Below are 55,635 nucleotides of genomic sequence, written 5' to 3' on the forward strand. Positions count from 1 at the left end.
CAAGCAACGGGCCCCACGCCACAACGTCGGCAAGACGGCCAAACGAGCCGACTCGATCAAGGAACATCAAAGCCGACGAGGATAAACGCCAAGCTCAGAGGTTGTTGCCGACCACCTTGCGCGGGCTGAGCCGGACCACCACCCGGACGTCGTCCGGGCCGTCGAAGCCGTAGTCCTCGCCTCGGTACTTGTGCGACAGCTCGTCGATCAGCTCCCGGCCGCCCGCGGTGGTCAGGGTGACCTCGCCGCGGGCCTCGAAGTAGGTGTACGGGTCGTCCGCCGGGTTGACCAGCAGGCTGATCCGCGGGTCCCGGACCAGGTTGAGGTGCTTGCGACGGCCCTGCACGGTGGAGAACAGGATGTCGTCCCCGTCCCGCTTCACCCAGACCACGGACGACTGCGGGCTGCCGTCGGGCTGCACCGTGGACACCACGGCGTAGCTCTTCGCGTCCAGCAGTTCCTTGACCTTGCCGCTGAGCTCGACGCCCATGTCGCCTCCTGTGCCGGTTCTCTGACGTACGATCAGGAGTCAGGCTAGGCGGCGGGCCGTTCGTAGACCAGCGCCGTGGCGATCGCGGCGAGTCCCTCCGCGCGGCCGGTCAGGCCGAGGCCGTCGGTGGTGGTGCCGGAGACCGAGACCGGGGCGCCGACCGCCGCCGACAGCGCGGCCTGGGCCTCGTCCCGGCGCTTGCCGATCTTCGGGCGGACGCCGATCACCTGGACGGCGACGTTGCCGATCTCGAAACCGGCCTCCCGGACCAGCCGGGCCGCCTCGGCCAGCAGCGCCACCCCGGCCGCGCCCGCCCACTCGGGGCGGGAGGTGCCGAAGTGCGCGCCCAGGTCGCCGATCCCGGCGGCGGAGAACAGCGCGTCGCAGGCGGCGTGCGCGGCCACGTCGGCGTCCGAGTGCCCGGCCAGGCCGGTCTCGCCGGGCCAGTCCAGGCCGGCCACCCGCAGCGGGCGGCCCTCCTCGAAGGCGTGCACGTCGGTGCCGATGCCGACGCGGGGGAGGATCGGGCGGTCAGTAGCCATCGGTGGCCCTCCGGCGGGCGAGCACGGCTTCGGCGAGCACGAGGTCCAGCGGACGGGTGACCTTGAACGCCTCCTCGTGGCCGGGCACCACGACCACCCGGCCGCCGAAGCGCTCGATCAGCCCGGCGTCGTCGGTCACCTCGGCGCCCTCGGCGAGCGCCCTCTCGTGCGCGGCGACCAGCCCGGGCAGGTCGAAGCCCTGCGGGGTCTGCACGGCGCGCAGGGCGGAGCGGTCGGGCGTGTCCAGCACCGGCTCCGGGCCGGACGGCTGCGGCTCGACCCGCTTGACGGTGTCGGCCAGCGGCACCGCGGGCACCACCGCCTCCGCCCCGGCGCGGACGGCGGCGGCCACCGCGTCCACCACCTCGACCGGCACCAGCGGGCGGGCCGCGTCGTGCACCAGCACCACCCGGGTGCCCGCGGGGACGGCGGCCAGGCCCAGGCGCACCGACTCCTGACGGCTCGCGCCGCCGGGCACCACCCGGACGTCCTTGCCGTCCAGGCCGTGGCTGTCCAGCAGTGAGACCACCTCGGCCACGCCGTCCGGCGGGGCGCACACCACCACCAGGCCGACCGCCCGGCTGCGGGCCAGCGCCCGGACGGCGTGCACCAGCAGCGGCACGCCGCCGAGTTCGCGCAGCGCCTTGGGGGCGCCGGGGCCGAGTCGCTCGCCGCGCCCGGCGGCCGGGACGACCGCTGCCGCGAGCTGTGCTGAGGCGTTCAGGTTTGGCTCCTCGGTAGTGATGGGTATGGCCCGTGCCGAGCGCGGATGCCGCGAGCGGGCAGGCCCCCTTCCTGACTGCACGTTAGTGGAACCGCGCCCGGCGCACAGCCGTGCCACCACCCCTTCCGGGCATGGCGAAGCGCCCGAGGTGCCGTTGCGGGCACCACCGGGCGCTGCGTCACAGCTGCTTCGACCCCGTCACGGGTTCCGGAGACCAGGACGTGCAGCCGGATCGGCGGCTCAGGAGGCGAGGACCTCGTCGAGCAGCGTCTCGGCCTTGTCCTCGTTGGTGTTCTCGGCGAGCGCCAGCTCGCTCACCAGGATCTGCCGGGCCTTGGCCAGCATCCGCTTCTCACCGGCCGACAGGCCGCGCTCGCGCTCGCGGCGCCACAGGTCGCGGACGACCTCTGCGACCTTGATCACGTCGCCGGACGCGAGCTTCTCGAGGTTCGCCTTGTACCGGCGAGACCAGTTGGTGGGCTCTTCGGTGTACGGTGCGCGGAGCACCTCGAACACGCGGTCCAGGCCTTCCTGGCCCACCACGTCGCGGACGCCCACGAACTCGGCGTTCTCCGCGGGAACGCGAAGCGTCAGATCTCCCTGCTGCACCTTCAGCACCAGGTAGGTCTTGTCCACACCTTTGATCTGGCGAGTTTCGATGGCCTCGATCAGCGCAGCCCCGTGATGGGGGTAGACCACCGTGTCGCCAACCTTGAACGTCATGTGACAGGACCCCTTCCGTGGCTTTCCAGAATAACACGCTTTTCGGCTGACTCGAAGGGCGTTTTCGCAGGTCAGGGCGGGTTCCAGGGCTTGACAACCACCCCCGTCGCGTGCTGCGACCGGTGTTCGATCCGGGCTTCCCGCAGGTCGGAGGCGGTCTGAGCGCGGGACGAAACCTCTGGTCACCGTCCCGAAACCATGATTGGATCTTGAGTTTTTGCCCCCGACGCGCCGGGCGCCCCGGATCGTGATCGGACCGCGACACGGGGCCACCCCGTGAGAGGCGGATATGTGCGGTCGGTAGTCTGACCCTCGACCACCGACCGTGATCCGTTTTCCACTGGATCGTCCCCCACCAAGGAGAAGTCGCCGCCGTGAGCCGGAGCCTTCGACGCGGCGCTGCAGCCGCCCTCGTCCTCGCCGCGATCGTCCCGCTGGCCGCCTGCGCGGCGGGCAACGACGCGAGCACGCTGGAGATCAAGCCGGACAACGCGGCGACGGCGATCGGCACCGACGTCAAGCTCAACAACATCGTCGTGGTCACCCCCAAGGGCACCGCCGGCGAGTACTCCGGCGCGGCCGCCCTCACGGTGAACATCGCCAACACCGGCAACGAACCGGAGGTGCTCACCTCGGTCAAGATCGGCGACAGCGCCGCCAAGCTGACCGACGAGAAGGGCGCCGCGGTCCAGGACCTCACCCTCGCGCCCGGCCAGTCGGTGCTGCTCGGCGCCCAGGGCGGCCCGACCGCCTCGGCCACCGGCTCGGCGCTGTCGGTCGGCGGCTACGCCAAGACCACCTTCACCTTCAAGAACGCCGGCACGGTCTCCGCCGACGCCAACGTGCAGCCCGCCGAGGGCTACTACGAGGGCTACGGCCCGAAGGCCGCCGCCCCGTCCGCCTCCGCCTCCGCTTCGGCCTCCGCCTCGGCGGGCGCGTCGGCCGGTGCCTCGGCCCCCGCCGGCGCCACCGGCTCGCCGTCGGCCGGCGCCACCGCGAGCGGCTCGGCGAGCGCCCCGGCCAGCCCGTCCGGCTCGGCCACCGCCCAGCAGTAGGACGCGGCCACGCAGGAGGGCCCCGCCTCGGCGGGGCCCTCCTGCTGCGCGCGGCAGCGGCTCACGGCTACGGCTTACGGCTCGAACTTGTAGCCCAGGCCGCGGACGGTGACCAGGTAGCGCGGGGCGCCCGGGTCGGGCTCGATCTTCGCCCGCAGGCGCTTGACGTGGACGTCCAGGGTCTTGGTGTCGCCGACGTAGTCCGCGCCCCAGACCCGGTCGATCAGCTGCATCCGGGTGAGCACCCGGCCCGCGTTGCGCAGCAGCATCTCCAGCAGGTCGAACTCCTTGAGCGGCAGGTCGACCTTGGCGCCGTCCACCGTCACCACGTGCCGGTCGACGTCCATCCGGACCGGACCGGCCTCCAGCGCGCCCGGGGCGGCCGCGCCGTCGCCGCCGCCGTCCTCGCCCCGGCGGCGGAGCACCGCGCGGATCCGGGCCACCAGCTCGCGGGTGGAGTACGGCTTGGTGACGTAGTCGTCGGCTCCTATCTCCAGGCCGACCACCTTGTCGATCTCGCTGTCCTTGGCGGTGACCATGATCACCGGGACGTTGGAGCGGACCCGCAGCTGGCGGCAGACCTCGGTGCCGGGCAGGCCGGGCAGCATCAGGTCGAGCAGGACGAGGTCGGCTCCGTTGCGCTCGAACTGCTCCAGCGCGTCGGGGCCGGTGGCGGCGATCGCCACCTCGAAGCCCTCCTTGCGGAGCATGTACGACAGGGCGTCGCTGAACGACTCCTCGTCCTCGACCACCAGTACACGGGTCACGATCGGGCCTCCGGGGCAGGAAGTGTGGTTGCTGCGTGGGTTTCGGGGCCCCCGACCGGCGCCTGTCCGGCGGGGAGCCGCAGAGTGAAGGTGGAGCCCTGGCCCTCGACGCTCCACACCGACACGGTGCCGCGGTGCGAGGCGGCGACGTGCTTGACGATGGACAGGCCGAGGCCGGTGCCACCGGTGAGGCGGGAGCGGGCGGGGTCCACCCGGTAGAAGCGTTCGAAGATCCGCTCGCGGTCCTTCTCCGAGATGCCGATGCCCTGGTCGGTCACCGAGATCTCGATCAGCTCGCCGTCCGCCTCGCCCAGCGCCGCGGCGCTGGAGATCCGGCGGGTGGCGATGGCGACCCTGGTGCGCGGCGGGCTGTAGTTCACCGCGTTCTCCACCAGGTTGCCGAGTGCGGCGGCCAGTTGGCCGCGGTTGCCGACCAGGTACAGGTCGGTGGTGCCGCCCGCGGCGATGACGATCTGCTTGGCCGCGGCGGTCTGCCGGCAGCGGTCGATCGCCTCGGCGATCAGCTCGTCCACCGCGACCGGCTCCGGGTCGACCTTGAGCTGGTCGTCCTGGACCCGGGACAGGTCGATGATCTCCTGCACCAGGCTGGCCAGCCGGGTGGCCTCCACCTGCATCCGGCCGGCGAAGCGCTGCACCGCCTCCGGGTCGTCGGAGGCGTCCGCGACGGCCTCGGAGAGCAGCGAGAGCGCGCCGACCGGGGTCTTCAGCTCGTGCGAGACGTTGGCCACGAAGTCGCGGCGGATCGCCTCGATCCGGCGGCGCTCGGTGCGGTCCTCGACCAGCACCAGCACCAGCCGGGAGCCCAGCGGGGCGACCCGGACCGAGACCGCCAGCGGTTCGGCGGTGCGGGCCGAGGTGCCGGGGCGGGTCAGCTCCAGCTCGATCTGCCGGATCTCGCCGTCCCGCCGGGTGGAGCGGGCCAGCGACAGCATCTGGTCCACGGCCACCCTGCCGCCGCGCACCAGGCCCATCGCGTAGGCGGCCGAGGAGGCCTTGACCACCTCGTCGCCCTCGCCCAGCACGATCGCGCACGAGCGCAGCACCGAGAGCACGGTGTCCACGCCCGGGGGCAGCGCGGGTTCCTGTTCCAGTTCCGGCCCGCCGCTCCTGCCCGTCCTGCCGTGCCGGTCCCGGGCCTGTTCGCGCTCGCTCCAGCGGAAGGCGATGGAGGCGGTGAGGCCGACGCCGAGCCCGGCTATGGCGCAGGCAGCGGCGGCGGCCGCGTTCACGTCCATGCCAGCCAGCGTAAATGGTGTCCGGGCGCGCTCCGTAAGGGTGCGATCAAGGCATCGGCCTGACGTTGCCGAGAATTCACCTTCAGGATTCCGCCGGTTCACCGCCCCGGCCGTGGGAGGTCGCCCGAACGGATCAGTCTGGGCCGGGCAAGCCCGTGCGGGCGGTGACGCGGCTACCATTCGCGCCACCAGCAGCGGCCGCCCGCGCCGCCCGCCCTCCGGCGGGCCGGTCCGGGGCGTCCGGTCGGCACCGCCACCGACACCGGTACTGGAGGAGAAGAGCGCATGCGCGACGCGTACCACGAGGAACTCGACTCGATCAGCGACAGCCTGGTCGAGATGGCACGCCTGGTCGGCTCGGCGATGGGCCGGGCCACCACCGCCCTGCTGGACGCGGACCTCGAACTGGCGGAGAGCGTGATCGCCGCCGACGAGAAGATCAACGGCCTGCACCACGCCCTGGAGAACCGGGCCATCGACCTGCTGGCCCGCCAGCAGCCGGTCGCCACCGACCTGCGGATCGTGGTCACCTCGCTGCGGATGAGCGCCGACCTGGAGCGCTGCGGCGACCTGGCCCGGCACGTCGCCAAGGTCGCCCGGCTGCGCTACCCGGAGACCGCCGTCCCGAACGACCTGCACCCGATCGTGCTGGAGATGGGGCAGCTCGCCCAGCGCCTGGTCGCCAAGGCGGGCCTGGTCATCGCCACCAAGGACGTCGACAAGGCGCTGGAGCTGGAGTCGGACGACGACGCGATCGACGCCCTGCACCGCGAGCTGTTCTCGCACCTGCTGGACGACCGCTGGCACCACGGCATCGAGACCGCGGTGGACGTCACCCTGGTCGGCCGCTACTACGAGCGCTTCGCCGACCACGCGGTCTCGGTCGCCAAGCGCGTCGTCTACCTGGTCACCGGCGAGCACGTGGCCGACTTCGTGGCCACCGCGGAGCCGGCCGAGTAGCCGCCGGGCCGACCGCCCCCGTCCGGTCCGTCGAGGGGGCGCACGGGGGCCCAACCGCCAGCCCCCGCGCGCCCGTTGACGTGCCGTCGGCCGCCGGGTTCACTCGAGGGGACGGGCACTCCCCTCGGGCTGCCCGGCTCCGCCCGGACGAGGAGGCAGCGCCATGAAGACGACCGGCACCCCGAACACCCCCCCGCCCGCCCCGACCGCCCCGGTCGCGGCCCGGCTCCTGCCGGTCCTCGCCGCGGGCTGCGGCTGCGGCCCCGGCTGCGGCTGCGGCTGCCAGTCCGGCTCGCCCTGCCAGTGCGGCGGCGCGACCGGCGGCTGCTGCGGCGGCCACTGAGCCCCCGCGCGCGAACGCCGGACGGCCGGGCACCCCCTCTGGAAGGGCGCCCGGCCGTCCTGCTTCCTCCCGGTGTCAGGAGAAGTTGACGTCCATGCACTGGTAGAACGCGTTGCCGGTGTCCGCGATGTCCCAGACCGCCAGGATCACCTGGTGGCCGGTCAGCCCGGCGGGCAGCGTCGCGGTGTGGCTGAGCGTGGCCGGGGGCTGCTTGCCGCCCATCGGCACGGTCAGGAACGGGGTCAGGTTCAGGTTCGACCTGGTGAGCTTGGTGGTCGCGTCGTAGCCCGGCTTGGTGAGGAAGTACCGGAACGAGGTGGTGGCGTGCCGCGCCTCGATGCTCCAGGTCAGCGTCAGCTGCTGCCCGGCGGTCACCTTGGTGGTCGGCCACGCCCCGGACCGCGGGTTGTCCAGCGGCGCCCAGCGCGTGTCGCCGCCCGCGCACAGCGTGCCGTCGGCGGGCCCGGAGGCCGGGAAGCCCTTCGGGCCCTCGACGCTCTGCGGCTCCCACTGGATCTGCCCGCAGTTCTTGACCACGCCCGCCCCGCAGAGTCCGGCGCGGCTGGGCGGCGTGGTGATGTACCCGTGCGAACTGGCCGGGACGGCGGTGGCCAGGACCGCGGCGGTGGCGGCGAAGCCGACCGCCAGGATGGTGCGCTTGCGCATGGTGCTCCTCCGTGGGGGTGGATGGAGTGCGCGACCGCGGGCACGCGGAAGGGCCGCGTGGGGGGCGACCAAGATTGTCATGCCCGCGCCGACAGTGCCTCCACGCTAGGAGCAGCCCCCGCCCGCCGTCAATGGTCTGAACCATTCTTCCCCGTGAACCAAGCTTTGCCACCCCCGGGTTGACACGGCGTCGGGGAACGGAACAGCCCCCTGGGCCGGGGCGTCGTTGCGCCGGGCAGGGGGCTGAGAGGCGGGGCGAGGGCGAGCGGGTGCTACTTCTTGCCCTGGTTCTTCACGGCCTCGATAGCGGCCGCGGCGGCCTCCGGGTCGAGGTAGCGGCCACCGGGGGTGACCGGCTTGAAGTCGGCGTCGAGCTCGTAGACGAGCGGGATGCCGGTGGGGATGTTGAGGCCCGCGATGGCCTCGTCGGAGATGCCGTCCAGGTGCTTGACCAGGGCGCGCAGGCTGTTGCCGTGGGCGGTGACCAGCACGGTGCTGCCCGCCGCGAGGTCCGGCACGATGGCGTCGTACCAGTACGGGAGCATCCGCTCGACGACGTCCTTGAGGCACTCGGTGTTCGGGCGCAGCTCGGACGGGATCTCGGCGTAGCGGGCGTCGCCGGCCTGCGAGTACTCGGCGTCGTCGGCGAGGGCCGGCGGCGGGGTGTCGTAGGAGCGGCGCCAGAGCTGGAACTGCTCCTCGCCGAACTCGGCGAGGGTCTGGGCCTTGTCCTTGCCCTGGAGGGCGCCGTAGTGGCGCTCGTTCAGGCGCCAGCTGCGGCGGACCGGGATCCAGTGGCGGTCGGCCTTGTCGAGGGCGATCTGCGAGGTGCGGATGGCGCGGCGCAGCAGCGAGGTGTGCAGCACGTCCGGCAGCAGGCCCTCGGCGAGCAGGAGCTCGCCGCCGCGGGCGGCCTCCTTCTCGCCCTTCTCGTTGAGGTCGACGTCGACCCAACCGGTGAACAGGTTCTTCTGGTTCCACTGGCTCTCGCCGTGGCGGAGCAGGATCAAGCGATAGGTCGTGTCAGCCATGGGGCCAAGCCTAGTGGAGGGGTAAATCCGGTCGCTCGGGTGTCCATCCGCGATGTAATGTTCGCTCATCGGTTTCGACTCTTACCGTTCACCCGCCCGCGGGCGGCCGCCCCACCCTGCCCGCGGCCGCTCCGGGCCGTACCGCCCGGGAGCCCCCATGCCCCTCCTCGCCCGCCTGGCCGCCGAAGCACGCAGAGCGGGCGGCGGGCTCCCCCGCCAGTTCTGGTGGCTGTGGACCTCGACGCTGGTGAACCGCCTCGGCGGCTTCGTGGTGACCTTCCTGGCCATGTACCTCACCCACGAGCGCGGCTACTCGGCGGCGTACGCGGGCCTGGTGGCCTCGCTGTTCGGGCTCGGCTCGGCGGTGGCCGCGATCGGCGCCGGGGTGCTGACCGACCGGCTGGGGCGGCGGCCGACGCTGCTGGCGGCGCAGCTGTCCACGGCGCTGTTCACCGCGCTGCTGGGGTACACCGACGGGCCGGTGGCGATCGCCGCGGTGGCCTTCCTGGTCGGCCTGGCGAGCAACGCGTCCCGCCCCGCGGTCAGCGCGATGATCGCCGACCTGGTGCCCGCCGCGGACCGGGTCCGGGCGTACGCGCTGAACTACTGGGCGATCAACATCGGCTTCGGCGCCTCCGCCGCGGTGGCCGGGCTGATCGCCGTGCACGGCTACCTGGCGCTGTTCCTGCTGGACGCGCTGACCACGCTGCTGTGCGCGGTGGTGGTGTTCGTGAAGGTCCCGGAGACGCAGCCGGAGGCCGCCCCGGCGGCCGTCGCCGAGCAGGAGCCGCGGGTCGGGCTGGGCACGGTGTTCCGGGACGGGCCGTTCATGGCGGTGGTCGCGGTGAACCTGCTGCTGGCGCTGGTCGTCCAGCAGGGCTCCACCACGCTGCCGGTGGACATGGGCGCGCACGGCCTCTCGGCCGCCCGGTTCGGCCTGGTGATCAGCCTGAACGGGGTGCTGATCGTGCTGCTGCAGCTCCCGCTGACCCGGTTGATGGAGCACCGCGACCGCACCGCCCTGCTGGTGGCCGGCGCCCTGCTGACCGGCTGGGGCTTCGGCCTGACCGCGCTGGCCGGGTCCTCCGCCGCGCTGTACGCGCTGACGGTGGCGGTCTGGACGGTCGGCGAGATCGTCACCGCGCCGACCATGATGGCGCTGGTCGCCGAGCACTCCCCCGCCCGGGCCCGCGGCCGCTACCAGGGCGTCTACTCGCTCTCCTGGTCGCTGGCCTCGTTCGTCGGCCCGCTCGGCGGCGGCCTGCTGCTGCAGTACGCGGGCAGTTGGGCGCTGTGGGGCGGCTGCGCGGCGGCGGGCACGCTGGCCGCGCTCGCCTTCGTCGCGATCGGGCGCCGTCAGCCCCGGCCGCCGGTGGTGGACGGGGCGCCGGTCGCGGCGCCGGTGGAGGCGGCGGCCTGACCTCCCGCCGCCCCGGGCCCGGGCCAGCACCGTCACCAGCGCGCCGGAGACCAGCGCGACGTCCGCCGGCCGTCCGGCCGGCGGCTCGCCGACCTTCAGGCCCGGCAGCACGGTGACCGGCGCGGAGGGGCTGACGGTGGCCAGTTGCGGGGTCAGCGCCCGGCGCCGGTCCCAGTCGCGGCGCCGCCGACGCTCCTTCGGCTCGGCGGCGAGCCCGGCCTCCAGCCAGGCCAACTTCCGTTGCGCGGCGGCGGATTCGGCGGTACCGGCGGATTCGGTGTCCATGGTTCCCTCCCCGGCCGGGGGGACACCCGGATCAGGCTCCGGCGGGAGGGGCCTCGCTCGCCAGGTGCGCGAACGCGGCCAGGTTGCGGGTGGACTCGCCGCGCTTGGTCCGCCACTCCCACTCGCGGCGGATCGCGGTCGCGAAGCCCAGCTCCAGCAGGGTGTCGAACGGCTCGTCGGCGTGCTCCAGCACGCTGCCCAGCAGCCGGTCCACCGCGTCCGGCGTCACCGCCTCCAGCGGCAGCCGCCCGACCAGGTAGACGTCGCCGAGCCGGTCCACCGCGTACGCCACCCCGAACATCCGGGTGTTGCGCTCCAGCAGCCAGCGGTGGAACGCCTCGTGGTTCTCGTCCGGCCGCCGGATCACGAACGCGTTCACCGACAGGGTGTGGTCGCCGACCCGCAGCGCGCAGGCGGTGGAGAGCTTGCGCGTCCCGGGCAGCGCGGCGACCAGCGTGTACGGGTCGGCCGCGGCCGGCTCCCAGGTGACACCGGCCTGGTCGAGCGCGGTGCGCAGGAGGGTGAGTGCGTCGTCCTTGGCTGCCATGCCCCCACGCTAGCCTCCGGGCCGGCGGGCCGGCGCGCCCAGGGGGCGGGAACGGAACCCGGAGCGACGGCACGCACCGGCAGGGCACCGTGAGCAGACCCGTGCCCGCCGTTCCCCGGCCGGGGTCTCAGGCCCGGACGACGGCCGACATCGCCCCCGTGTAGACCTCGGCGGTGGCGGCGGCCGCGGCGGACCAGCCGAAGGCGGCGGCGTGGCGGGCGGCGGCGGCGCCGCGGCCGACGGGGAGGGCGGGGTCGGTGGCGTACGGGAGCAGGGCGTGGGCCCAGGCGTCGGGGTCGTGGCCGGGGACGAGGGTGCCGGTGCGGCCGTCCCGGACGGCGACGGGGAGGCCGCCGACGGCGGCGGCGACCACGGGGGTGCCGCAGGCCTGGGCCTCCAGGGCGACCAGGCCGAAGGACTCGCTGTGCGAGGGCATCACCAGGGCGGTGGCGGCGCGGTACCAGTCGGCGAGCCGCCGCTGGTCGACCGGGGGGTGGAAGCGGACCACGTCGCCGATGCCGAGCTGGGCGGCGAGCTTGTGCAGGCTCTCGGGGCGGGCCAGGCCGGTGCCGGAGGGGCCGCCGACGATCGGGACGACCAGGCGTTCGCGCAGCTCCGGGTGCCGGTCGAGCAGCCGGGCGACGGCCTTGAGCAGGACGTCGGGCGCCTTGAGCGGCTGTATTCGGCCGGCGAACAGCAGCACCGCGGCGTCCTGCGGGAGGCCCAGCCGGGCGCGGGCGGCGGCGCGGTCGCCGGGGCGGAACACGTCCAGGTTGACGCCGGGGTGGACGACGGCGAGCTGCTCGGGGCGGGCGGCGTAGTGGTGGGCCAGCTCGGCGGCCTCCTCCGCGGTGTTGGCGATCAGCCGGTCGGCGGCGCCGACCACCTGGGTCTCGCCGATCACCCGGGCCGCGGGCTCGGGGGTGTCGCCCTCGGCGAGGGCGGCGTTCTTGACCTTGGCCATGGTGTGCATGGTGTGCACCAGCGGGACGCCCCAGCGCTCGGCGGCCAGCCAGCCGACCTGGCCGGAGAGCCAGTAGTGCGAGTGCACCAGGTCGTAGTAGCCGGGGCGGTGCCCGGCCTCGGTGCGCAGCACGCCGTGCGTGAAGGCGCACAGCTGGGCGGGCAGGTCCTCCTTGATCAGGCCCTCGTACGGGCCCGCGGTGACGTGCCGCACGAGGACGCCGGGGGCGAGCTCGACGGCGGGGGCGTCGTCCGAGCTGACGGCGCGGGTGAAGACCTCGACCTCGATGTCCAGCTCGGCGAGGCGCTTGGCCAGCTCCACGATGTACACGTTCATGCCGCCGGCGTCGCCCGTGCCGGGCTGGTGCAGCGGCGAGGTGTGGACGCTCAGCATCGCGATCCGGCGCGGGCGGCGGGCGGCCGCGGCGGACCGGGCGAACGCGGCGGGGGTCGCGGGGGCGGCCCACCGCGGCTCCCGGAGGGGCGTGCGGACGAGGGGCTGGGTCACCTGCGGATGCCTCCCTGTGCGCCGGCCGTCTGGTCTGCTCTTCTCGTGCCGCCGCCCGCGGCCGGCGGCAGCGGGCGGATGGACTTCAGCCAGGGCAACGGGGTGGCGCGGCGGCGTATTCCCGCCAGCGGATCCGGGTGCTCCGTGCTCCGGAACCGCTGCGTACGCTAGGTGACCATGGCAGCGAGCGACACGCCGTCCTCCCGGGGCCGGTCGGGCCGACCGGTGGGGACGATCACCCGGGGCACCACCAACACCAACCGGTTGCGGCGGATGGACCGCTGGATCGCGTACGCGGCGGGCCGGGCGCTGCGGGCGCCGGTGGCCCCGCCGGTGGTGGTGGACCTGGGGTACGGCGCGGCGCCGTGGACGGCGGTGGAGCTGTCGGCGCGGCTGCGGGCGGTGCGGGCGGACGTCCGGGTGGTGGGGATCGAGATCGATCCGGTCCGGGTCGCGGCGGCGCTGCCGATGGCCGAGCCGCCGCTGCTGGAGTTCCGCCGCGGCGGGTTCGAGGTGCCGCTGGACGGCGGGGCGCGGGCCCAGCTGATCCGGGCGGCGAACGTGCTGCGGCAGTACGACGAGGAACAGGTCGCCGAGGTGTGGGCCCGGCTGTGCGGGCGGCTGGCCCCGGACGGGCTGCTGGTGGAGGGCACCTGCGACGAGGTGGGGCGGCGGCACGTCTGGGTGGCGCTGGGGCCGGAGGGACCGCGGACGGTGACCTTCGCGGCCCGGCTGGCCGGTCTGGAGCGGCCGTCCGAGCTGGCGGAGCGGCTGCCGAAGGCGCTGATCCACCACAACGTGCCGGGGCGGCCGGTGCACTCCTTCCTGCGCGACTTCGACCGGGCCTGGGCGGCGGCCGCGCCGCTGGGCGCGTTCGGGGCCCGGCAGCGCTGGGCGGCGGCCTGCGCGGCGCTGGCGGCGGACTGGCCGCTGCGGGACGGGCCGGCGCGGTGGCGGCAGGGCGAGCTGACGGTGGGGTGGGCCGCGCTGGCGCCGCGCTGAGCCGCCGCCCCCGCTCCCCGTCCCGTCCCGCCCCGCCCTACTCGGTCCGATCATCTGTTCGATACTTCACTCGAACGAGTTATCGATTTCCTCTGGCGTGTTGACGCCCCGTCACGCCACCATGGAGCCGTCCGGGTGGTCGCTCCAGCGGCCTCCCGAGCACCCGTCAGCCCGTCCGCCCCTCGACCTCGCGCCACACCCGTTCGAACACCGCGTACGCGTCGGCGTCGAACAGCACGAACCGCACCTCGTCCAGGTCCGCGGCCTCCGCGACCGCGGTCCCCAGGGCGATCCGGGCCGCGTCCTCCAGCGGCCAGCCGTAGATCCCGGCCGAGACCGCCGGGAAGGCCACCGTCCGGGCACCCAGCCCGACCGCGACCCGAAGGGACTCCCGATAGCAGGAAGCCAGTAGCTCCGCGCGCTGCGGATACTCCTCCGCCCGGTACACCGGACCGACGGTGTGCACCACCCAGCGGGCGGGCAGCCGTCCCGCCGTGGTCGCCACGGCCCGGCCGGTGGGCAGGCCCTTGCCGTAGTGCGAGGCGCGCAGCCTGCGGCACTCGGCCAGGATCTCCGGTCCCCCCTTGCGGTGGATCGCCCCGTCCACCCCGCCGCCGCCCAGCAGGGAGCTGTTGGCGGCGTTCACCACCGCGTCCACCTGCTGTTCCGTGATGTCACCCTGCACCAGCGTGATCTGGGTCACCGCTGCTCACCTCCGGCCAACTCCGGTCCACCGACGGCGGAAACCTGTGGAAACCCTAGGCAAAGCCGCCACCAGGCGCGTGGCAATAACCACATCGGCGCCGCCCAGTCGAAGAAATCCTCGGAGATCACGTTATGGTCGCGGGAAGCCCCTCGATGCCCGGCGCCGCCCGGGCACTGCGGACGGACACCAGCCGTTGGTCCGTCGGGGAAAGGAAGGACCGACCGATGCCCGCTACGGGAGACGGGCGGGCACCCGACGCGACCACGAGCGCCGGTACCGCCGAACGCAGCCGCAGCCGCCGCGCCCACGGCGCCCCGCGTCCCGACCGGACCGCGGGCCCCGCGCCGATACCGCATCCGCGCAGCACCCCGGCCCCCGCCGAACCCGCCCGCCCCACCGCGGGGTTCCGGGTGCTGGTGGTGGAGGCCGACGGGCCCGGGCACGCCCTGTTCGACTCGCTGGCCGCCGAGCTGGGCCAGCACGCCGAGCTGCACCGGGTGAACGGCATCCAGGAGGCCCTGGCCGCGCTGCCGCCGCAGCCCGGCACCGGCCGCCGCGGCCTGCGCACCCCCGACTTCCAGTGCGTCCTGCTCGACCTCGGCACGTCCGCCGAACCCTCCGCGGAGCCGTCCGACGGGCTGGACGGCCTGCGCGAGCTGCTGCTGCGCGCCCCGCACACCGCCGTGGTGGTGCTGACCGACGCCGCCGGGGCCGAGCTCGGCGCCGCCGCGGTCGCCGCGGGCGCCCAGGACTTCCTGCTCCGGCAGGACACCGGCGGCCCGCTGCTGGCCCGCGCCCTGCGCTACGCGGTGGAGCGCAAGCGCGCCGACGAGTCGCAGCGCCGCCTGGTCGAGGCCGAGATCCGCGGCCAGGAGAACGCCCGCCTCCAGCGCCACCTGCTGCCCACCCCGCTGCTGGACGGCGCCGACCTGTCCTTCACCCGCCGCTACCGCCCCGGCCGTCGCCGGGCCCTGCTCGGCGGCGACTTCTACGACGCCGTCCGCACCAAGGACGGCCGGGTGCACGTGGTGATCGGCGACGTCTGCGGCCACGGCCCGGACGAGGCCGCGCTCGGCGTCGCGCTGCGGATAGCGTGGCGGACGCTGGTGTTCGCCGGGCTGACCGGCCAGCACCTGCTCACCACCCTGCAGCACGTGCTGGAGCACGAGCGCCGCAGCGACGAGATCTTCGCGACCCTGTGCATGGTCGTGCTGGACGCCCCGGCCGAGGGCGGCGGCCCCGACGCCGCCGAGCTGTACCTGGCCGGGCACCCCGCCCCGCTGCTGCTGGGCCCCGACGGCCCGCCGGTGCTGCTCCCGCTCGACCAGGCCGGCCCGGCGCTCGGCCTGCTGCCCTGCGACGCGACGCACTCGGTCTGGCCCGCCCTGCGGGTCGAACTCCCCACCGGCTGGCGGCTGTTGATGTACACCGACGGCCTGGTCGAGGGCAAGGTCGGGGCGGGCTCGCCGCGGCTGGGCCAGGAGGGCCTGATCGAGCTGATCGCCGACCACCAGGCCGCCGGACTGACCCGCGGCCGCCTCGTCGACTCCGCGATCGCCGAGGTCGAGGAGCTGAACGGCGGGGCGCTCACCGACGACGTCGCGGTGCTGCTGCTGGAGCGCAACCCGATTCCGGTGATCATGGGCTGAGCGTCCCGCCGCGCACGGCAGGAAGGGCGGCCCCCGTGCGGGGGCCGCCCTTCCTGTTGCGCTGCCGGTCGCCGCGTCCCGTCACCAGGGGCCGTACGGGCCCTGGTTGCTGCGCCCGCCGCGGCCGCGGCCGTCGGTGAGCAGCTTGATCGCGGGGCGGACGTCCACCACGTAGACGATCGAGGCGACCAGGCCGACCAGCGTCATCAGGCCGGTGATCGGGTTGGCGCCGAAGAGCAGGTCCCAGCCCAGCGACAGGCTCAGGACGATCACCCAGAAGCCCTTGCTCTTCTTGTCCGCCGCCCGGTACGCGTCCTCCCGGCGGAACACGGCGTCGCCGAGCGCGAACACCTTGAAGCAGATGATCGCGGTGGCGATCCACCAGAACGGGTTAAGGAGGTCGACGTACAGGATCACCTTGGGCTCCTCACTCTTTCCTCCATCCTGGCACGGCCGTCACCCCAGTCAACGGCCCGCGTCGGCGCGGCGTTCCGGCCGCTGCCGCTCCGCCTCACTCCGCCGCGGCGGCGCCGCCCTTGCGGGCCCGGGGGGCCTTCTTCGCGGTCGGCTTCGGCGCGGCGGGCTCCTCGTCCACCACGACCTCGTCCACCACGACCTCGGCGATCACGACCTCCTCGACCGGCGCCTCGGCCCCGGCCCCGGTCCCGGACTCGTCCTCGGCGGCCTGCGGGGCGGCGCCGGCGGCTTCGACCACGGTGCGGCCGCGGACGGCCAGTTCGTCGTAGACCTCCTTGGCCTTCACCGCGAACTCCAGCGCCCGGCCGACCTGCTGCATCGCGAACTCCTGCGCCTTGGCCTGGAGTTCCTTCACGTCGGTGGGCAGGGCGGTGACCGCCTCGGTGACCTTGGCCTGTGCGTCGGCCAGCGCGGCGCCCGCGTCCTGCAGGGCGGCGGCGGCCTTCTCCTGGGTGCCCTTGCGGTCCGCGGCGAGCGCCTCCAGCTGGGCGGGCACCTCGCGGAGCTTCTCGTAGGCGAGGTCGCCCGCGCCGGCCAGGGCGTACAGCGGGGTCGGGTCGGTGAGGGTCTTCTTGAGCTCGTCGCTGATCGGCATGTCGGGTCCTCCTGGTCGGGGGCGCCGCGCGGTCGGGTCGCGCGGGGCTCGGTCTCGCAGGTCCGGCCGTCCGGGCCTGCTCGTTCTGCTGGTGCTCGGGCCTGCTGGTGCTCGCCTGCCGGTGCTCCGGCCTACGCCTCCTTCGGCCCGGCGGGGCCGGGCGGGCGGGCGGGCTGGTTCTCCTTCAGGAACGCCTCGTAGACCGAGAGCAGGGCCTGCTTCTGCCGCTCGTTGATCAGCGGGTCGGCCAGGATCGCGGCCCGCAGGCCGGGCCCCTCGCCGTCCCGCTCCTCCAGAATCCCGGCCTGCACGTAGAGCGTCTCCGCCGAGATCCGCAGCGCCTTGGCGATCTGCTGGAGGATCTCCGCGCTGGGCTTGCGCAGCCCGCGCTCGATCTGGCTCAGGTACGGGTTGGACACCCCGGCGGCCTCGGCCAGCTGCCGCAGCGAGTACTGCGCGCTCCGCCGCTGCTCCCGGATGTACTCGCCGAGCGAGCCCACGTTCAGTGACGCCATACGGGCAGTCTGCACCGCCGTGCTTGCAATTGCAAGCAGACTGCTAGCACCCTCGGGCGAGCCGCTCAGTAGAGCCCGGGGGTGCCGGTGGCGGTGAGGCCGGGACCGAGGGCGAGGCGGTCGGGGGCGGCGTCCGGGACGGCGGTGCGGTGGAAGGCGTCCAGGGTGAGGCGCAGGGTGGCGGGGTGTTCGAGGCGGTGGCCGGCGAACCGCCAGGGGGCGTCCGGGCCCTCGACGGCCTGGGCGAGTTGGAACTGCAGGAAGGACGGGGTCGGGTCGGGGCAGCCGGGGTCGTGGTGGGCGGCCCCGTGGTGCAGCAGCACCAGGGCGGACGGGACCGGGCGCGGCGGGGCGGGTTCGGGCCGGGACCCGTCCGGGCAGGCGTGGTCGGCGGGGAGCAGGTCACCGGGGAACAGGTGGCCGGGGAGGTGGTCGCGGACCTCCCGGACGAGGTCGGGACCGCCGCGGTGGAACCACTGCTCGATCAGGGCGCGGAAGGCGGCGTCCCGTTCGGCCCGGCCGCGGACCGCCCCGGCCTCCAGGATCCGGCGGCCCGCGCCGGACAGCCCGGCGGCGATCGCGGCGACGGGCGTGCGGTGCACGGCGCTGCTGTGGCCGACCATCCGGATCCCGAACATCGCCGCGCGCAGCACCCGGGCCGCCTCCCCCGCCCGCCCGCGCGGTGCCGACGCCCACCAGTACGGGCCCCGGGCGCGGCGGATCCGGGGTTCGGCGCGTTCCGGGTGGGCGGCCGCGTAGCGGCGGCCGGTCGGGGAGGACTCCCAGTGCGGGTCGGTCAGCTTGAAGGACGCGGCCGGACCGCGCAGTTCGCCGCCCGCCCCCAGGCCCAGCACCACCCCGTCCGGCCCGACCTGCGGGAACAGCCCGGCGACGTCCGGCCCGGCGAACCGCAGGCCGGTCAACTCCGGAACGTTCAGGACGAGTTCGGCCGGACGCCGGGCGACCTGGCGGTACCGGCGCGGCAGGGCGAAGACGATCCGGGCGTACGGCGCGCCGGAGCCGGGCCGTTCGACCGCCAGCCGTCGGAACTCGGCGCCCGGCAGATCGTACTCGGCGGCCAGCCAGGCGGCGGACTCCGGGTCGAGGTCGGCGAACCGGACGTCGATGGCGTCGCCCCAGGAGCGCAGGTGGGCGGGCTCGGGATCGGGCGGGAGCAGGAGGCGTTCGACCGGGACGCCCGCGGCGGCGGTCCGCTCCACCACCCAGGCCCGGCGCCGGTTGCCGAGGTCGGCCAGCCAGCGGACGGCCCGGCGGGCGCGGTGCTCGCGGGCCCAGCGGGTGGGAGCGGTGGCGGCGCCGAACAGGGCGAGGGTGTTGTTGTCCCACACGTCCGCCAGCCGGTCGACCTCGGCGCGGTCGAACTCCCGGGCGTCCACTGCCAGTTCGGCGATCCGGTCGATCGAGGCGTCCAGCAGGGCGGCGAACGCGAGCAGCGTGCGCGGGTGGCGGGCGGAGGCGGGAGCGGCGGGTGGCGGGGTCATGCGGGCTCCGGGGCGCCGGTGGCGGTGAGGCCCGGTCCGAAGGCGAGGCGGCCGGGGGCGAGGTCGGGGACGGCGGTGCGGTGGAAGTCGTCCAGGGTGAGGCGCAGCGGGCCGGGGGCGTTCAGGTCGAGGGAGCGCAGCACCCAGGGGGCCCCGGGGGCGGGCGGCTGGGCGAGGTGCAGGGAGAGGGTGGCGGGGGCGGACGGGTCGAAGTCGCTGTCGGTGGCGGCGGCCCGGTAGGAGACCAGGCGGAGCCGGGCGGGTACGGGGAGGGGGCTCGGGTCCGCGTCGTAGAGGTCGCGGAACGCCTCGTCGAACTGCCTGCCGCCGCGCCGCCGCCAGTCGTCCGCCAGGGCCCGGAACGCGCGCTCGCGGGCGGCTCCGCGCCGGACGCCCGCGTCCAGGACCCGGGTGCCCGCGCCGGTGAGCGCGGTGGCCAGGTGGTGCACCGGAACTCTTCCGGCGCTGGCGTGGAAACGGGTGCAGCGAACGGCCAGCATGACGCGGTGCAGGACACTCGCGGTCGTGTGGGCCTCCCCGGACGGCGTCGGGTTGCCGTTCGACCGGAGCCGGGTGACCGGCGGGTCGTCCTCGGGCGGGTGCGCGGCCACGTAGCGGCGGCCGGTCGGCGAGAGGTGCCAGCACTCGTCCTCCAGCCGGCGGGTCGCGCCCGGGCCGCCCAGCAGCCCGCTCCGGCCGAAGCGGAGCCGCAGCCCGCCGTCGTCCGCGAAGTCGATGGCCGCGCCCCGGGTGTCCGTGCTGTCGAAGCGCGCCGCGGTGACCGCCTCGACGTCCACGGAGAGCTGTCCGAACGGCCGCCGCGCCCGACCGTCGTCCGGGAAGCGGCGCGGTAGCCGGAGCCGAACCGTGCCCCGGACCGCCGCGGGCCCGTACGCCTCCAGGCGCAGCGAGTCCACCTCGGCGGCGGCCAGGTCGTACTCGGCGGCCAGGCCGTCGGCGTACTCCGGGGTGAGGTCGCCCATGAAGTGGTCGATGGTGCCGCGGTGGTCGCGGATGTGCTGGACCTCCCGCCCGGCGGGCAGCAGGAAGTGCTCGACCGGGAAGCCCGCGGCGGCCGTCCGTCCGGCCACCCAGGCGCGGCGGTCCGCGCCGCAGTCGGCCATCCAGCGCAGCGCGGCGCGGGCCCGGCGGCCGCGGGCCCAGCGGGTGGGGGCGGTGGCGGCCGAGAACAGGCCGAAGGTGTTGTTGTCCCACACGTTCGCCAGCCGGTGGACCTCCTCCGGGTCCGACTGCCTCGCGTCGGCGGTGAGTTCGGCGATCCGGTCGATCGAGTGGTCGAGCAGCGCCGCGTAGGCGAGCAGGGTGCGCGGGTGCCGGGGGCGCGGGGGCATGGGGGTGATTGTGCCCCCGCGACGGGGGTGGTTGCCATACGGAGAAGTAGGGTGAACGCGACGAACTGACGCCGCCCGGAAGGGACTTCACCGACCGAAGCGGTCACGCCGGTCGGAAACGGGCGCGGGAACGGGCGCGGGAACGGGCGTGGGAACGAGGACGGGAGGGCTGGGCGGGATGGCGGAGCGGCGGATCGGTGCGGTGCTGTGCGACCTGGACGGGGTGCTGCGGATCTGGGCGGACCTGGCGGACGTCGACCTGGCGCACGGCTTCGCGCCCGGCACCGTCGCCGCGGCCGCGTTCCGGCCGGAGCGGCTGCTGCCCGCCGTCACCGGACGGGTCGGCGACGAGCAGTGGCGGGCCGCGGTCGCCGAGGACCTGGCGGCCGGGTGCGGGTCGGCGGAGCGGGCGCGGGCGGCGGTCGCGGACTGGGGGCGGCAGCCGTTCCGGGTGGACGCGGAGGTGCTGGCCCTGGTCGCCGAGGTGCGGCGGGGCGGCGTCCCGGTGGTGCTGGTCTCCAACGGCACCACCGCGCTGGAGGCCGACCTGGCCGCGCTCGGGCTGGACCGGGCCGTCGACGCGGTGGTCAACTCCGCCCGGGTCGGCGCGGCCAAGCCCGATCCGCGGATCTACCTCGCCGCCGCCGAGCGCGCCGGATTCCCGCCCCACGCCTGCCTGTTCGTGGACGACACCGCGGGCCACCTCACGGCCGCGGCCGCTCTCGGCATGCCCGGCCACCACCACCGCGGGGCGGCCGGGCTGCGCGCGGCGCTCGGCGGCTACGGCCTGCTCTGACCGGCCCGTGAAATCCTCTGCCGCGCCCGGCCGGGGCGTGCCACCATCCGGGCCATGACGATCTTCCCCGGGTACGACGGCACGGCCCTCCACTACGAGCAACTCGGCGACGGCGCACCCCTGGTGGCGCTCCCCGGAGGCCCCGGCGCGGACGCCCGCTACCTCGGCACCCTCGGCGGGCTGGACGCCCACCGGCGGCTGGTCCGGCTCGACCCGCGGGGCTGCGGCCGCTCGGCGGCGCCGGCCGACCGGGTGAGCTGCGCGTTCGCCGCCCAGGCCGCGGACGTGGAGGCCCTGCGGGAACACCTCGGCGCGGACCGCATCGACCTGCTCGGCCACTCCGCGGGCGCCCTCACCGCACAGCGCTACGCCGCCGAATTCCCGCACCGGGTACGGTCGTTGGTGCTGGTCACCCCGGTCGGCCGGGCCGCCCGGGAGCCCGACCCGGCGGAGCTCGCCGCGATCCGGGCGGCGCGCGCGGCCGAGCCCTGGTACCCGGACGCGGCCGAGGCGGAGGCCCTGCTGGCCGCCGGGGCGGGAGATCCGGCGGAGCTGGTCCGGCGGATCACGCCGTTCTTCTGGGGCACCTGGAACGAGCGGGCCCGCGCGGCGGCCTTCGACCCGGAGCTGGTGTCGGCCGCGCCCTGGATGCGGGACGCGTTCTACTCGAGCGCGGGCGCGGGTGCGGGTGCGGACGGGGCCGGTGCCGCGCCCCGGCCGGTGGCGGCGCCGGTGCTGGTGGTCGCCGGTGAGCGGGACGGGATGATCGGCACCGCCCCGGCGCGCCTGGCCGCCGCCCTGCACCCGGCCGCCCGGCTCGCCGTCCTGCCGGGAGTGGGCCACCGGCCGTGGGTGGAGGACCCGGCCGGGTTCGCCGCGCTGGTGGGGGAGTTCCTGGAAGGCGCCTGAACCGGACGTTCCGGGCTGAGGTCCTGACCCGAAGCAGCACGGACCTTCGGTGGGCTCCGGCCGTCAGCAGCTCGGACTCGCCGTTCCCCGAGCCCCCGAACAGGTGCCCTCAGGTGCCCTCAGGAGTCCTGCTCCGTGAGGTGCCGGTAGAGCGGGGTGAGGAGGTGCGCGAGGTCGGGGGCGAGTTCGGGGAGGGCGGGGGCGGGCGAGTCGGGGGGTGTGGGGCGGAGGGTGAACTCGCCCTGCCAGAAGGTGTCGAGGCACTGGTCGATCGGCTGGTCCACGGGGTCAGGCTCCGGTCGCGTCGGCGGAGAGGGTGAGGAGTTCGCGGAGCTGCTCGGTGGGGAGCTCGGTCAGCCAGTGCTCGCCGGTGCCGACCACCGCATCCGCCAACTCTCGTTTGCTGTCGATGAGTTCGGCGATGCGTTCCTCGACGGTGCCGGTGCACACCAGCCTGCGGACCTGGACGTCGCGCTGCTGGCCGATGCGGTGGGCCCGGTCGGTGGCCTGGTCCTCGGTGGCGGGGTTCCACCAGCGGTCGAGGTGGACGACCTGGTTGGCGGCGGTGAGGTTGAGCCCGGTGCCGCCCGCCTTCAGGGAGAGCAGGAACACCCCCGGCCCGTCCGGGGCCTGGAAGCGGTCGACGAGTTCCTGGCGGCGCGGCGCGGTCAGGCCGCCGTGCAGGTGCAGGACGGGGGTGCCCAGGCGGCGGCGCAGGTGGGGCTGGAGCAGGGTGCCGAACTCGGCGTACTGGGTGAAGACGAGGGCCCGGTCGCCCTCCGCCAGGGCCTCCCGCAGCAGTGCGACCAGGCGTTCGACCTTGCCGGAGCGGCCGCCCAACGGCGAGCGGTCACGCAGGAGTTGGGCCGGGTGGTTGCAGACCTGCTTGAGTCGGCCGAGGGCCGCCAGCACGGCGCCCTTGCGCTCGACGCCGCGGATGCCGCCGAGGCGGTCGAGCAGGTCGGCGACGACGGCCTGGTAGAGCCCGGCCTGTTCGGGGGTGAGGTTGCAGCGGACGGTGAACTCCTGCTTGGCGGGCAGCTGTCGGCCGATCTCGGGGTCGCTCTTGAGGCGGCGCAGCAGGAAGGGCGCGGTGAGCCGCTGGAGCGCGGCGGCGACCTCCCGGTTGCCGGACTGCTCGATCGGGACGGCGTAGCGTTCGCGGAAGGACTCGGGGGTGCCGAACAGGCCGGGGTTGGCGAAGTCGAGGACGGTGTGGAGTTCGGCGAGGCGGTTCTCGACGGGGGTGCCGGTGAGGGCGATCCGGGGGCCGGAGCGCAGCGAGCGCAGGGCGCGGGACTGGCGGGCGGCGCGGTTCTTGGCGTGCTGGGCCTCGTCGGCGACGATCCGCCGCCAGTGGACGGCGCGCAGCGCGGCGGCGTCCCGCTGGAGGACGCCGTAGGTGGTGATCACCAGGTCGGCGGCGGGGTCGGGGGCGGTGCGGTCGGGGCCGTGGTGGAGCTGGACGCGCAGCCGGGGGGCGAAGCGGGCGGCCTCGCGCTGCCAGTTGCCGACCAGCGAGGTGGGGCAGACCAGCAGGACGGGGCCGCGGGCGCCGCGGGCGTGTTCGAGGGCGAGCAGGGCGAGGGTCTGGACGGTCTTGCCGAGGCCCATGTCGTCGGCGAGGACGGCGCCGAGGCCGAGCCGTCCGAGGGCGTCCAGCCAGGCCAGTCCGCGTTCCTGGTACGGGCGCAGGGCACCGGTGAAGCCGGGCGGGGACGGGGTGCGGCGGGCGCCGGGGAGGCGGCCGAGGCGCCCGGCCAGCAGGTCGCCGAGCGGGCCGTCGGCGTGCACGGCGGTGACCGGGAGGCCGTCGACGACGGCTCCGTCGGTGGCGGCGAGGCGGAGCAGGGCGGCGGCGTCGAGCTGCGGGTCGTCGCGGCGGGCGGCGAGGAAGCGCAGGGCGGCGGCGAGCTGTCCGGCGTCCACCTCGATCCACCGGCCGCGGAACCGGACCAGGCCCGCCTGGGCGGCCGCGAGTTCGTCCAACTCCTGCTGGCTGAGCGGCTGTTGGCCGACAGCGAGCTGCCAGCGGAAGTCCAGCAGGGCGTCCCGGTCGGCCTGGGCGGCGCGCCGGACGGAGCCGGGGGCGGTGGTGCGCGCGGTGGCGGCGAGGCCGAGCCGGGGGCGGCGCTGCCACCAGGCGGGCAGCAGGACGCCGTGCCCGGCGGCGGCGAGCGCGGGGGCGGTGTCGCGCAGGAAGGCGAGCGCTCCGGCCCGGTCGAGGTCGATCCCGGTGGGGCGGGTGCGGTGCAGGGCGGCCCGCAGCTCGGGCAGCAGGCGGGCGGCGCGGTCGAGTTCGGCGAGGTACGCCGCGACCGGGTCGTCGACCGCCCGGGCCAGCGCGGCGGACCCCGGCCCGGCGGACCAGAGTTCGGCGGCGGGCAGCAGCAGCGAGGGCCGGTCGACCGGGCCCAGCAGCACGTCCAGCCGCCAGTTCTCGTCCACGGCGGTGGCGTCCGGGTCGTCGGCGGCGGTGCCGAGCGGTTCGGCGAGGCGGAAGGCCAGCCGGACCAGGCCCAGCGGCTCGGTCCCGGCCGCACCGGCGGCCAGCCGGGCGACCTGCGCGGGGTCGGGCGGGGCGGGCAGCCGCCCGTCGGGGCCGTGCAGCGCGGCCACCCAGGCGGGCGCGCCGGGCGGCTCCGGGGCGTCCTCCCCCAGCGCGACCCGGGTCTCGTGGTCGGTGAGGGCCTCCAGCACGGTCGCGAACAGGGCGCCGCCGGTGGGCTCGTGCCCGTACTCGGCGCGGGCGACCGGCGGGCACCCGGCCGCCAGCGCGCGGGCCTCCCGGTGGCTGGCCGGGTCGTGCGCGGGCCGCCAGCGCGCCGCCCACCCGCCGGGCTCCGCGACCAGCGCGGGCAGCACCCGGCCGCGCCCCGCCAGCCGCCAGGCCAGGTCGTGCACGCCGGTCAGCCAGCGCAGCGACGCCCCGTACGCGAGCTCCACCGCTCGGCCGCCGGGCAGCTCGACGGTGGTGCCGGGCCAGTACGGGTCGAACAGCTCGCCGAGCAGTTGCGCGGCCTCCGGCAGGTCGAACAGCAGCGCCGGGACGCGCCAGGGCCGCAGCTCCGGGCCGCGCGCGGTGGAGCCGACCGGCAGGTCGGGCGAGGGCGTGGGCCGGGAGCCGAGCGTCGGCAGCCGCAGGGTCAGCCAGCGCTCGTCGCCGCGCTCCGCCAGCCAGGCCGGGCCGGGCCCGACCGCCCGCAGCAGCGCCGCGACCTCGGCGGCCGGGCAGGCGTACGGGTGCCGCGAGCCCTCCCGCCCGCGCCCGGTGAACGCCGCGCCGTCCTCCGCCCACACCCCGAGCCGCCCGTCGGCCCGCCACTGGGCGTGCAGGACGTACATCGAGGACCTCCGGTGGGCGGGCGCAAGGGCCTTCCAGCGTAGATCGGCCCGCCGACACCTCCGCAGGACGCGGGGCCGGGGGCCCTCAGCTCAGGTGGAACACCGGCCCGCGCGGGGTGAACGGCAGGCTCGCGCCGCGCGGGACGAGGTAGGCGTGCTCGCGGCGCGGGACGCGCAGGACGTCGCAGTCGGTGTCGGTGATGATCAGCAGGGGCGCGGTGGCCGGGAAGTCGGGGGCGCGGGCGAGCAGGTCGACGCCGGGTTGCAGGACGGTGCCGCCCCGGCCGCGGACCCGGACCCGGCCGGCGAGTTCGGCGACCGGCAGGTAGCCCGCGTCGTGGGGCGCGGCGTCGCAGTAGACGACCCGGGCGGCGGGGACGTCGCGGGCGGCCGCGTAGGAGGCGATCGCGCCGAGCGCCTTGCCGAGCAGGGTGCGGTCCATCGAGCCGGAGGTGTCGAGCAGCACGCCGAAGGTGCGGCGCGGGGTCTCCTCGTACGGGTGGTGGCGTCCGGCGCGCGGGATGTCGGGGCTGGCGGACTGGCGGCGGGAGGGGCGGGCGTAGGAGCGCAGCGGTTCGGGGCGGGGGACGTGCTCGTCGAACCAGCGGGCGAGCCGGGCGTCCCAGGGCAGCGGCGGCTGGGCGAGGGCGCGGATCTCCTCGACCAGCCCGGCGGGCAGCAGGCCGCGGTCGCGGACGTGCAGGTCGAAGCCCTGCTGGAGGCCGCGCCGGTAGAAGTCGTCGAGGTCGACGTAGCCGCGGCCGCCCGCGCGGGGCAGCGGTTCGCCGAGGACGTCGCCGAGGCCCTTGCCGCGCAGGGTGGCGAGGCGGCGCAGGCGGCGCTGGTCGCGGGCGATCCGGTCGTAGACCTCCTCGGCGGACAGGCCCTTCAGCTCGGGGTCGTGGAGCAGTCCTTCGGGCATCTCGCCGACGCCCATCTCCAGCAGCCAGCCGTTGATGACGTAGTCGGCGGCGACGTTGAACAGGTACGGGTCGCGGCCGCCGGTCCGGTCGCCGTGGCGGAGGGCGGCGTGCAGCATCTCGTGGGCGAGGACGAAGCGCCACTCCTCGTCGGTGTGGTGGCGCAGCGGGTTGAGGTAGATCTCGCCCGCCTCGGCGTTGACGGCGGCGATCGTGATGCCGTGGGCGCGGGCGAGTTCGGCGTCGGCGACGAGGGTGAGTCCGGCGGCGAGGCCGCCGAGCAGGGGGTAGTGGGCGACGAACCAGCCGAGGGCGCGGTCCCAGGGGCGCTGCGGGAGGCGGGCGCCGTCGAGGGTCTCGCGGCGGCCGGCGGCGACGTCCATGGCGGCGGAGACGGTGCGGGTGAGGGCGTGGGCGAAGGCGAGGGTCCAGTCCTCCGGGTCCTGGCGGGCGGTCCAGGGCGTGAGGTGCTGGTCGGGCCGGTCGCCGCCGGTGCCGCAGGCCCGGTACTCGGGCGGGACGCCGTCGCGGCGCCAGCGGGCGGCGAGTTCCTCCTCGTCGCCGCCGGGCCAGCTGCCGGGCAGGTCGTCGGGGGCGCGGCCGATCGGGAAGGTGTGCAGGAAGCGGTTGACGACGGCGCAGCGGGCGGCGAGGTCGGCGGCGTCGGGCTGGACGCGGGCGCCGCGGGCGGCGGGGAGGTGGCCGAAGCCGAGGTGGAGCAGGGCGTGGGCGAGGGCCCGGGCCCACTCCTCGGGTTCGGCGCGGCGGCGGCGGTTGTGGTGCAGGGTGCCGTGCGAGTCGGCGACGACCCAGCCGGTGGCGGGGTGCAGCGGGCAGTCGTCCTCGTCCCGGACGCACAGCCCGGCGGGGACGGCGTCGAGCGCGGGGTTGCCGTGGACCGCGGCCAGTCCGGCGGTGAACGCGGCCTTGACCGGGTCGGGCTCGGCGGCCTTCTCCGGCCCGGCGGCCCGGCGGCGACCGCTCACCGGCGGGCCTCGACCAGGCGCGGCAGGTCGCGGGCGGCCTCGATCAGGAACCAGGACGGCAGCACGGGGTTGCCGTCGGGGCCGTCGGCGATCACGGTCTGGGCGACCTCGACGGAGATCTCGGCGAGCTGCACCAGCAGCGACTTGGAGCGGTACGCGTGCTGGCGGACGGTCGGCGAGGCGTGCTCCTTGCGGGCGGGCAGCTCCTTGACCAGGCGGCCGCGGAAGGAGTCGGCGAGGTAGTAGAGCAGGTCGCGGTCCTCGACGCGGTGCGGCCAGGAGGCGTCGCCCTTGAGGATCGCGTCCAGCCCGTAGGCGTTGCGGACGATCTTGACGTAGCCGCAGAAGGCGACGGCGTGGGCGGGGGTGAGCAGGCCGTGGGCGATCACCTTCAGGGTGTCCTCGCCGAGGCCGGGGCCGAAGGAGTGCAGCGCGTCGGAGAGCATGTGCCAGGCGCGCGGGGTGGAGAACGGCTCCTCGGTCTTCGGCGGGGCGGACCACAGGTGGTCGGGCCGGTCGGTGAGGTGGTCGAGGACCCACGGGTGGATGCCGTGCCCGGCGGCCCAGCCGAGCCAGTCGTCGGAGCTGGCCCGCAGGTGGACGTGGACCAGGCGGTTGAGCAGCGCGGACGGCATCGGGCGGGCGAGCGCGCCGTCGGTGGCGCGGTTGCCCGCGCCGATCACGATCGAGCCGGGCGGCAGTTCGTAGCTGCCGATCCGGCGGTCGAGGATCAGCGAGTAGAAGGCCTTCTGGACGTCGGGGGTGGCGGCGTTCAGCTCGTCCAGGAACAGGCAGTACGGCTGGTCGCGGGCGATGGTCTCGGGCGGGCAGAACCGGGAGCGGCCCTCGGGGGTGAGCTGCGGGACGCCGATCAGGTCCTCGGGGGCCAGCTGGGTGCCGAGCAGCGAGACGCACTCCAGGCCGAGCGACTCGGCGAACTGGTTGACCAGCGAGGACTTGCCGATGCCGGGCGCGCCCCAGAGGAACACCGGCCGCACGGTGGCGAGGCCGAGCAGCAGTTCGGGGACCTGGGACGGGGACACGGTGACGGCAGACTGCACGACTCTCCCAGGGAGGGTGGGGTTTCGGGGGTCCGGCGGCCAGTGTGAACGGCGCGGCGGGCGGGCGCACCCGGTTTTCCGGGCGGTGGCGACGGCTGTCCACAGGCTGGGGACAACGCTGTGCGCGGCACCCCGCCGGGAACTTTGGACAACTTTCAACATCATGGTTGAAAGTTGAACCAGATCGGCGTACGGTGAACCACGTGAACAAGTTGAAGCCTCAACAAACGGCTTCGACCCCCGTACCGAGGAGAGAAGCCATGGGCATCTTCAACCGCAGCAAGAACACCGCCGCCACCGTCGCCGCCCCGGCCACCGCCGTCCAGGGCCCGGACCTGGCCCACCTGACCGGCGACTACACCATCGACGCCGCCCACTCCAGGATCGGCTTCGCGGTCCGGCACGCGATGGTCACCAACGTCCGCGGCGAGTTCGCCGAGTACGAGGGCAAGCTGCACCTGGACGGCAGCAACCCGGCCGCGTCCACCGCCGAGCTGGTGATCAAGGTCGCCTCGATCAGCACCGGCCAGGCCCAGCGCGACGAGCACCTGCGCACCGGCGACTTCTTCGACGCCGCCGCGCACCCGGAGATCACCTTCAGGTCGACCTCCGCCGAGCGGGTCGACGGCGACACCTACCGCCTGCACGGCGACCTCACCATCAAGGGCACCACCCGCCCGGTCACCCTCGACCTGGAGTTCACCGGCGCGGCCACCGACGTGTACGGCGCCAACCGGGTCGGCTTCGAGGGCGGCACCAGCGTCGACCGCACCGCCTGGGGCCTGACCTACAACGCCGCGCTGGAGACCGGCGGCGTGCTGATCGGCGAGAAGGTCAAGCTGACGCTGGACGTCTCCGCCGTGCGAGCCTCCTGAACCCGCCTGCCCGGGCCGCCCGTTCGGCCTCCCCGGTACCGCCCCCGCCGTCCCCCTCGGCGGGGGCGCCGCCGTTCCCGGGTGCTCAACCGCCGCCCCCGGGCCCTCGGTTGCCGCTCCCCGGCCCTCGGTCGGGCAGCAGCGCCGCGTCCTCGGCCGGTAGCCAGCTGCCCGGCGGACGGATCAACCAGCCCTCGGCGGCGGCGAGTTCGGCCGCGCAGGCGCGCAGCGCGGTCAGCCCCGGGTGGCGGACGCCCGGGCGGTGCACCAGGCCGACCAGGCTGAGCGGCACCGGGTCGACCAGCGGGCGGGCCACCGCGCCGGGGACGCCGTGCGCCCCGGCGGAGGTCAGCACCGGGCTGCCGTGCCGGGACAGGTAGCGGGCGAACTCGGCGGCGCCGACCGGCGGGGTGCGGGCGGGCGCGGCGCTCAGGCCGTGCGCGGCGAGCAGCCGCAGGCCGAGGTCGGTCCACTCGGCGGTGGCGGGCTGCCCGGCCAGCACGTCCACCGGGTGCCCGGCGAGCGCGGCCAGCGGGACGGCGGGCAGCGCGGCCAGCGGGTGCCCCAGCGGCAGGAAGACCGCCATCGGTTCCAGCCGGACCGGCAGGTGCACCAGCCGGGCCCGGTCGGCGGCGGGCAGCCCGGCGTACCGGCCGAACGAGGCGTCCAGCCGGTGGGCGGCCAACTCCCGTGCGGCGGCGGTGAGTCCGCCGCAGTAGCGAGCCAGCAGCTCGGCCTCCGGGCAGTGCCGGCGGGCTGCGGCGAGCACCCGTTCGGCAGCGGAGTCCGGGCCCCAGTCCTGGCTGTTGAGGTCGACCAGCAGCGCCCGGGTCTCGCCGAGCGCGGTGATCTCAGCCTGCAGATCCAGCAGTTGGCGCGCCTTGGGGAGCAGCGCGGCGCCCGCCTCGGTCAACTCGACGCTGCGGGTGGAGCGGTGCAGCAGCACGCAACCCAACTCCCGTTCCAGCGCCTGGACGTCGCGGCTGACCGCCTGCTGGGCCAGGTGCAGGCGCTCGGCGGCGCGGCCGAAGTGCAGGGTCTCGGCGACAGCGGCGAAGCTGCGCAGCAGGCGGGGGTGGAGGTCGCGGGGCACGCCCGAAGATTAACAACAGGAAGCGGTGAATCCGGCGGAGCAGGTGTTGGACGCCCCGCTCCCCCGCCCCCGAGGCTGGAGGCTCTCCCCTCCCCCTCTGGAGCCCCTCCTTGTCGCTGCCGCTCGCCCGCTACCGCCCGGTGTTCGCCGCCCCCGGCACGCTGACCTTCACCCTCTCCGGACTGCTCGGCCGCCTCGCCCTGGCGATGAACGGCGTCTGCGTCGTGGTGCTGGTCGCCGACCGGCGCGGCTCGTACGCGCTGGCCGGGGCGGTCTCCGCGGTCGGGGTGCTGGCGGGCGCGGCCCTGCTGCCACCGCTGGGGCGGCTGGTCGACCGCCGCGGGCAGGCCCGGGTCGCGGTGCCCGCGGTGCTGGCCGCCGCGCTGCCGACGGCGGCCCTGCTGCTGTGCGTGCGCTCCGGCGCGCCCGCCTGGACGCTCTTCCTGTGCTGGGCGCTCTCCGGCAGCAGCCCCGACCTGGGCGGCATGGCCCGGGCCCGCTGGGCGCACCTGCACCGCGCCGACCCGGCCGTGCTGCACCGGGCCAACGCGCTGGAGCAGTCGCTGGACGAACTGTGCTTCATGGCCGGCCCGGTGCTCGGCATGGCCCTGTGCACCGCCGTCGCCCCCGAGGCCGGGCTGCTCACCGCCCGGGCGCTGGGCACCGCGGGCACCCTGCTGTTCGCCGCGCAGCGCGCCACCGAGCCGCCCACGGCCGCCCAACGACCGTCCCGCGCGAGGGGGTTGCTCCGGACGCCGGGCCTGCCGCCACTGCTCGCGGTGTTCCTGGCCGCCGGGGTGCTGTTCGGGTCGCTGGAGGTGACCACGCTCGCGTACACCGACGCGCTCGGCCGGCAGTCGGCCGGGGGCGCGCTGCTGGCCCTGGTGGCGGCCGGGTCCTGCGTCTCGGGGCTGGTGTTCGGCGCCGTCCGGCCGCGCCGACCGGCGGCGGTGCGGCTGGCGCTGGGCACCGGCGCGATGGCCGCCCTGATGCTGCTGCCGCTGGCGGCGGGCCTGGCCGGGGCGGGCGTCCCGCTGCTGGGCGCGGCGCTGCTGGCGGCCGGGTCGGGCACCGCGCCGACCATGGTCAGCGGCATGACGCTGGCCCAACGACTGCTGCCCGCGGGCCGGTTGACCGAGGGGATGGCGCTGGCGGTCTCGGCCATCCTGGTCGGCATCTCGACCGGGGCGACCCTCGGCGGCGCCCTCGCCCAGCACACCGCCCCCGGCACCGGCTACCTGCTGCCCTCCGCCGCCGCCCTGCTCGCCCTGCTCGCGGCCACCCGCCTCGCCCGGCGGACGTGACCGACCACTCCGCGCCGCGCCACGCCCCGACCGGGCGGGGCGGGTCAGCGCCAGCCGTACCCGTACTCGGGCAGCTGCGTCCCGTCCGGGAAGTGCGCGGTGCCGCGGCCCAGGCGGCGGGCGCCGTGCCGCTCGTAGAAGGCGATCGCGCGCCGGTTGGCGGCCAGCACGTCCAGCCGGACGGGCGCCCGCGGGTAGCGGGCCAGCGCGGCGCGCAGCAGGTGGGTGCCGATGCCGCCGCCGGTGCGGTCGGGGCGCACGTGCAACTGCTCCAGCCGGACTTCGCCGCCGTCCGGCACGAGGTAGGCGAAGCCGAGCGCGGAGCCGCCCGGGCCGCCCTCGGCCAGCAGCAGGACGGGCGTGTCGGCGGGCGTCCCGTAGTCGGCCTCCAGCCGCAGCGTCCAGAGCAGTTCCTGGTCGGCGGCCTCCGCGTCCAGCGCCCACTGCGGCACCAGCCCGGCGCACGCGCTGCGGCGGCCCGCGGTGTGCAGCCGGGCGACGGCGGCGGCGTCCGCGGCGCCGCCCTCGCGCAGGGCGGGCGGCGGCGCGGGCGGCGGCGGGGTGCGGTCGGTGGCGGGCATCCGACCAGCCTGCCACACCCCCCTTCCCCGGCCTTTCCGCGCCGAGGGGTTGAGCGTGCCCGAACCGTGCCCTAGAGTCGTCCCCACGGATTTCTGAACATGTTCGAAACTCCGCCTCCGGATGTCGCCCCCGGCCCGCCGGACGGACGGCTCGGCGCGCCCGACCGACCCGGTGCCGGGGGGCACCGGGCACGGCTCCGGCTTCCGATTCGCCCTCCCGGTCCGGAGTTGTCCCGGTCCGGGCTAGGCTCGGGCCCGTAGGCGACCGTGACGGAAGCGAATCAGGCGGGGCAGGTGTCAGGGAACGGCCAGGAGCAGGCTCAGCAGCGCCCGGTGGGATCCGGCGACGCGGGGAGCGGGAGCGACAGGGACGGGCAGGCCACCGGCCTGCCCGCGTCCGGCGAGCTGGCGGGCGGGCGGGCCCAGCCGAAGACCGACAAGAGCGAGGCCACCCGCGCGCTGATCCTGGAGACCGCGATGCGGCTGTTCCAGGAGCGCGGCTACGAGAAGACCACCATGCGGGCGATCGCCACCGAGGCGGGCGTCTCGGTCGGCAGCGCGTACTACTACTTCGCGGCCAAGGAGTTCCTGATCCAGGGCTTCTACGACCGGATGACGTACGACCACGCCGCCGACGCCAAGGCCCGGATGGCGCACACCCGGGACTTCGCCGAGCGCCTCCAGATCGCGATCGAGTCCTGGATCGACACCGCCGCGCCGTACCACGAGTTCTCCGCCCAGTTCTTCCGCACCGCGGCCGACCCGACCAGCTCGCTCAGCCCGTTCTCCAACGAGTCCCACCCCGCCCGCGCCACCGCCGTCGAGCTCTTCCGCGACGTGCTGCAGGGCTCCGAGCTCGCCCCGAAGCTGGACGCCGAACTGGTCGAGCTGCTGCCCGACGTGCTCTGGCTGCACCTGATGGTCGTCGTCCTCTACTGGGTCTTCGACCGCACCCCCGACACCGAGCGCACCCGCGAGTTCGTCCGCCGCTCCACCCCGCTGGTGGCCCGGCTGATCAACCTCTCCCGCTACCGGGTCTTCCGCCCCCTGGTCCGCGACGCCAAGGGCCTGATCCAGGACTTCGTGCTGCCCAGCATCGGCAAGGGCATCGTCAAGTGACACCCGGCCGGGCGGCCGACCGCACCGCCCGGCACCGGTGTGAGGGTCGTGCCCCGGAAGCGGCCGGAGCGGCCTCGGGCGGGGGCGCGGACGGCGGACGAGGACACCCGCTGACGGGGCGTCGGCGGGCCCGGCCCCGGCGTGGTGGCGCACCCCGGCGAGGACGGGCAACGGTCGCTGTGGAGCCGTGAGTTGACGTGCCATGAGGCTCTCCCCGTGCGGATCCGGTGAACGGTCCGCCTGAACAGAGGAGCGAGCCGGACGCCGCACTCCCCCCACGCCCCGTGACGTGCGTCACGGCCGTCACGGTCGTCGCGGGAGTCCGACCGGGACGGGACGGGGCGCCGTGCGGACGGCGGCGATCCGGACGGCGGGGCCGTGGACCACCGGCAGCCTGGGCATGATCGTGCGGCGCAGCGCGTGCAGGGAGAGCGGATGCCGGGACCGGGAGCACACCGGCAGGGTGTTCGGCGGCCGGACGGGCGGCGGCGGCACCGGAGCACCGGCGGCGCCCGCCCGGTGGCGGCCCCGGGGCGCGCCGCTTCCGACGCGGTGGCCGGAGAGGTACCGGACGAACCCGAGGACGACGAGGAGTACGGGGACGGTCACGCAGGGTGCCGCCCAGGCGCTAAGCTGGAACACGTCGGAGCCCCTTGAGCTTGCAGGGTTCGGGAAGTCGCTCCGACGCGGCCCCGGGGGTGTTGCTTCACCCACCGGGGCACTTCTCTGCTGTCGCGGGCGACTCGAATGACCCGAACGCTATGCAGGGGCGGCCCGGCTGTCGATCCGTCGGTTTCGAACGGCAACGCCCGCCCGGAACTCGCGTTCACCCCTCCGGGTGGTCACGACCGCCCATGACGCCCCAGCTCACCCGCAGTACGCCAGAGTTGCGCCCGCGCCGCGCCAACTCCACGCCACCGCAAGGATGTTCGACACCCGCAAAGGTGAACTCGGCACACTCCAGGTTGACACCGCCCGCCTGCTCGACTCCCCCCGCCCCGCAGGGCACGGACGGGTCAGAAGCTGTCCGGGTTCCAGGGCGCGCGGGCGGTGCGCAGCAGGGCGTCGGCGCGGGCGGCCGCGCCCGGGGTCAGCTCGGTGAGCAGGGCCGCGTCGGCGAGGGCCGCCGCGCTGCCGCCGCCCAGGTAGAGGCCGCCGAGCCGGGAGACGTCGAGCGCGAGGTCGGCCGGATCGTCGGTGGGGACGATCCGGCCGGTGCCGTCGGCGGCGGCCTCCAGGGCCCAGCGCCCGGCCGTCCAGCCCGCGCGGTCGGCGACGTCCAGCACCAGGCGGCCGGGGGTCTCGTAGCGGCGGGCGGCGAACGCGGCGGGCAGGTCGAGCAGCCGCAGCCAGGTGAAGTCGGCGTTCTCCTCGTGCGGCTTGGCGCCGCGCGGGTCTCCGAGCAGCAGCGGCAGCGGGTCGCCGGGGCCGAGGTACGGGGCGACGACGTGGCGCACCCAGTCGACGGAGAAGGCGAACGCCCAGAGCGCGTTGGCGGTCTCCCGGTCGAGCGCGAGGAAGTCCCGGACGGTCAGCGGGCAGTCCGGGTAGGAGCCGTCCCACTTGTCGTCGACGGTGTAGTTGACCATGCCGGTGAGGGTGCCGTCGGCGGTGCGGTGGAAGGCGGTGAAGCCCTGCTTCCAGTCGAAGCCGGGCAGGTCGATCTCGCCCGACCGCAGCCGCCACCAGGCCTCGGGCCGGCCGATCGCGCCGGGCTGGGTGGGGCGCCAGCGCTCGTGCAGTTCGGGCCCGAGCTTGCGGAACTCCTCCAGGGTGGCGAAGTCGATCCGGTGGCCCTCGTGCACGGGCAGCCCGGCCCGGATGCCGCCGGAACGCAGCACGTCCACCCGCCAACCGGCCAGCGGGGCGGCCGAGCCGAAGCCGAAGCGGCCGTAGATGTTGTGCTCGGCGGCGATCAGGATCGCGGCCGCCGCGCCGCGCTCGCGGGCCGCGGTCAGGTCCTGCCGCATCATGCCGCTGAGCAGGCCGCGCCGCCGGTGGGTCGCGTTGACGGTGACGCCGGTGATCGCGTCGACCGGCAGTTGCACCCCGCCGGGCACGGTCAGTTCGGTGTCGAAGCTGCGGAAGGTCGCCACGCAGCGCGGCCGCCCGTCGGCCGCCGGACCGTCGTGGTCGAAGGCGCCCAGCATCCGCCCCGGCTCGTACAGCAGCTCCCGCCACTCCGTCGCCGGGGCGACGTGCGGGCGCATGAACCCGAGCGCGATCGCCCGGTCCCAGTCGGCCAGTTCCTCATGGGTGATCGGCCGGATCTCGATGCCCCGGTGGGGGCCCTGCTGCGCGTCGTTGCCCATCGAGCCACCGTACGACGGCCTCCCGGCCCCGGCATCCGGTTTTTCCCGCCGCCCTGGCTGCCGGGCAACGCGTGCGGCCGGGCGACTGCCGGGCTGCGGATCCGCTGAGACGCCGGGAGCGGCGGAACGCTTGTCGCCACCGCCGAGGACGCCGGATGATCGGCTCATGCCCATGAGCCGAGGCGCCTTCGACGACGTCCCCTGCGCGGACTCTTCCCCCTCCTGCCCGCTGCTGCCGCCGAGTCGCTCCGGTGCACGGCTCGCACCATTGACGCGGCTCGGCCCGGGGCCTCCGCGGCGCAGTGGGAGTGGGAGCCGGCGCATGCGGTTTTCACCGGGCCGGAGTCCCGGACACGGGTGATCCTCCTCCTCGACATCGTTCAGGAGCAGGAGGGCAGTGACTGGTTGGAGTTCCAGCTCCAGGTGGGTTGGACGGCGCAGGGTCGGCACGAGCTGACCGCCGCGGTCAACGTGGGCTGCTGGTGCGAGACCGACCACGGCACCCATGACGTCGATGTCCTCGGCCTCGTCATCGGTGACGGCATCTCGCTGCCCCGGGCCTTCGAAGCGGGTGCCGAGCGCATGACGGGGTGGCTGGCCGACCCTCGCGATGCAGACTTCTGGCGAGCCCGGGCCGACTTGCCGGCCCGCATCCAGAGCCGGGAGCTGACCGGTACCTCCGTACGGCCTGGTCGTCCGACGCTTCGTCCATGACGGCGGCTTTTCACGGGACGGTACGTCGGCTCGAAGATTCGCTCCGCACCTCCGGCCGGGGTGAGTCGGTAGCAGGTACGGCGGCGTCCGGGGCCGCGCCCCGGGGCGGCCCCGGGGACTCCACCGGACTCGGAACCGCTCACCCGGCGGGCGCCGGTCAGGGGCGGGCGTAGAAGTCCGGGCGGCCCATGATCCAGAGGCTGGCCTGCTTGATGGCGGTACCGGGGCGGGGGGCCTCGATCATCTGGTCGTCGCCGAGGTAGATGGCGACGTGGTAGATGTCGGCGGCGCGGCCGGTCTTGGTCCAGAACACCAGGTCGCCGGGGCGGAGTTGGGCGTAGCTGACCGGGGTGGACTCGGCGTACTGGTCGGCGGCGAAGTGGGTGAGGCGCTTGCCGCCGAGGCGCCAGGCCATCATGGTCAGGCCGGAGCAGTCGTAGCCCTGCGGGCCCTCGCCGCCCCAGATGTAGGGCAGGCCGATGACGGAGCGGGCGAAGGCGAGGGCGGCCGCGGAGCCGCCCGCCGACCAGGCGCTCTCGCGCTGCGGGGCGGGGTGGTGGCGGGCGGCGTTGGCCTGGGCGGCCGCGGCGGCCGCCTCGGCCTCGGCCTGGGCGCGGCGGGCGGCCTCCTCGGCCTCGCGGGCGGCGATGGCGTCGAGCGCCTCCTGGCGTTGGCGTTCGAGCTCGACGGTGGTGTGGCGGGCGGTGGCGAGTTCGGCGAGCAGGGTCTCCCGGCGGGCGGTGGTCTCGGCGACCCGGGCCTGCTGGTCGGCGACGTGCTGCTGGGCGCGTTCCTTGGCGTCGCGGACCGTCCCGGCGGCGGCGCGGGCGGCGGCCTCGGCGCTGCGGGCCTCGTCGGCGGCGCGGGCGGCGGCCCGCGCGGTGGCGGTGGCGTCGTCGAGGATCTGCCGGGTCCGGGCGCCCGCGGTGCCGACGGCGGCGGCCCGGTCGGAGAGCGAGGCGGTGCCGTGCGGGTCCAACAGGGCGTTGATGGCCGAGAGTTGGGGCGAGGCGCCCTGCCGGTAGATCTCGGCGAGCAGCCCGGCGGCCCGGTCGGCGGCTTCGGCCCGGGCGGTCTCGGCGGCAGCCGAGCGCTCGGCGGCGGACCGGGCGGCCTGTTCGGCGCGGTCGAGCCGGACGAGTGCGCCGTTGTACGCCTCGACGGCCTGTTCGGCCGCCTGCCCGGCCCGGTCGAGTTCGCCCCGGGCGGCGGCCAGCAGGGCTTCGAGGGCGGTGGCGTCGGCGGCCTTGGCGTCGGCGTCGGCGTGGGCGCGGGCGACGTCCTCCGCGGAGGGGAAGTCGGGCTCCGGGTCGTCGGCGGGCCGGGCCGGGACGAAGGCGGTCGCGGCGAAGGCGGCCGGGGCGAAGGCGGTCGGGGCGCTCGCCGCCGGGGCGCTCGCCGCGGGCAGCAGGGCGAGCAGGGAGGCGGTGGCGAGGAGGAGGGTGGGGAGGAGCCTGCGCGGCATGACGGGTCCTCTCTCGGCGGCGGGCCGCGGTCTCTGACGATCAGCCAGATATCCCATGACGTGACGATCCGGTCACGCACCGCAAGATTCTCAGACCGGCCGGTGACCCGGTGCCATCGCCATACGGCCGCACGAGTGAGATGTCGGATTGTCTGAACGGGCAGGCGCGCCGAACGATCAGGACGCCCGCGAACCTCACCGACCCGCCCCCGCACCGCCCCCGCTTTCAACCGCCCTTCAACGCCGCCCCGCGGACCGCCCCGGCCCGGTCGCGGTGGTCCGGGTCCGCCCGGCCCGCACCGTCCGGCGGCGGCGCTGCGCCCGGGCCCGCCGGGCCGGGTCCCCGCCCGCGCCGTCCCCGCCCTGCGCACCGTCCGGGCCGTGCGTCCCGTACCCGCCCGGCCCGTACCCGCCGTGCGCCCCGTGGCCGCGGTCGGCGGCCGCGGCGCCCCGCCCCGGGCGGCGGCGGTGGGCGAGGGCCCGGGCGGCCATCCGCTCGGCGACCGCGTGGGCCTTCGGGTGCCCGGCCGGAACCTTGTCGGGCGCCCCGGCGATCAGGTCGAACAGCCAGGTGCGGGCCCGGTCCGTCCGCGCGTGCAGCCGCCGTTCGCGCCGGTTCGCGCGCGCCATCCGCCGGGGGCGGCGGGTGTAGCGCCAGCGCGCCCAGGGGCTGGCGGGGCGGGCCAGCCGGATCGCGCCGATCCAGGACAGGCCGGGCACCATGATGCCGAGCAGGCCCGTCCAGACCTTGCCCTTGAGCAGCGCGACCAGGCAGACCAGCGCGTTGACCCCGATCACCGCGACCAGCCCCCAGCGGGTGTCCTGGCCGGGGACGACGCCGAGCGGCACGTAGCCGGTGAGCAGCAGCGCGGTGAGCAGGATGCCGAGGATCACCGCGTCCACCGACTTGCGGCCCTGCTCGCTCCAGTAGACGTCGTCCAGGTGCAGGATCAGCGCGAACTCGTCCAGCACCAGCCCGCAGCCGATGCCGAAGGACAGGCCGAACCAGTCGATCCAGGGGTGGCCGCCGTCGGTGGCGAAGGTGCCGATGCCGCCGATCAGCAGGAAGCCGAGGCCGAACACCATGTGGTGGATGTGCAGGCCGCCGGGGGTGATGTTGCCCGGCCACCAGCGGACCTGGGCGCGGATCATCCGGGTGCTGAACCGGATGAACGCGAAGGAGGTGATGAACCCGACCAGCAGCAGGAACAGCGGCTGCTTGTGGGCGTCCACGATGTGGTGGCGGTAGCCGTCCAGCAGTGCACTGATCATCGGGTGGTGCCTCTATCCGACAGGGGGGGCTTGCTCAGAAACCGCGGGTGCGCTTCGCCGCCCGGCGCGGGATCAGCACGTGCGGGGTGTCGCGCTCGCTGGCGCCGGGGTTCTTCAGGAACAGCCGGGCCACCTCGCCGCCGAGGTTCACGCCGATGGCCAGCGCCAGCGCCAGCGCGACCGCCCGGGAGGCGGAGACCAGCCCGGACGCGGGGTGGCCCTGGGCGAAGGCCAGCATGCCGAGGTACAGCGCCGAACCGGGCATCAGCGGCCCGATCGCCGCGGTCACGTACGGCAGCGCGGAGGCCGCCCGGTAGCGGGCCAGCAACTGCCCGAACAGGCCGACCAGGCCCGCCGCGACGCCGGTGGCGACGATCGGCGAGATGTCCGCGTTGTGGGTCAGCACGCCGTACGTGGACCAGCCGATCGCCGCGTTTATCACCACCATCGGCAGCGAGTGCCGGTCGGTCTGCAGCAGCATCGCGAAGGCCAGCGCCAGCACCATCGCGGCGACCAGTTGGACGGGCGGGTTGGTGCTGCCGCCCAGGCTCTCGTCCGGCCGCAGCCTGGCGTTGTAGTTGACGCCGACGTACAGCACCAGCATCACGCCGATGACGATGCCCGCGATCAGGTACACCACCTCCAGCAGCCGGGCCGCGGCGGTGATGTAGAAGCCGGTCAGGCCGTCCTGGACGGCGGCGACCATGGCCCGGCCGGGCAGCAGCGCGAACAGCCCACCGGTGATCACCACCGAGCCGCGCAGGTGCAGTTCGTTGAAGGACAGCAGGATGCCGCAGAGCGCGGCGGGCATCGCGGCGATCACGAACTGGTAGAACTCGGGCAGCCCGCGGCGGGCGATCGCCGAGGCCAGCCGGTCGCCCACCACGGCGGTGGTGAACGCGGAGACGAACACCAGCCAGGCCGTGGAGTCGACCTGCCCGCCGACCAGGAAGGACGCCGCCCCGGCCAGCAGCCCGGTGGCCAGCGCCATCAGCCACGCCGGGTACGGGTGCCGGTTGCGGCGGATCCCGGCCAGCCGCCGGTACGCGTCGTTGACGGTGACCTGCTCGGCGGTGATGTCGGCGACCAGCTCGTACACGGCGGCCAGCCGGGTGTAGTCGGAGGTGCGGCGGCGCACCACCCGGTCCGCGGTGACCGGCGGGTCGATCAGCGAGGGCTGGTGCGAGATCGAGATCAGCGTGAAGGTGACCTGCGGTTCGCAGTGGTCGAGCCGGTACGCGTGGGCGATGCCGAGCATCGCGGCCTCCACGTCCTCGGCGGCCTCGCCGCTGGCGAGCAGCAGCTCGCCGATCCGCAGCGACAGGTCGAGCACCCGCGGCACGTTGCGCTGGGCCTGCGCCCCGGCGGAGGGGTGCAGTTCGCGCGGGGTGCGCTCGAAGGCGGGGCGCTCGGCCATCGGCGTCCGCAGCAGGGTGCGCATCCGGTCCGGCCAGGGGGCGTCGCCGGGGGCGCCCTTGTGCAGCTCGGCCAGGTCGATGCCGCGGGACGGGGTGTAGCCCGCCGCGTTCCACTCCTCGGGCGTCAGGGTGTCCTGGTACAGCGCGCCGCGGCGGCCCCGGGCGGCCTCGGCGGGCTCCGGCGCCGGGTGGTGGCCGAGCAGGCCCTCGGTCTGCGCCGGCTGCGGCGCGTGCGGCACGCTGACGGCCCGTTCGATCGGCGGCGCGTCCGGCCCGAGCAGCCCCTCGGTGGGCGGCGCTTCCTGCGCCGGCGCGCCCTCCGGCTCCCGATCGGACACGGTGCTCCTTCGCCTCCCCGGCCGCCCGCCCGGTCGGGGCGGCCTCCTGGCCTCCACCTTGCCCGATCGGCGGCGCGGGTGCGAACAGCGCCCGACGTGGGCCGCGCCACCCGGGGCACCCGGCCTCCCCTCCCACCCGGAAGGCCATGAATCGGACACAATGACCGGCTATGAGCGAGCAGCGGACGACGGCCGACGACGCCGACGGCCCCGGGGACGGGGGCAGCGAGAGCGTCACCACGGTGATCGTGGCGGGCCTGTGCAACCTCGGCATCGCCCTCGCCAAGGCCGTGGCGGGCGCGATCAGCGGCTCCAGCGCGATGCTCTCCGAGGCCGCGCACTCCTTCGCCGACACCGTCACCGAGGTGCTGCTCTTCCTCTCCCTCAAGCGCAGCACCCGCCCCGCCGACGACGCGCACCCGCTCGGCCACGGCCGCGAACGCTACCTGTGGGCGCTGCTCGCCTCCTTCGCGACCTTCGTCGGCGGCGCGGTGTTCTCCGTCCACGACGGCGTCCACACCCTGCGGCACGGCGAGGAGCTGGGCAGCCCGGCCCTCTCGTACCTGATCCTCGCCGTCGCCTTCGTCCTGGAGTCCGTCTCGCTGGCCCGGACGGTCCGTCAGCTGCGCGGCACGACCCGGCGGCTGCGGGTCGGCGGCTACCGCTACCTGCGCCACACCTCCGACACCACCGTGAAGGCCGTCTTCCTGGAGGACTCCGCCGCCCTGGTCGGCCTGCTGCTGGCCTTCGGCGGCCTGCTCGGCGCCCAGCTCACCGGCGACGCGCTCTGGGACGGCCTGGCCTCCGTCCTGATCGGCGCGCTGCTCGCCTGGGTCGCCTACGTGCTGGCCCGCGACAACGCCTCGCTGCTGATCGGCCGCGCCCTGCCCGAACGCTACGAACGCGTGATCGCCGAGACCCTCACCGCCCAGCCCCGGGTGGTCCGCGTCCTCGACCTGGTCACCAGCGTGTACGGCCCCGACGACGTCCTGGTCGCCGCCAAGGTCGACTTCGCCGACCTGGCCACCGCCGCCGAGATCGAGACCGCCTGCGACCGGGCCGAACGCGCCGTCCGACAGGCCGTCCCCGCCGTCACCCGGGTCTACCTCGACCCGACTCCGCCCCGGCGCTGATGCTCACAGAGCAGCGGTGTCCAGGACAAGGCCGAACGGCTCCGGAAGCTGGATCGGCGTGCCGAACGGGTGCGGGCCGTCCACCACGGCGTAGCCGAGGTCGTGGGGCTCGGAGAACAGGGTGCACTCACGACCCTGCCGATCGACCAGCAGGTAGAGCGGGGCACCGTACTGCGCGTAGCGCTTGCGCTTGGTGACGCGGTCAGTATCGCCGTTGGATTCGGAGGTGACCTCAACGACCAGCAGGGTTTGATCGGGAGTGAGCGCGGCGGCGCCGAGCGCCAGATCCTCGGGAACAACGGCGATGTCGGCCAGGTACCAGTTCGGGGAGCCCGGTAGGTCAAGGTTGCCGGAACCGCTGACACAGCCGAGTTCGTCGATCCGGACGTCGAGCTGGCGGCGGATCCGCGCCACGACGCGCTCGTGGTCCCACATCGGTGACACCAGGACGATCCGCCCCTCGATGACCTGGGCCCACCGGTGGTCGATGAGCTGCACGGCGTACTTCAGCGCTGCCTCGTGGTCCACATCGCCGTAAGCGATCTGCTGTGCACTCATGCCGGGCTCCCTCGCTCGCCTGCGGCACCCGTCCCGGGCGGGCCGTACCCCACCACCGTACCCGGCCCGAAGGACGGCGAGCTCGTCTTCCGAACCGGCGGGCCGGGACGGCGGAGTCCCGGCCGCCGTCCCGGCCCGCTCCCTCCCGAACCGTCTCAGCGCTCCGGGGTGATCTGCGTGGACCACTCGTTGGCAAAGTGCTCCATCTGCTTCAGCACCAGGTTGATGGCCTCGGGCGCGTCGCCCGGCGGGTAGTTGTGCCGGGCGAGCAGACGCTTGATGGCGCTGCGCAACCGGGCCCGCACGGGCTCGCGGGCGATCCAGTCCGGTCTGAGCTTGCTGCGCACTTCCGCCACCAGCTCGCGGGCGATGCCGGCCAGGACGTCGTCCTTCATCATCGAGCGGACGGTGCCGTGGTCGGCCACCGCGTCGTAGAAAGCGAGTTCACGCCAGTCCAAGTGCGGCTCGAACCGCTCGCCACGACGGGCGTCCGCGACCACCTCCTTGGCCATCTCCACCAGTTTGGCGATGAGTTCCGCACTCGTGCACTGCTGCCGCATGTAACGGACCATCAGGTCCTGCAACCGCTCGGAGAACACCGTCCGACGGACGATGTTGTGCCGGGTCACCTCGCGCATCTTCCGCTCGATGAGCCGACGCAGCGCTTCGGCCGCCAAGTGCGGGGTCTCGCTGCCCTGCAACTTGGCGATGAGCGCGTCGTTGAGCTGCGTCAGGTCGGCCGCTTCCAGGCCCGCCTCGGCGAACAGGTCGGTCACTCCGCCGGTCTCCACGACCGAGGACGTCAACTGGGCGAGGTACAGCTCCACGTCGCGGGCGACGGGCAGCCCCCGTGCCTCGCGCTCCAACGCGTCGTACTTCGCCATGTACGCCCGCACCTCGACGAAGAACTGGATGTCGCGACGCCAGAACGGGTCGTCCGGGAAGCGCCCGCCGATGTCGCTGGAACTCCCGCAGAGCGCGTAGAACCGCTCCAACCGGTGCGCGTGCTCGCGGAAGCGCCGCCCCAGGGTCTGCCGCGGATCGTCCAGCTTCTCCGGGTTGTTACCAGGAGTACGCGGGTCCCGCAGGTGGTTCGCGGCCCGGATCGCGGCGTCGATGAACGCCGTCCTCGACGGCATGTCCAAGCGGGCCCGCCAGTCGAAGCCCCGCAGGATGTCGTTGAGGATGTCGTACTCGTTGCGCAGTTCGTCCAGTGCCCGGTCGAGTTCCTGGCCGAGCGTGCGGTCCTGCTGGTCAGCGTCGGTGTACTCGGCGATCGCCCGCTGGAGGTTCTCGGTCAGCGGCGCGTACCCGACGAGGAGCCCGTCCTCCTTGCCCCGGTACCGGCGGTTGACCCGGGCCAGTGCCTGCATCAGGCCCGCGCCCTTCAACGGCCGATCCAGGTACATCGTGTGGACAGGGGGCGCGTCGAAGCCCGTCAGCAGCATGTTGTTGACGATGAGGAGTTCGAGCTCGTCGTCCGGGTCCTTGGCCCGGTTGATGACCGCCTTGCGCCTGCTGTCGCTCAACGCGTGGTCCAGCAGCCGCCGGGGGTCCTTGCGCGAGTTGGACGAGAACACGATCTTCATCGCGCCCTTGCTGTCCTCGTCGCTGTGCCACTCGGGCCGCAGCTCGCGCAACGCGTCGTACACGCTGACGCAGATCTCGCGGGTCGCGCAGACCACCATGGCCTTGCCGGTCGCACCGCCCGTCTCGGAGACACCGACGAACGGCTGCATCGCCTTCCGCCGCGTCTCCCAGTGCTCCACCAGGTCCGCCGCCAGGTCCCTGATCCGGGCGGGCGCACCGTACATCGCGTTCATGGTCGCGACGGCCTGCTCGACCCGGGTCCGCTCGACGTCGTCCAGGCCGTCCGTGATCCGGTCGGCCTCCGCGTCGATCTCCGTCGGGTCCACGTCCCGGTCCAGAACGAGGTTGATCACCCGGCTTTCGTGGAACACCTTGACGGTGGCGCCGTCGTCCGCCGCCCGCTTGAGGTCGTAGATGTCGATGTAGTCACCGAACACGTCACGCGTGTTGCGGTCCGCCTCAGCGATCGGAGTACCCGTGAACGCGAGCAGCGTGGCGTGCGGCAGTGCGTCACGCAGGTGCCGGGCGTAACCGTCGAGACTGTCGTAGTGGCTGCGGTGCGCCTCGTCCACGATCACCACGATGTTGCGGCGGTCGGAGAGCAACGGGTGGTCCGCGCCGGACTCCCGCTCCTCCTTCGTCCGACCGAACTTCTGCAACGTGGTGAACAGGATGCCGCCGACCCGTTTGGCCGCAAGCTCCTCCCGCAGCTCCGCCCGGGCCAGCACCTGCTTCGGCGCCTCCGGCAGGATCTCGCTCTCCAGGAACGTCGAGTACAGCTGGTCGTCCAGGTCCGTGCGGTCCGTGATCACGACGACGGTCGGGTTCAGGAGGGCCGGATCCCGCATCACCATGGTGGTGGTGAGGACCATCTCCTCCGACTTGCCCGACCCCTGCGTGTGCCAGACGACACCCGCCTTCCCGTCACTGCGCGCCGCCACCCGCACGGCCTCGGCGGCCCTCGTCACCGCGTGGTACTGGTGCGGCTTGGCGACGCGCTTCACCCGCTTCGCCGGCACGAAGTTGACGAACGACTTCACCAGAGCGAGGAACCGCTCCTGCCCGAACAGTCCGTGCAGGGCCAGGTTCTGCCCCGAGTCCCATATGCCCTCGGCTGACAACAGGTCGACCCGCTCCCCGAGTTCGTCCGTGTTCCACGGCGCGAAGTGCTCATACGGAGTGAACGGCGTCCCGTACTTGGCGGTCACCCCGTCCGAGACCAGCACCACCGCGTTGAACCGGAACGCCGTCGGGAACTCCTCGACGTAGCGGGTGACCTGCGTGTGCGCGTCCTGGAGCGTGGCGTCCTCGTCGCCGGCGCGCTTCAACTCCAGGACGGCGAGCGGCAGCCCGTTGACGTACAGGACGACGTCGAAGCGGCGGTTCTTCTCCCCGTCGATCACGGCGACCTGGTTGAGCGCCCGGTAGACGTTCCCGGCCGGGTCGTCGAGGTCGACCAGCCGAACGGTCGGGTTGTGCTCGGCCCCGAACCCGTCGACGTACGACACGGACCGCACACCGGCCGTCAGGAAACCGTGCGCGGTCCGGTTCTCCTCGTACGCGTCCTGCGAGGCAGGCGTCACCGCAGCCGCGATGACGTCCTGGACCGCGGACGGCGGCAACTCGGGGTTGAGCCGCTCCACCGCCTCCTGCAAGTCCTGGTACAGGACCATGTCCTCCCACGACCTCCGCTGCCCCGCCCCCGGCGCGAACTCGTTCCCGGCCCCCGGCACCCAACCGAGCTCGGCGAGTTCGTCCAGCGCGAGGTGCTCCCAATCGGCTTCGTAGGGACGGTAGTTCTCTCTGTTGCCGTCAGCGGAGGCGTACGTCATACCTGGTCCTCGACAATCTTCTCGGCGTCACGGACACGGAGGCGGCCGGACATGAGCTGGGGAAGGAGAGTGTCGCGCAGCACGGCGAGGGCCTTGGACTCCTGTCGTGCCAGAGCCGCCCTGCTGGCCAAATCCTTGATTTTTTGTCCCGCCCCGCCAAACTGGCGAGGGTCAACGACCTCCATAGCCATAACCTCCGCTGGGCGGACACGCTGGTGACTCTTCGAGGTTCCGGTGACCTTCGCAGCCAGACTCTCCCGAAAGCCCCGCTGGCTGGTGACCGCCCACAGCTCATGCACCGTCAGAGAGCCCTTGGGCACCAAGACCAGGAACTCAGTCGATGCCAGCGACGGGACGTCCGGATCCGGCTCGACATTCCATACGCGGGGGATCTCCGGGTTCAGCTTCGACAGAAGGACCGCCGGCTCGGAAACGGTGAACTTTCCGCTCTTGATCGATCCTGGAGAAACCCGCTCGGGCAGCTTCCCCGTATCGAACGCAGGGAGGCTGTAGTGGTCAACGACGGCATCCACGATCTCCTGCGGTGCGACCTGCTCCTTGTGAAGGACGCAGATATCCTCCATACGAACACGCCCTCGCTCAGGCTCGCCGGAAACAAGGAGTGCAGCGAGATCCTCGGCCGTGGCCGTGATGCGCTCATTGGCGGCGATCTTTTCGTCCAGTGCCCCGAGCACCGACACGATCGCCCGCTGCTCGGAGAGCCTCGGCAGTCGGATGGGCCAGGTATGAAGGGAGACCAGCGGGATCCGATCCACTGTGGCGCCGTGGATCGTGCGTGCCGCGATGGTCTCCTGGAACTCCGGTCCGAGATAGGCGTAGAGCAGGAACTGCGGCTCTACCACACCCTCCTTGGGCCGGAGGATACCCATCCGGCGTCCAAGCGCGGCCCGCACCCCCGCAGGCATGAGGGCCGCCTCACCCAGACGTGTCTCGTACGAGAAGAGAACGTCCCCCTCCCGCGGCGTCACCCTCCGCGTCCACGTAGCGAAGTCCTCCTCCGAGAGATGTGCAGATTCGGCCAGGTTGAGACGCCCTTTTTCCAGGCTGGAGATGCTGAGGAACCAAGGCCCCGTATCGGTCTTCTTTGGCGTGGCGTGCGGGCCGTCGAAGACGGTGGCCACTTCGCCGATCGTGGTTTCGGCCCACTCCGCCCGCTCTCCTTCCCTGCTCCTCCCGGACCACTGACCCGTACCGCCGGTTTCCGATTTCTGCCCGCTCACCGCTCCCCCTCCATTTCCTCCGTCGTCGCCGAAAGCTCGTCCAGTGCGTCCCAGGTGCCCTCCGCCTCCAGCACCTTCCTCATCTCCCGCTCCGCCTCCTCCTCCGCCCGCAGCGCCTCCAGCGCGCGCCGCTGGGCGTCGAACGTCTCGTAGCGCTTGGCGGAGGCCGCAACAGCGGACGCGTGGGTGGCCCTGCCCGGGCCGGGGAGGACCGGCAGGTCGTTCATCTCGATGAAGCGGGCCGTCGCGGTCACCCATTCCGCCATGGTGATCTGCTGTCGCCGCCGGGCACGGAGTTCTGCGAAGTCGAGGAACTGGGTGGTCAGCAGGTTCAGCGTGCCGATCTCCTCCGAGGTGAGGTAGTTCTTCGCGACACCGGCATCCGCCTTTCGAACCCGTCCACCACTCCAAGCGGTGAGGCCCAGGTTGGGCTTGTCCGGGTCACATCGGGTGAAGATGAGTTCCGCAGCCGTCTGCCGGGTCGCCGCGTAGAGCAGCTTGTTCTGGATCGTGGCGTAGAACGTCCGGGCCGTTTCGCTGTCGGACTGGTAGTCCGCGCTGGTCGCCGCGAAGACGTCCCGCACCTTCTGGTAGAACCGCTTCTCCGAGGCGCGAATCTCGCGGATCCGCTCCAGCAGCTCGTCGAAGTAATCGAAGCCGTCGGGGCCCGGGTTCTTCAGGCGTTCGTCGTTGAGGACGAACCCCTTGACCAGGTAGTCACGCAGCGTCGTCGTCGCCCACTGGCGGAACTGGATGCCGCGCGAGGACCGCACGCGGTACCCGACCGCGAGGATCATGTCGAGGTTGTAAACGAGTACCTCGCGCCGGACCAGGCGCGAGCCCTCCTGGCGAACCATTTCCGTAGAGGAAATAGTTGCCTCGGTGAGTTCTCCGTCCTCCAGGATCTGGCCGATCCGCTTGTTGATGTTGGGGATGCCCGTCTCGAACAGATCCGCCATCTCGGCCTGCGTCAGCCACACCGTGCCGCCGACGGCCCGCAGCTGGATCTGGTTGCGTCCATCCTCCGTCCGGTAGATGACCAGTTCGCCGGAGTTCCCGGGGGATTGCTCAGACATCGAGCCTCCCCAACTGCTCCCGAACCGTCTTCTCCAGCTCCGCCGACTTCTCGAACAGGCCGAAGAGCTCCTCCGTCAGCGAGGCGATCCGCGCCGCCACCGCCTCCGCGTCCTCCTCCTCCGCCTCGACGGCTCCCACGTACCGCCCCGGCGTCAGCACATACCCGTGCTCGCGCACCGTCGCCAGGTCCGCCGAGAAGCAGAAGCCCGGCGCGTCCTCGTACGTCAGGCCCTCCGCCTTCGCCGAAGCCGTGCCGCGCCACGCGTGGTAGACGCCGGCGATCTTCACCAACTCGGCGTCGGTGAGCACGCGTTCCGTGCGGTCGACCATCTCGCCCATCTCGCGGGCGTCGATGAACAGGATCTCCCCCCGGCGGTCGGCCAGCGCCTTGCCGGCCTGCGGGGACTTGTCCTTGGCGAGGAACCACAGGCAGGCCGGGATCTGCGTCGTCCGGAACAGCTGCGAGGGCAGTGCGACCATGCAGGCGACCAAGTCGGCTTCCACCATCGCCCGACGGATCTCGCCCTCGCCGCTCGACTGCGAGCTCATCGAGCCGTTGGCCAGCACCACGCCCGCTGTGCCGCGCTCGCCCAGCTTCGACACCATGTGCTGGAGCCACGCGTAGTTGGCGTTGTTGCGCGGCGGGACGCCGTACCTCCATCGCGCATCGTTCTCGTCGCGGGACCAGTCCTTGATGTTGAAGGGCGGGTTGGCCATGACGAAGTCGGCCCGCAGGTCGGGGTGCTTGTCGTCGGCGAAGGTGTCGCCCCAGCGGGCGGCGAGGTTGCCGTCGATGCCGTGGATGGCGAGGTTCATCTTCGCCAGGCGCCACGTCCGTTCGTTCAACTCCTGGCCGTAGACCGCGATGTCGGCCTTGTGGTCGCGACCCCGGTGGGCCTCGATGAACTTGCTGGCCTGGACGAACATGCCGCCGGAGCCGCACGCGGGGTCGTAGACCCGCCCGTGGTAGGGCTCCAGGATCTCGACGATCAGGCGCACCACGGACTGCGGGGTGTAGAACTCGCCGCCGCGCTTGCCCTCGGCGCGGGCGAAGTTGCCGAGGAAGTACTCGTAGACCTCGCCGAGCACGTCCTGGGCGGGCTTGTCCTCGGTGCCGCCGAAGCGCGCGTCGCTGATCAGGTCGACCAGTTCGGCGAGGCGCTTCTGGTCGACGTTGTCCCGGTTGAAGATCTTGGGAAGGACGCCGGCCAGCGCGGTGTTCTCCCGCATCACCGCGTCCATCGCCTCGTCGAGGAGCTTGCCGACCCCCTGACTCTTGGCGTTGGCGGCGATCCACGACCAGCGGGCGGTCTCCGGCACCCAGAAGACGTGGGCGCCGGTGTACTCGTCGCGGTCCTCCAGGAAGTCGGCGAGCCGGTCCTCGACGATGCCGTCCGCCGCGAGCTCCTTCGTCAGTTCGTTGCGGCGCTCCTCGAACGCGTCGGAGACGTACTTCAGGAAGATCAGCCCGAGGACGAACTCCTTGTACTGGGCTGCGTCGATGGAGCCGCGCAGCTTGTCGGCGGCCTTCCACAGGATGGCCTGGATCTCCTTCGCGGTGGAGGCGCTGAACAGTTCCGCCTGCTCGGTGGGCTTCTTGCTGCGAGGTGGCATGGGGTGGAACGTCTCCTTCAGTCGGTCGGGAGGAAGGTCGGGATGGTCAGGGTGCCGTCGGCCAGGCCGGCGGCGACGAGACGGGCAAGGTCGTCGAGGGCCGCCGTCTGCTGCCGCAGTTGCTCGGCCCGGCGCTCGATCTCGGCGAGCACCGCGTCGTACCGCTCGACTTCGTCCGCCGACAGGTCGGGCACGTTCAGGTCCTCGATCCCGCGCGAGGCCCGCACCGCGCCGGCGGTACGGCCCTGGTCCGCGGCGGCGGCCCGCAGCAGTGCCGCCAAGACACGGGGGCGGAGCGGCAGTTCGGCGTCCGGGCGGACCCGCAGGATGCGGGCGGGGGCGAGGACGACGGACAGTCCTTCGACGTCGACGTGCACCCCGAAGCGCGGGCTGGTCGTGACGACCAGGTCTCCCGGTTCGGTGAACTGGACGTGTTCGTACGCCGTCAACACCACGCCCCGGTCGATGCGGCGGCGGCCGAACGGGGTGCTGCCCGTGATCTCCTCCGGACCGATCACCGCGTAGTGCCCCTCGGCCGCGAGGTGCCCGGGGGCGATGCGATGGCCCGGGCGGCGGCGCAGCCGGTGTTCCGCGAGCAGTCGGCGAACGGTCGTGCGGCGCACCGGCTGGTCCTCGGACCTCAGTACGGCCCCCACCGTCAACGGCGCGCTGGGTGCGGCCGGTTCGGCGAGGCGCCGCTCCAAGTCGGCGATCCGGGAGGGGCGTTCGATAACCGACGCCGCGTGGCGGGCCTCCGTCGGACGCTGCGGCGGGGTGAACGCGGCCCCGGGGCGGTCGTCCAGCTCCTTGGCTGGCACGATGGCCGCGTGGCGCGGCTGGTGCCGCCGCTCGCCCTGCCACCGGGAGGCGCGCCAGATGGCGACCTCCTCGGCGAGCTCGTCGAGGACGGGTTCGGTGAGCGGCTGCGCCGAGTAGTCGGCGAGGAGGATCCGACCCGTGCGCTCGTCCTCCGGGCTGCGCGCCAGGATCCAGATGGCGGTGCGGTAGCCGGGGCGGTAGGCGAACGCCCCGTCGGGCAGGCTGATCGCCGCCTTGAGCAGACCCTCGTGCAGGAAGGAACGGCGGAGCAGGTCGGCTTTCCCGTAGCGGGGCAGCGGGTGGACGAGGGCGTCGGCGGGGCCGAGGACGACTGCGGTCGCGCCCTCGCCGAGGTAGTCGGCGAGGTCCTGCACCCGTTCGAGCACCCGGTGCGCGTCCCGCGTCTCGCCGGACTCGTACGGGAGGGCGCACACCAGCAGGTCGGGGTTGCCCCAGATGTCCGCCGCCAGTTCTTCGCCCTGGGCGACGTCGAGGGCGAACTCGTACACGCCCCGCACGAGCATCCGACGCCGGACGAGCCGGACGAGCGCTGGGTCGCGCTCGGCCGCGAGATAGGTGTGCCTCGACTCCTCGGGCGCCGCCGCATGCAGGGCCACGAGCAGATCGCCGCTGCGGGCCCAGGGGGTGGCGATGACCGACTCGTCCGCCAGGCCGTCGGCACCGGCCAGTGCGACGAGGGCGCGGACGACCACCGCGGCGGGCTCCTCTGCCGCCACGGCGTGGAAGCCCAGCCGGTGGCGGGCTTCCAGCACCCATTCGAAGGCCTCGGCCGGACTGTACGCGGCCTCGACCAGTTCGTCCGCCAAGGACGCGAGGGGCCGCCCCAGCCGCTCCGGCTCAGGCACGGCGGCCAGCTCCGCGAGGAGGAAGGCATCCTCCGGGTCGAGTTCGGCGGTCTGCCGGAGCAGGTCGGCCCAGGGCCGTGCGCCGACGGGTGCGTCGTGCTGCTGCCGTAGGCAGATCAGCGCGGTCAGGGCGCCGACCAGTACCTCTGCGGAGAGCTGTGCGGACTGCCAGGCGGCGAGCGTGTGCAGAGCTGCTTCGGCTCGCAGCCGCCGAGGATCGGCGTTGCCCCGTCCGGTGCCGAGCAGCCAGTCGACGATCTGCTGGGCATCGAACAGCGGGCTGGTGCCGCGGTGGGCCACTGGTGCGGGGAAGTCGGGGTGTCGGCGGCTCCAGGTGGTGGGGACTGGGCGTTTGACCTGGGCGAGGGCCGCGATGTCCGGATAGCCGACGAGCCGGACGGGCAGCGCGGCTTCCGGAACGGGCGTGTCGATCGGTGCCGCACCGTCCATCCTGGGCCCCCTTCTCCATCGGCAGTCATCGGCCACCGCAGAACCGAACGGGTTCGCGGCGACTGCCAGAAGCCTACCTTCCTCATGATTTCGTTCAATATAAATTCCGATAACCAGGGTTATCAGAGTCAAAAATGGCTCCCGCTGCGGCACAGGGAAAGATACCGCCTGCCCGATCAGCCAGCTACTCACAGCAGGAGTCCCCGTGACCGTCCCTCCCTCACCTCCCGCCCCATCCCGTAAGCCGCCCCGGTTCAAGGCGTGGCTGACCCACGGCGCGACGGCGCTCATCGCCCTGCTCCTGGGGGCCGGAGTCGCCGCCCCCGAGGACGAGGGGCAGGACACCGCCCAGGCCGGGTCGGCGAGCACAGCTACGGCAACGGTCACCGCCCCCGCCGCCCCCGCGCCCACCGTGACCGTCACCGCGGCCGCCTCTGCCACGAGCGCGCCGGAGACCCCTGCCCCTCCACCGTCCCCGGACGGTCCGGCGACCTCGTTCTCGGGCGACGGCAAGTACCTGGTCGGCGAGGACATCGAGGCCGGCACCTACAAGACGGCCGGGCCCGCGGAGAGCGTGATCCCCAACTGCTATTGGGCCCGCTACAAGGACGCCTCCGGTGAACTCTCCTCGATCATCGCCAACGAGAACGCCCAGGGGCAGACCCGGGTGACCGTCCGCAAGGGCGAGTACCTGGAGGTCCGAGGCTGCTCGAAGTGGGAGAAGACCGGCTGACCGCCGCCCGCCGACGGCCGTTCCGCACACCTCTCCGCCAGGACGGCCCGATCTGCCTCGGCTGTAGGGCGCTCAGTTCGACCGGTCGGGTGGGAAACTCGGCCGGACCCCACCAACTCAAGGAGTTCAAGGCGTGACAACAGACGTCCACGACGAACCGGGCGAGGGCATACCCGGGCAGCGGGTGCTCGACCTCTTGGACAAGGCGATCGGTCTCCAGACCCCGCTGGTCCGCAAGAACATCGCCCGGTCACGCCAGCGGAACCCGGAGGCGACACTGGCCCAGACGATCCGCGCCCTGGAGCGCATGTACGTCAGCGGCCTGACGGGAACGGGCGCCGCGGTCGGCGGTGCCGCGGCCGCGCCCGGCGTCGGAACCGGGGTCGCCCTGGCGCTGTCGGCCGGCGAGGCTCTCTCGTCACTCGAACTGAGCGCCCTCTTCGCGCTCTCGCTCGCCGAAGTCCACGGTGTCCCCATCGACGAACTCGAACGCCGCCGGACGATCGTGATGGGAATCATGCTCGGCGGCTCCGGTTCCGCCACCATCACCAAGATCGCCGAACGAACGGGGCAGCACTGGGCCCGCCAGATCGTCGCCAGCATCCCGGTCCAGACGTTGCGTCAGATCAACAAGGTCCTGGGGCGGAACTTCGTCGTGAAGTACGGGACCAAGCAAGGGATCATCGTCCTCGGCCGAGTGATTCCGTTCGGCGTCGGCGCCGTGATCGGCGGCGGCGCCAACGCCGGCCTCGCCGCCTTGGCCGTACGGGCCGGCCGTCGCGCGTTCGGCCCGGCACCGGACACGTGGGAGCAGGGCTGAAGGTCGGTACTCCGCCCGGTGTCGTCGCCGGTTCCCATGCTTGCCGCCATGGACCGGGAGCTGGAACGAGCCGCCCTCGTCGCGTTCCTGCGGCGAGGGGGTCGTTCCTGGTCGGAGCTCACCGATCAGGTCGAAGCCGTTGGCAGCGCGCGAGGTCCTGACGTCCTCACCCGATGCTTCCGGACAGGGAGCCCTGTTCGACACCCATCCTCCGGAAGACCTGGCCGCCATCGCGGGCGAGATCCCCCACCGGGGCCGTGACGGCATGCGGTTCGTCACGATCCTGGACGAGGACTACCCCTTCTACCTACGACTGGTTCACCAGCGCCCGCCGTTCCTCTTCCTCCGGGGCACTTCCCTGGAAGACGACCCCCGAGTCGCCTTGGTCGGCACCCGCGAACCCACCCCACAGGGGATGGCCCGTGCCCGGGCCATCGCGGGTGGGCTCGCCGAACGCGGAGTGACGGTCGTCAGCGGCCTGGCCGCCGGCATCGACACCGCGGCTCACCGCGCGGCCCTCGCTGTCGGCGGCAGGACCGTCCCCGTCATCGGCACCGGCCGTCACGTGAACGCCTCCTACGACGGGGCCCCACGCTCATCGGTCGGGCCGTCTTCGCGAATTCTCATGGGAGACGTGCGTGTTCGAGCGATAGAACCGCGCTTCACGCTCCGGCCCAGGAACAGAGCACACGTCCGCCTCTTCGACTTACCCGGCAACTTCTAAGTCATCAGGAGTCTGATAACCAGAGTTACCAGCAATCCATAATCAAAATGACACCAGCGCTCTCTAACGTTCTGTCGTGTCAAGGCAGGCGGGGCGCAACGCCCCCCAGCCCCCATCGACAGGCCGGAGGCGCACCATGACCGAACCCGAACAGCACCAGCAGTCCGCACTCCCCCTGGCCGATACCGTGGCAGCACGCCTGGCCGAAGCGACCCTCCCCGAGCCCGTGAAGGCCCTGCTCCGGGACGCCCTCGACAGCGGCGCGCACACTGGTGCCGCCACCCCGTCCGGACGGGTCTTCCTGGAGGCGGTGACCGTCAACGGCTTCCGGGGCATCGGCCCCCAGGCCCGGCTCGGCCTCAAGCCCCGCCCCGGGGTGAACCTGGTGGTGGGGCGCAACGGGTCCGGCAAGACCAGCGTGGCCGAGTCCATCGAGGTCGCCTTCACCGGTGCCAGGTCTTCTCGGCAGGGCCGGAACGCCGACCGCGACAGCCAGTGGTACAACCTGCACGACGGTAACGCCCCCAAGATCGAGTTGAGGTTGGCGATCGAGGGCGACCAGGGCCGCAGCACTCTGACCCGGAGCTGGCCCGGCACCGAACTCGACGGCTCCCAGGCCGTGTTCAAGCGGCCGGGCCACGGCACCGGCCCGCTCTCCGGTACGGGGTGGGAGAGGGCAGCGGTCGACCACCGGCCGTTCCTCTCGCACGACGACCTGCACCGGATGCTCAAGGGGAGTCCCTCCGCCCGGTACGACACGATCGCCACCATCCTCGGCATGGAACAGCTTTCGCTCGCCACCAACGAGTTGAAGGCCCGCGAGAAGGCCCTCGCCGACACCGCGCGGCAGGTGCGGGAGGCGCTGCCCGGGTTGAAGGAAGCCCTGTACGCCCTGGAGGACGACGACCGTGCCGCCCAGGCCCTGATCGCGGTGGACGTTCCCGACGCGCCGGACCTGGACAGCATCGACTCCCTCGTCGCCGGTCTCCCCGCGGCCGACGCGGGCCGGCTCGCGGAGCTCCAGGCCGAAGCCGCCGCCCACGGGCCCGACCTGGAACAGGTCGGACAGGCCGTCCACCGGCTGCGGCTCGCCGTCGCCGACCTGGACGACGTCCGCAGCACCGACGCCGAGCGCGCCCGGCTCCGCGCCGACCTGCTGGAGATGGCGCTCGTGCACGCGGACCGGCACCCCGGGGACGACAGCTGCCCGACCTGCGGCGCCCAGGAAGCCATCGGCCCGAAGTGGTACGAGGACGCCGCCCGTCAGGTCGAGGAGCTGCGCGCCGAGGCGAAGTCCGCCGAGGACGCCCGGGCTGCCGTCCGCTCGGGGGTCCAGGCCCTGCATCGCCTGATTCACCGTCCGGCGCGGACTCCCGCTTCGTTGGCCGGCCCGTGGGAGGTCTGGATGGACTGCCGGGACATCACCGAGCCGGTCGAACTCGCCCGGAGCGCCGAGCAGAGCGCCCGGGTGCTGGCCGAGGCCTGCGCCACTGTCCGGCGGCGGGCGGCGGATGAGCTGGCGGAGCGTGACGAGCGGTGGAGGGCGTTCGTCACGCGGCTCGCCGCCTGGGCCGAGCAGGCCCGCGCGGTGG

The 55,635-nt window shown here is 73.9% G+C and carries 50 protein-coding genes (1 of these 50 only partly in view); 17 read left to right on the forward strand and 33 right to left on the reverse strand.

Annotated features, from left to right (window positions below; all coding sequences use genetic code 11):
• Positions 1-94: 94 nt before the first annotated feature.
• The 4 genes from ACFY00_RS33225 to ACFY00_RS33240 form a co-directional block, all read right to left on the reverse strand.
• Entirely contained in the window at positions 95-490 is a 396-nt protein-coding gene (locus tag ACFY00_RS33225; RefSeq protein ID WP_388036644.1) for a PPOX class F420-dependent oxidoreductase, read from the reverse strand.
• A gap of 44 nt (positions 491-534) precedes the next feature.
• On the reverse strand, positions 535-1,032 hold the full coding sequence (ispF, locus tag ACFY00_RS33230; protein WP_388036647.1) for a 2-C-methyl-D-erythritol 2,4-cyclodiphosphate synthase: 498 nt from the start codon (positions 1,030-1,032) through the stop codon (positions 535-537).
• Entirely contained in the window at positions 1,022-1,783 is a 762-nt protein-coding gene (ispD, locus tag ACFY00_RS33235; RefSeq protein WP_388036784.1) for a 2-C-methyl-D-erythritol 4-phosphate cytidylyltransferase, read from the reverse strand. Before ispD ends, ispF begins: the two co-directional genes overlap by 11 nt.
• 213 nt (positions 1,784-1,996) lie before the next feature.
• Entirely contained in the window at positions 1,997-2,479 is a 483-nt protein-coding gene (locus ACFY00_RS33240) for a CarD family transcriptional regulator (protein WP_014136563.1), read from the reverse strand.
• A 374-nt stretch (positions 2,480-2,853) separates the two neighbouring features.
• Between ACFY00_RS33240 and ACFY00_RS33245 the strand changes: the two genes are divergently transcribed.
• Positions 2,854-3,534 carry a DUF461 domain-containing protein gene (locus ACFY00_RS33245; RefSeq protein WP_388036650.1) on the forward strand — a complete coding sequence of 227 codons (681 nt, stop codon included), beginning with the start codon at positions 2,854-2,856 and terminating at the stop codon, positions 3,532-3,534.
• A gap of 74 nt (positions 3,535-3,608) precedes the next feature.
• Here the strand turns inward: ACFY00_RS33245 and ACFY00_RS33250 are convergent, their stop codons facing one another.
• Positions 3,609-4,301, reverse strand: coding sequence for a response regulator (locus ACFY00_RS33250; protein WP_388036652.1), 693 nt, complete (start codon positions 4,299-4,301; stop codon positions 3,609-3,611).
• Positions 4,298-5,557 carry a sensor histidine kinase gene (locus ACFY00_RS33255; protein WP_388036655.1) on the reverse strand — a complete coding sequence of 420 codons (1,260 nt, stop codon included), beginning with the start codon at positions 5,555-5,557 and terminating at the stop codon, positions 4,298-4,300. Before ACFY00_RS33255 ends, ACFY00_RS33250 begins: the two co-directional genes overlap by 4 nt.
• Positions 5,558-5,842: 285 nt before the next feature.
• Here ACFY00_RS33255 and phoU point away from each other — a divergent pair, with 285 nt between their 5' ends.
• Positions 5,843-6,517 carry a phosphate signaling complex protein PhoU gene (phoU, locus tag ACFY00_RS33260; RefSeq protein WP_388036657.1) on the forward strand — a complete coding sequence of 225 codons (675 nt, stop codon included), beginning with the start codon at positions 5,843-5,845 and terminating at the stop codon, positions 6,515-6,517.
• A 163-nt stretch (positions 6,518-6,680) separates the two neighbouring features.
• The gene (locus tag ACFY00_RS33265; protein WP_033250994.1) at positions 6,681-6,860 is read left to right on the forward strand and encodes a hypothetical protein; all 180 of its coding nucleotides are present in this window, start codon (positions 6,681-6,683) and stop codon (positions 6,858-6,860) included.
• A 75-nt stretch (positions 6,861-6,935) separates the two neighbouring features.
• On the opposite strand, the gene ACFY00_RS33270 is transcribed toward ACFY00_RS33265, so the two are convergent.
• Both ACFY00_RS33270 and ACFY00_RS33275 read right to left on the reverse strand, forming a co-directional pair.
• On the reverse strand, positions 6,936-7,526 hold the full coding sequence (locus tag ACFY00_RS33270; RefSeq protein ID WP_388036660.1) for a lytic polysaccharide monooxygenase: 591 nt from the start codon (positions 7,524-7,526) through the stop codon (positions 6,936-6,938).
• A 272-nt stretch (positions 7,527-7,798) separates the two neighbouring features.
• On the reverse strand, positions 7,799-8,557 hold the full coding sequence (locus tag ACFY00_RS33275) for a phosphoglyceromutase (RefSeq protein WP_030908130.1): 759 nt from the start codon (positions 8,555-8,557) through the stop codon (positions 7,799-7,801).
• A 157-nt stretch (positions 8,558-8,714) separates the two neighbouring features.
• Here ACFY00_RS33275 and ACFY00_RS33280 point away from each other — a divergent pair, with 157 nt between their 5' ends.
• Positions 8,715-9,977, forward strand: coding sequence for an MDR family MFS transporter (locus tag ACFY00_RS33280; RefSeq protein ID WP_388036663.1), 1,263 nt, complete (start codon positions 8,715-8,717; stop codon positions 9,975-9,977).
• Positions 9,978-10,293: 316 nt separating this feature from the next.
• Here ACFY00_RS33280 and ACFY00_RS33285 read toward each other — a convergent pair whose 3' ends face one another.
• Positions 10,294-10,809, reverse strand: a complete 516-nt coding sequence (locus ACFY00_RS33285) for a YbjN domain-containing protein (protein ID WP_388036666.1) — start codon at positions 10,807-10,809, stop codon at positions 10,294-10,296.
• A gap of 127 nt (positions 10,810-10,936) precedes the next feature.
• Positions 10,937-12,280 (reverse strand): D-inositol-3-phosphate glycosyltransferase, encoded by a 1,344-nt coding sequence (gene mshA, locus ACFY00_RS33290; protein WP_388036669.1) that lies wholly within the window; start codon positions 12,278-12,280, stop codon positions 10,937-10,939.
• 177 nt (positions 12,281-12,457) lie between these two features.
• Here mshA and ACFY00_RS33295 point away from each other — a divergent pair, with 177 nt between their 5' ends.
• Positions 12,458-13,282 carry a class I SAM-dependent methyltransferase gene (locus ACFY00_RS33295; protein WP_388036672.1) on the forward strand — a complete coding sequence of 275 codons (825 nt, stop codon included), beginning with the start codon at positions 12,458-12,460 and terminating at the stop codon, positions 13,280-13,282.
• Positions 13,283-13,448: 166 nt separating this feature from the next.
• Here ACFY00_RS33295 and ACFY00_RS33300 read toward each other — a convergent pair whose 3' ends face one another.
• Positions 13,449-13,985 (reverse strand): O-acetyl-ADP-ribose deacetylase, encoded by a 537-nt coding sequence (locus tag ACFY00_RS33300; protein WP_388036675.1) that lies wholly within the window; start codon positions 13,983-13,985, stop codon positions 13,449-13,451.
• Between the two features lie 227 nt (positions 13,986-14,212).
• Here ACFY00_RS33300 and ACFY00_RS33305 point away from each other — a divergent pair, with 227 nt between their 5' ends.
• Positions 14,213-15,637, forward strand: a complete 1,425-nt coding sequence (locus ACFY00_RS33305) for a PP2C family protein-serine/threonine phosphatase (protein WP_388036676.1) — start codon at positions 14,213-14,215, stop codon at positions 15,635-15,637.
• Between the two features lie 81 nt (positions 15,638-15,718).
• On the opposite strand, the gene ACFY00_RS33310 is transcribed toward ACFY00_RS33305, so the two are convergent.
• The 5 genes from ACFY00_RS33310 to ACFY00_RS33330 form a co-directional block, all read right to left on the reverse strand.
• Positions 15,719-16,054 (reverse strand): DUF2516 family protein, encoded by a 336-nt coding sequence (locus tag ACFY00_RS33310; RefSeq protein WP_388036678.1) that lies wholly within the window; start codon positions 16,052-16,054, stop codon positions 15,719-15,721.
• Between the two features lie 94 nt (positions 16,055-16,148).
• Entirely contained in the window at positions 16,149-16,709 is a 561-nt protein-coding gene (locus ACFY00_RS33315) for a hypothetical protein (RefSeq protein ID WP_388036681.1), read from the reverse strand.
• A gap of 131 nt (positions 16,710-16,840) precedes the next feature.
• A complete protein-coding gene (locus ACFY00_RS33320) occupies positions 16,841-17,224 on the reverse strand; it encodes a helix-turn-helix domain-containing protein (RefSeq protein WP_388036684.1) in 384 nt (127 codons plus the stop codon).
• A gap of 65 nt (positions 17,225-17,289) precedes the next feature.
• Positions 17,290-18,726, reverse strand: coding sequence for a hypothetical protein (locus tag ACFY00_RS33325; RefSeq protein ID WP_388036686.1), 1,437 nt, complete (start codon positions 18,724-18,726; stop codon positions 17,290-17,292).
• Entirely contained in the window at positions 18,723-20,078 is a 1,356-nt protein-coding gene (locus ACFY00_RS33330) for a hypothetical protein (RefSeq protein ID WP_388036689.1), read from the reverse strand. The genes ACFY00_RS33325 and ACFY00_RS33330 overlap by 4 nt, the downstream gene beginning before the upstream one ends.
• Before the next feature lie 148 nt (positions 20,079-20,226).
• Here ACFY00_RS33330 and ACFY00_RS33335 point away from each other — a divergent pair, with 148 nt between their 5' ends.
• Complete coding sequence (locus tag ACFY00_RS33335; protein WP_388036692.1) at positions 20,227-20,874, forward strand: HAD family hydrolase; 648 nt, start codon at positions 20,227-20,229, stop codon at positions 20,872-20,874.
• A 54-nt stretch (positions 20,875-20,928) separates the two neighbouring features.
• A complete protein-coding gene (locus ACFY00_RS33340) occupies positions 20,929-21,783 on the forward strand; it encodes an alpha/beta fold hydrolase (RefSeq protein ID WP_388036694.1) in 855 nt (284 codons plus the stop codon).
• 119 nt (positions 21,784-21,902) lie between these two features.
• Here the strand turns inward: ACFY00_RS33340 and ACFY00_RS33345 are convergent, their stop codons facing one another.
• The 4 genes from ACFY00_RS33345 to ACFY00_RS33360 form a co-directional block, all read right to left on the reverse strand.
• Positions 21,903-22,067 carry a hypothetical protein gene (locus tag ACFY00_RS33345; protein WP_388036696.1) on the reverse strand — a complete coding sequence of 55 codons (165 nt, stop codon included), beginning with the start codon at positions 22,065-22,067 and terminating at the stop codon, positions 21,903-21,905.
• 4 nt (positions 22,068-22,071) lie between these two features.
• Complete coding sequence (locus tag ACFY00_RS33350) at positions 22,072-25,128, reverse strand: SNF2-related protein (protein ID WP_388036699.1); 3,057 nt, start codon at positions 25,126-25,128, stop codon at positions 22,072-22,074.
• Positions 25,129-25,213: 85 nt separating this feature from the next.
• On the reverse strand, positions 25,214-27,034 hold the full coding sequence (locus ACFY00_RS33355; RefSeq protein WP_388036702.1) for a hypothetical protein: 1,821 nt from the start codon (positions 27,032-27,034) through the stop codon (positions 25,214-25,216).
• Positions 27,031-28,095 carry an ATP-binding protein gene (locus ACFY00_RS33360; RefSeq protein ID WP_388036705.1) on the reverse strand — a complete coding sequence of 355 codons (1,065 nt, stop codon included), beginning with the start codon at positions 28,093-28,095 and terminating at the stop codon, positions 27,031-27,033. The genes ACFY00_RS33355 and ACFY00_RS33360 overlap by 4 nt, the downstream gene beginning before the upstream one ends.
• A 260-nt stretch (positions 28,096-28,355) precedes the next feature.
• Here ACFY00_RS33360 and ACFY00_RS33365 point away from each other — a divergent pair, with 260 nt between their 5' ends.
• Positions 28,356-28,970, forward strand: coding sequence for a YceI family protein (locus ACFY00_RS33365; protein WP_388036708.1), 615 nt, complete (start codon positions 28,356-28,358; stop codon positions 28,968-28,970).
• Positions 28,971-29,055: 85 nt separating this feature from the next.
• Here the strand turns inward: ACFY00_RS33365 and ACFY00_RS33370 are convergent, their stop codons facing one another.
• A complete protein-coding gene (locus tag ACFY00_RS33370) occupies positions 29,056-30,063 on the reverse strand; it encodes a LysR family transcriptional regulator (RefSeq protein WP_388036711.1) in 1,008 nt (335 codons plus the stop codon).
• Between the two features lie 110 nt (positions 30,064-30,173).
• Between ACFY00_RS33370 and ACFY00_RS33375 the strand changes: the two genes are divergently transcribed.
• Positions 30,174-31,367: an MFS transporter gene (locus tag ACFY00_RS33375; protein WP_388036713.1), complete on the forward strand. Its 1,194-nt coding sequence runs from the start codon at positions 30,174-30,176 to the stop codon at positions 31,365-31,367.
• A gap of 44 nt (positions 31,368-31,411) precedes the next feature.
• Here the strand turns inward: ACFY00_RS33375 and ACFY00_RS33380 are convergent, their stop codons facing one another.
• A complete protein-coding gene (locus ACFY00_RS33380; RefSeq protein ID WP_388036716.1) occupies positions 31,412-31,948 on the reverse strand; it encodes a GNAT family N-acetyltransferase in 537 nt (178 codons plus the stop codon).
• 294 nt (positions 31,949-32,242) lie between these two features.
• On the opposite strand from ACFY00_RS33380, the gene ACFY00_RS33385 reads away from it, so the two are divergent.
• Positions 32,243-33,067: a TetR family transcriptional regulator gene (locus ACFY00_RS33385; protein WP_388036719.1), complete on the forward strand. Its 825-nt coding sequence runs from the start codon at positions 32,243-32,245 to the stop codon at positions 33,065-33,067.
• A 303-nt stretch (positions 33,068-33,370) separates the two neighbouring features.
• Here ACFY00_RS33385 and ACFY00_RS33390 read toward each other — a convergent pair whose 3' ends face one another.
• Positions 33,371-33,709 (reverse strand): hypothetical protein, encoded by a 339-nt coding sequence (locus ACFY00_RS33390; protein ID WP_388036721.1) that lies wholly within the window; start codon positions 33,707-33,709, stop codon positions 33,371-33,373.
• Between the two features lie 374 nt (positions 33,710-34,083).
• Positions 34,084-35,379 carry a GNAT family N-acetyltransferase gene (locus tag ACFY00_RS33395; RefSeq protein WP_388036724.1) on the reverse strand — a complete coding sequence of 432 codons (1,296 nt, stop codon included), beginning with the start codon at positions 35,377-35,379 and terminating at the stop codon, positions 34,084-34,086.
• Positions 35,380-35,736: 357 nt separating this feature from the next.
• Here ACFY00_RS33395 and ACFY00_RS33400 point away from each other — a divergent pair, with 357 nt between their 5' ends.
• Positions 35,737-36,093, forward strand: coding sequence for a hypothetical protein (locus tag ACFY00_RS33400; RefSeq protein ID WP_388036727.1), 357 nt, complete (start codon positions 35,737-35,739; stop codon positions 36,091-36,093).
• Positions 36,094-36,250: 157 nt separating this feature from the next.
• Here ACFY00_RS33400 and ACFY00_RS33405 read toward each other — a convergent pair whose 3' ends face one another.
• From ACFY00_RS33405 to ACFY00_RS33415, 3 genes are all read right to left on the reverse strand, one after another.
• Positions 36,251-37,558, reverse strand: coding sequence for a C40 family peptidase (locus ACFY00_RS33405; RefSeq protein WP_388036730.1), 1,308 nt, complete (start codon positions 37,556-37,558; stop codon positions 36,251-36,253).
• Positions 37,559-37,795: 237 nt separating this feature from the next.
• Positions 37,796-38,830 carry a hypothetical protein gene (locus ACFY00_RS33410; protein WP_388036733.1) on the reverse strand — a complete coding sequence of 345 codons (1,035 nt, stop codon included), beginning with the start codon at positions 38,828-38,830 and terminating at the stop codon, positions 37,796-37,798.
• Between the two features lie 34 nt (positions 38,831-38,864).
• Positions 38,865-40,586 carry a threonine/serine exporter ThrE family protein gene (locus tag ACFY00_RS33415; protein WP_388036736.1) on the reverse strand — a complete coding sequence of 574 codons (1,722 nt, stop codon included), beginning with the start codon at positions 40,584-40,586 and terminating at the stop codon, positions 38,865-38,867.
• 170 nt (positions 40,587-40,756) lie between these two features.
• Here ACFY00_RS33415 and ACFY00_RS33420 point away from each other — a divergent pair, with 170 nt between their 5' ends.
• Entirely contained in the window at positions 40,757-41,719 is a 963-nt protein-coding gene (locus ACFY00_RS33420; protein WP_388036739.1) for a cation diffusion facilitator family transporter, read from the forward strand.
• Between the two features lie 3 nt (positions 41,720-41,722).
• On the opposite strand, the gene ACFY00_RS33425 is transcribed toward ACFY00_RS33420, so the two are convergent.
• The 6 genes from ACFY00_RS33425 to ACFY00_RS33450 form a co-directional block, all read right to left on the reverse strand.
• Entirely contained in the window at positions 41,723-42,277 is a 555-nt protein-coding gene (locus ACFY00_RS33425) for a Uma2 family endonuclease (protein ID WP_388036742.1), read from the reverse strand.
• Positions 42,278-42,432: 155 nt separating this feature from the next.
• Positions 42,433-45,699: a type I restriction endonuclease subunit R gene (locus ACFY00_RS33430; RefSeq protein ID WP_388036746.1), complete on the reverse strand. Its 3,267-nt coding sequence runs from the start codon at positions 45,697-45,699 to the stop codon at positions 42,433-42,435.
• The gene (locus ACFY00_RS33435; protein WP_388036748.1) at positions 45,696-46,940 is read right to left on the reverse strand and encodes a restriction endonuclease subunit S; all 1,245 of its coding nucleotides are present in this window, start codon (positions 46,938-46,940) and stop codon (positions 45,696-45,698) included. Before ACFY00_RS33435 ends, ACFY00_RS33430 begins: the two co-directional genes overlap by 4 nt.
• Positions 46,937-48,016, reverse strand: coding sequence for a virulence RhuM family protein (locus tag ACFY00_RS33440; RefSeq protein ID WP_388036751.1), 1,080 nt, complete (start codon positions 48,014-48,016; stop codon positions 46,937-46,939). Before ACFY00_RS33440 ends, ACFY00_RS33435 begins: the two co-directional genes overlap by 4 nt.
• The gene (locus ACFY00_RS33445; RefSeq protein ID WP_388036754.1) at positions 48,009-49,631 is read right to left on the reverse strand and encodes a type I restriction-modification system subunit M; all 1,623 of its coding nucleotides are present in this window, start codon (positions 49,629-49,631) and stop codon (positions 48,009-48,011) included. The genes ACFY00_RS33440 and ACFY00_RS33445 overlap by 8 nt, the downstream gene beginning before the upstream one ends.
• 17 nt (positions 49,632-49,648) lie before the next feature.
• Complete coding sequence (locus ACFY00_RS33450) at positions 49,649-51,766, reverse strand: hypothetical protein (protein ID WP_388036756.1); 2,118 nt, start codon at positions 51,764-51,766, stop codon at positions 49,649-49,651.
• Between the two features lie 205 nt (positions 51,767-51,971).
• Between ACFY00_RS33450 and ACFY00_RS33455 the strand changes: the two genes are divergently transcribed.
• The 4 genes from ACFY00_RS33455 to ACFY00_RS33470 all read left to right on the forward strand — a co-directional run.
• Positions 51,972-52,499: a hypothetical protein gene (locus ACFY00_RS33455; RefSeq protein ID WP_388036758.1), complete on the forward strand. Its 528-nt coding sequence runs from the start codon at positions 51,972-51,974 to the stop codon at positions 52,497-52,499.
• 133 nt (positions 52,500-52,632) lie between these two features.
• Positions 52,633-53,319, forward strand: a complete 687-nt coding sequence (locus tag ACFY00_RS33460) for a hypothetical protein (protein ID WP_388036761.1) — start codon at positions 52,633-52,635, stop codon at positions 53,317-53,319.
• Positions 53,320-53,458: 139 nt separating this feature from the next.
• On the forward strand, positions 53,459-54,043 hold the full coding sequence (locus ACFY00_RS33465) for a DNA-processing protein DprA (RefSeq protein ID WP_388036764.1): 585 nt from the start codon (positions 53,459-53,461) through the stop codon (positions 54,041-54,043).
• 136 nt (positions 54,044-54,179) lie between these two features.
• A protein-coding gene (locus tag ACFY00_RS33470; RefSeq protein WP_388036767.1) for an AAA family ATPase crosses the window boundary here: on the forward strand, positions 54,180-55,635 show its 5' portion. 962 nt of this gene lie beyond the right edge of the window; only the first 1,456 of its 2,418 coding nucleotides appear in the window; it begins with the start codon at positions 54,180-54,182; its stop codon lies off the right edge, out of view.

Source organism: Kitasatospora sp. NPDC001540 (assembly GCF_042894345.1).
In the GTDB taxonomy this organism is placed as follows: Bacteria; Actinomycetota; Actinomycetes; order Streptomycetales; family Streptomycetaceae; genus Kitasatospora; species Kitasatospora phosalacinea_C.

What these genes read in the sequence shown, in the direction of transcription:
- ACFY00_RS33330 (WP_388036689.1), bottom strand. Translation starts at nt 20,078, where the DNA reads ATGCCCCCGCGCCCCCGGCACCCGCGCACCCTGCTCGCCTACGCGGCG.
- ACFY00_RS33240 (WP_014136563.1), bottom strand. Translation starts at nt 2,479, where the DNA reads ATGACGTTCAAGGTTGGCGACACGGTGGTCTACCCCCATCACGGGGCT.
- ACFY00_RS33325 (WP_388036686.1), bottom strand. Translation starts at nt 18,726, where the DNA reads ATGACCCCGCCACCCGCCGCTCCCGCCTCCGCCCGCCACCCGCGCACG.
- ACFY00_RS33445 (WP_388036754.1), bottom strand. Translation starts at nt 49,631, where the DNA reads ATGCCACCTCGCAGCAAGAAGCCCACCGAGCAGGCGGAACTGTTCAGC.
- ACFY00_RS33430 (WP_388036746.1), bottom strand. Translation starts at nt 45,699, where the DNA reads ATGACGTACGCCTCCGCTGACGGCAACAGAGAGAACTACCGTCCCTAC.
- ACFY00_RS33315 (WP_388036681.1), bottom strand. Translation starts at nt 16,709, where the DNA reads ATGCCGATCAGCGACGAGCTCAAGAAGACCCTCACCGACCCGACCCCG.
- ACFY00_RS33320 (WP_388036684.1), bottom strand. Translation starts at nt 17,224, where the DNA reads ATGGCGTCACTGAACGTGGGCTCGCTCGGCGAGTACATCCGGGAGCAG.
- ACFY00_RS33380 (WP_388036716.1), bottom strand. Translation starts at nt 31,948, where the DNA reads ATGCCCGCCACCGACCGCACCCCGCCGCCGCCCGCGCCGCCGCCCGCC.
- phoU (WP_388036657.1), top strand. Translation starts at nt 5,843, where the DNA reads ATGCGCGACGCGTACCACGAGGAACTCGACTCGATCAGCGACAGCCTG.
- ispF (WP_388036647.1), bottom strand. Translation starts at nt 1,032, where the DNA reads ATGGCTACTGACCGCCCGATCCTCCCCCGCGTCGGCATCGGCACCGAC.
- ACFY00_RS33265 (WP_033250994.1), top strand. Translation starts at nt 6,681, where the DNA reads ATGAAGACGACCGGCACCCCGAACACCCCCCCGCCCGCCCCGACCGCC.
- ACFY00_RS33405 (WP_388036730.1), bottom strand. Translation starts at nt 37,558, where the DNA reads ATGCCGCGCAGGCTCCTCCCCACCCTCCTCCTCGCCACCGCCTCCCTG.
- ACFY00_RS33440 (WP_388036751.1), bottom strand. Translation starts at nt 48,016, where the DNA reads ATGTCTGAGCAATCCCCCGGGAACTCCGGCGAACTGGTCATCTACCGG.
- ACFY00_RS33305 (WP_388036676.1), top strand. Translation starts at nt 14,213, where the DNA reads ATGCCCGCTACGGGAGACGGGCGGGCACCCGACGCGACCACGAGCGCC.
- ACFY00_RS33270 (WP_388036660.1), bottom strand. Translation starts at nt 7,526, where the DNA reads ATGCGCAAGCGCACCATCCTGGCGGTCGGCTTCGCCGCCACCGCCGCG.
- ACFY00_RS33425 (WP_388036742.1), bottom strand. Translation starts at nt 42,277, where the DNA reads ATGAGTGCACAGCAGATCGCTTACGGCGATGTGGACCACGAGGCAGCG.
- ACFY00_RS33365 (WP_388036708.1), top strand. Translation starts at nt 28,356, where the DNA reads ATGGGCATCTTCAACCGCAGCAAGAACACCGCCGCCACCGTCGCCGCC.
- ACFY00_RS33280 (WP_388036663.1), top strand. Translation starts at nt 8,715, where the DNA reads ATGCCCCTCCTCGCCCGCCTGGCCGCCGAAGCACGCAGAGCGGGCGGC.
- ACFY00_RS33285 (WP_388036666.1), bottom strand. Translation starts at nt 10,809, where the DNA reads ATGGCAGCCAAGGACGACGCACTCACCCTCCTGCGCACCGCGCTCGAC.
- ACFY00_RS33410 (WP_388036733.1), bottom strand. Translation starts at nt 38,830, where the DNA reads ATGATCAGTGCACTGCTGGACGGCTACCGCCACCACATCGTGGACGCC.
- ACFY00_RS33225 (WP_388036644.1), bottom strand. Translation starts at nt 490, where the DNA reads ATGGGCGTCGAGCTCAGCGGCAAGGTCAAGGAACTGCTGGACGCGAAG.
- ACFY00_RS33450 (WP_388036756.1), bottom strand. Translation starts at nt 51,766, where the DNA reads ATGGACGGTGCGGCACCGATCGACACGCCCGTTCCGGAAGCCGCGCTG.
- ACFY00_RS33350 (WP_388036699.1), bottom strand. Translation starts at nt 25,128, where the DNA reads ATGTACGTCCTGCACGCCCAGTGGCGGGCCGACGGGCGGCTCGGGGTG.
- ACFY00_RS33420 (WP_388036739.1), top strand. Translation starts at nt 40,757, where the DNA reads ATGAGCGAGCAGCGGACGACGGCCGACGACGCCGACGGCCCCGGGGAC.
- ACFY00_RS33395 (WP_388036724.1), bottom strand. Translation starts at nt 35,379, where the DNA reads ATGGGCAACGACGCGCAGCAGGGCCCCCACCGGGGCATCGAGATCCGG.
- ACFY00_RS33275 (WP_030908130.1), bottom strand. Translation starts at nt 8,557, where the DNA reads ATGGCTGACACGACCTATCGCTTGATCCTGCTCCGCCACGGCGAGAGC.
- ACFY00_RS33340 (WP_388036694.1), top strand. Translation starts at nt 20,929, where the DNA reads ATGACGATCTTCCCCGGGTACGACGGCACGGCCCTCCACTACGAGCAA.
- ACFY00_RS33255 (WP_388036655.1), bottom strand. Translation starts at nt 5,557, where the DNA reads ATGGACGTGAACGCGGCCGCCGCCGCTGCCTGCGCCATAGCCGGGCTC.
- ACFY00_RS33295 (WP_388036672.1), top strand. Translation starts at nt 12,458, where the DNA reads ATGGCAGCGAGCGACACGCCGTCCTCCCGGGGCCGGTCGGGCCGACCG.